This window comes from Bacillus sp. J41TS8, assembly GCF_018333035.1.
GTDB lineage: Bacteria > Bacillota > Bacilli > Bacillales > Bacillaceae > Bacillus > Bacillus paralicheniformis.
Genome location: NZ_BORF01000021.1, coordinates 1 through 57,671 on the forward strand (window position 1 = coordinate 1; position 57,671 = coordinate 57,671).

Genomic DNA, 57,671 nt, shown 5'->3' on the forward strand with positions numbered 1-57,671 from the left:
TGTTCGCGCTGATCTTTAGAGTGCTTAGACAACATGGAAAAACCTCCAAAAACTAGATTTCACTCACATTTTAACAAAAAAAGCTTGTCGATCAAGCCACTTTTTATGGCTTTGTCGACAAGCTGAGGCTCCCTTTGATAGGGAGCCTTTTATGTCCTTTTTTTCTTCTTGCGGAAGTTCGCCGAGGCTTCGAGAAAAATGATAAATAAAAGGATCATGATCCACTCGCCCACTTCTAAGATGGCAAACGTCAGGGAGTTTAATACGGCCCTTTGCAGGGTCATGCCTTGAAATACATCCAGCATGACGGCAAAAGTCTCTAAGGAAACAAATAATAAAAGCCCGATTCCGATCAGTTTCAACTTTTCACCACTCTCCGTTCCCCGTTATTTTTTCTCTTTTCATAAAGCACTATTCCCCCGGGAATAGTATAAATGTGCTTTCGTAAGGAAAAATATGAAAAACGAAAAGGGGATTCTGACAGCCATGCCATTCTTTTTTAAAGGTCGTCATCAAAAAGATAACAAACAAGAATCTCTTATGAGCGGAGATAAAAACCCAGAAACCGTAAATGTATCCGGGTTTGTGCGCCCCTTGCTTGCCGAAAACCTGAGCGTGATTAAAGAAACGACCGGAAACAGCGCGGATATTGTCATCCGCAAATTAAAAACGGGCGCTGACGAGAAAATCGAAATAGCCGTCGTTTATGTCGGCGGCATTACAGATGAGAAAGCGATTCACGACTTTTTGCTGGAATCGATCATGAGCTCTGAAGAATTAGCGAAAAAGGAGTACGGACGGGATGTTCTTGAGACGATTGCAAGTGATGCCGTCGCACTGGGCGGTGTTGAAAAAGAAAAGCGATTGGACAAGATGCTTGAATCTTTGATGGCAGGGGATACGATCATTTTGGCCGAGGGAACGGAAACAGCGGTTATTACGACCACGAAAGGCGGGGAAAAGCGTTCGATCAAGGAGCCTGAAAATCAGCAGGCATTCCGCGGTTCACGTGAGGGATTTATCGAAGCTCTCGACACGAATATTTCTTTGGTGCGCCGAATCATTAAAAACCCGAATCTTTGGGTTGAAAAAATGACGATGGGAAGCGTCACAAAAACCGATGTAGCGATCATGTATATCAACGGAGTGTGCGACCCGAAAACGGTGAAAGAAGTCAAAAAAAGGATGGCTGGCATTGAGATCGACAGCATCCTTGAATCGGGATATATTGAACAGTTTATCGAAGACGCTGTGTTTACGACCTTTCCAACGGTATATCATACCGAAAGGCCGGACATGGTCGCAGGGAATCTGCTTGAAGGAAGAATCGCCATCTTTGTTGACGGTACACCGTTTGTCCTGCTTGTCCCTGCCGTTTTTATTCAATTTTTTCAATCTGTTGAGGATTACTATTCACGCTTTGACATTGCGACGTTCATCCGCTTTTTACGCGTGTTGATCTTTTTTATTTCGCTTATTGCGCCTGCCGTCTACGTCGGTGCGACGACGTTTCACCAGGAAATGATCCCGACGGAGCTTTTGATCGTAATTGCCGCGCAGCGTGAAATCGTGCCGTTCCCGGCTGTGGTGGAAGCGCTGATCATGGAAATTTCGTTTGAAATTTTGCGAGAGGCGGGTATCCGGCTTCCGAAAGCGATAGGTTCTGCTGTTTCGATTGTAGGAGCCATCGTCATTGGACAGGCGGCGGTTCAGGCGGGGATTGTGTCGCCGGCGATGGTTATCGTCGTAGCGATCACAGCGATTTCAAGTTTTGCTACACCTTCCTTCGCCATGGCGATTTCCGCCCGGCTGGTTCGGTTTTTCTTTATATTAGCCGCGGCGACGACGGGTTTTTACGGTATTATTCTTGGACTGATCATCATGTTTGTCCATCTAAGCAGCCTTCGTTCATTCGGTGTTCCATATATGACGCCTTTTGCGCCGTTTATTTTGAAAAACTGGGGCGACTCCATCATTCGTTTGCCTTTGTGGACACATGAGAAGCGGCCTGAACTGATCGGCAATGACAATAAGGTGCGCCAAGGAGAATACCAGAAACCCGATCCGCCGGATTCAGGCGATATGAAGACAAAACAAGAAGATGGTGATCCAAATGAAACGAAGCCTTAAGATTGTGCTCCTGCTGGCCGCCATTGTTCTTCTTCAAGGATGCTGGGATAAAAGAGAGCTGACAGATTTGCTGCTGATCACTGCCATCGGTATTGATAAAGGTAAAGATACAGATTACGAATTGAGCTATCAGATCGTCAATCCGATCAATGTGACAGGAGGCCTTCAAGGCGGACAGGGAGGAGACAGGCCGCCGGTTTCAAGCTATTCTGTGACGGGCAACAATCTGACGGAAATGAGCAGGCACGCGTCGGCGAAAATGTCGCGGGAAATTTATTACTCCCACACGAACCTCGTGGTTGTTGATGAAAAACTCGCCAAGGGAGAAGGTTTGATCAAAATTCTTGATGTTCTTGACCGGGACACCGACTTTCGTTCAACGGCAACGATTATTATTTCCCGCGGTCAAAAAGCGAAAACATTCATCCGGACGCTGACGCCGATCGATAAGATCCCGTCAAATAAAGTAAACAAAACACTGCAATTTACTGAAGAGCTTTTGGGAGAACATATGAAGACGAGCGTACAGGATGTCATCAAGTGCTTGACATCGAAGGCAAAGCACCCGATTATTTCTTCTTTTAAAGTAACCGGAAACAAGGAGAAGGGTGAAAAGATGGAAAACGTGCAGTCTACATCTCCTGAGGCAATAGTCGAAGCGGACGGGCTGGCAGTCATTAAAGAGGGCAAGCTCGTCAACTGGCTTGAAGGCAAAACCGCGCGAGGCGTTTTATGGCTGCGCAATAAAATCAGCAGAACGTATTTGACAACTACATTGAATCACGAAAAAGATGCCGTCACATTTGACATCATCCGCCAAAAAACAAAAATCAGATCTCATCTTAAAAACGGCAAGCCGGCGATTTCGGTTGACGTCGACATGGAAGGGGACATCGGCGAAACAACTGTGCCGATTCACCTCGATGATCCAAAAGTGCTGAGCGACATCGAAAGGAAGCTGGCAAAGGAACTGAAAAATGAATTGCAGCATACGATTGATGTTGCTAAGCGAAACAAGACGGATGTTCTGCAATTCGGTGATATTGTGTATCGCAACCACCCGAAAGTGTGGAAAAAGATGGAGGGTGAGTGGAGCAACCGGTACTTTCCTGACACAGATGTCGACATTACGGTTAACGCATATATAAGGAGAACGGGTTTAAGGAACAACCCGAACATTTTGAATCATCACGAAGGGCGTTCTTGAATGAAAGAGAGAGGAGGGCTTTAAATGGAGAAAGCAAAAATCAGTGCTTCACAGCTGTTCGTGCTGATTGTTTTGTTTGAACTCAGCAGCTCGCTGCTGATTTTTCCGGGACAATCTGCAGAACAGGACGCCTGGATCGCGATCTTGTTCGGAACAGCCGGGGGACTGGCTTTGTTTATGATGCACCACTTTTTCTACCAAGTGAATCCTGATGCCTCTCCCTATGAAACGCTGATGAATATTTTTGGAAAACCGGTTGGCTGGGGCCTGACTTTTATCTACATTGTTTATTATTGTTATATTGCGGCAAGGGTTCTGCGCGATTTTGGCGAAATGCTGCTGACATCGGCTTATCCGAATACGCCGATTATCTTCGCGAATGGTTTGTTGATTGCAGTTTGTATTTTTACCGTGAGGAAAGGAATCGAAGTCCTGGCCCGTTCAGGGGAGCTGCTGTTTGGCATCATGTTTTGGCTCGCTGTCACGGGCCTCATCTTAATTGTTTCGTCAGGCTTGATTAAACCGAAAGAGCTTTTGCCCATTCTCGGAAACGGCCCCGGTCCGATGCTTCATGCCGTGTTCACGCAAACGCTGTATTTTCCGTTTGGCGAAATTATCGTCTTTACATTGATCCTGCCGTATTTAAAAGAAAAGAAACAGGCGAAAAAAGCGGGGCTGTTGGGAATCGCCATCAGCGGCATCATCCTGGCTTTTAATGTGGCATTGAACATCAGCGTGCTTGGCGTCGACCTCAATATGAGGTCGCGCTTCCCATTGCTGAGTACGATCCAGACGATTCAAGTAGTCGAATTTCTGGACAGGCTTGATGTATTTTTCATGCTCGTGTTGGTAATTGGCGGTTTTTTTAAGATGAGCATTTTCATGTATGCCGTAACCGAAGGCGTGACCGTCTTATTCAAGCTTAAAAACCCATCCAAAATCGTTCATGTCATCGGCATTATCATTTTGATTTTATCTGTCTCCATTGCCAGCAACATTTCGGAGCATGTCAAAGAAGGAATCGAGTTTGTTCCTTTATATGTCCATTTGCCGATGCAGGTGATCCTTCCCGCTTTTATTTGCCTAGTCGCTTATGTAAAAATGAAAAAAAATAAAAAAAAGGCCGTGTAATGGATTGACCCCGCCCTTAGGGCACCCTTTAACATGACAGACGAGGTGAAGTTTGATGCTCTATACGGTAAAAGAAGTGGCCGGGTTGGCGAATATCACGATCAAAACGCTGTACCACTACCATAAAATCGGCCTTTTATGCCCCGCGGAAGTGACGGATGCCGGCTACCACCTGTACGGGGTAAAAGAGCTGGAACGGCTGCAGCATATCTTGTTTTATCGGGAGCTCGAATTTCCGCTCAAGGAAATTAAGCAAATACTGGACGGCAAAGCTGATCGGTTGACGATTTTGTCTGAGCAGAAACGTCTTTTTTCTGCCCGTTTGGACAGGATAAAACAGCTGATTTCTACGATCGATCTCTCGATTCAGCAGGCCGGGAAAGGAGAAGCAATGGATCAATCAAAAATGTTTAAAGGGTTTTCAAGCAGCAGGGAATGGGAGGACGCACTCGCTGAACAGAACCGCTATTTGAAGGAGGCATATGACGTCGATTTGTTGAAAGGAGAACCGATCATCGCGGAAGAAATGAATGAAAAAGCTGAAGAGGCGGCCCGTTTTATGAATGGAATGGCCGAAGCGCTCAGAGATGGAGTCAAACACGACCATGAACAAGTAAAGACCGCTATTAAACGGCACCTCAAGTTTTTAGGGATCACACCCGGTGATTTTCAGACGCAGACACGCTTCTTTATCGAAGATGATTTTCATCGCGGGATGCTTGAAAATCAGCAAACCGGCCTCTCGTATTATTTGGCGGCTGCTGCAGAAGCTTTTGCTTCATCATAAAAGAAGGGGAACGGCTCATGCCGTTCCTCTTATCCTGCGGATCTGCGGTTTTTGACGGTAAAGCCGCCCCTTGAAAGCCGGATGTTGACATCGGATACTTTTGCGATCTGTTCATCATGGGTGACCATGATGACACATTTGTTTTCTTGGTGGGCAAGGTTTTGGAAGAGCCGGACGATGTCCTTTGATGTATTTTCATCCAAGTTGCCTGTCGGTTCATCGGCGATGATTAAGTCCGTGTCACAGCAGAACGCTCTGATGATGGAGACACGCTGCTGCTGGCCGCCGCTTAATGTCAATACTTTCTGTCTGGCCTGCTTTTCGCCGATGCCGACTTTTTCGAGCATCTCCAAAGCGTATTGTTCTTTGTTTTTGACCTGAGATCCGGTAATTTCCATGGCCGATGTGATATTTTGGAGAGCCGTCATATACGGCAGCAGGTTATACGATTGAAAAACGATCGATACATTTTGATTGCGGAAGCTGGTCAGCCCGATTTTTGAAATGTTTTCTCCTTTATACAGGATGTCTCCCTCTTTTGGTGCATCAAGTCCGCCTGCCAGCGATAAAAAGGTCGTTTTGCCGGAGCCGGAAGTCCCGACAATCGTATATAAGAGCCCTTGGCTGAATTGAATGCTGATCTTTTCGAAAAGAGGCTGATTCTGATTTTTATACCAATAGCCGACATTCTGAAATTCTAAAATAGTACCCATGATCTTCACTTCTTTCTATTCTTGTTTTGATAAAATCGTTTTCGGATGGAGCCTTAAAACAGATATTGACGGAAGGAGCGTCGCGAACAGCGCGATTAAAAGGCCGATGCCGCCGAGTGCCATCAAGTCCCCGAAGGATACTTGGATGTCGAGCTGATCAATGGCTGAGACTTGAGCGGTACTTTGTCCGAATAAGCCTCCGCCGCCTGGACCCATCATTCCGCCTGCAGACTGGCTAGCTGACGTTTGTTCGATTTGCTGGCTCAAGAGCTGATTCCCGATTTGCCCGGCAATCAAGCTGCCGGTTAATGCTGAGATGCCGATGGCAAGCACTGCGATCATTAAGATTTCGGTCAAAAACTGTCCGACGAGTTTCCAGCGTTTTTCACCGATCGCCATCAGAACGCCCATTTCGTATTTTCTCTCCCTGATTGACATCATGACGATCAGTCCGAGGATCACCGCTCCGGCGATTGTGACGAGATAGACGACATTTTTCGAGAAGGACGCGACATTTTCAATCGGGCCGACCATCTGCTGGTACAATTGGTCATTGGCGTCCAATGTAAATGTATCCAAATCAATGCCTGTTTTCTTGGCAGCCGCAATGAAAGCGTCGATGTTGGAGGGGTCGTCCATATTGTAGACCGCTTCATCAATCGCGTTTTGATCATCGTCGCCTTTTAAGGCCGATGCCGCCGTATATGGTGTGTAGATTTTGTTATAAGGGTTTAGAAAGGCGAAGTTTTGCGCTTGATTATCACCGGATGAAGTCGTTTGATAGATTCCGACGATTTTTAAATTGATCGTTGCAGCTTCATCGCTGCTCGCTTTGACTTTGATCGTATCGCCGACCTTCAGATCGTTTTCTTCGGCAAGCGTTTCTTCAATCACGGCGACTTTTTTATTCACATCATCCTTTGTTAAAGCGCGGCCTTCTGTGATCTTGGACGTCCCGTCGGAAAATTCGTCGACAAGGGCTGTGCTTGTCACACCTTCGATTGATACGTCTGCCTGCATCATTTGCCGGCCGCCCTGTTCATTGCCGCCCGGTCCGGCCGGCTGCTCGCTGTTTGAGTCCGTTGAATCCTCGTCACCGCTTTCGATCGGATCGAAATTGTCCGCTAAAGCAGACGTTGAGGAGATGTAGTTATAGCTTTTGACATAATCAAGGCTCGCAAGCTTCTCGGCTGATTTGACAGAAACGGGGGTCGATTCAAACCTTTTCCGTTCTCCTGATTCCTGCTGTTCTGTCATCATTTTTTCCCTGTCAACTTTGAGCGTGACGCTGCCTCCAAGCTGTTCCCTTGCCAGTTCGCTCGATTTCACGGCCGCCGACTGGATCGTAATTCCTGTCAGCACGAGCACGCAAATCATCGTGAAAACAAACAATTGTAAAAGTGTTTTTCCTTTTTTCGCTTTCATGCTCCAAAAGGCTCGTTTGAAAAAATTCATAACGCGTGATTCCTCCGTATCTATTTCATTTATTATGGCTGCGAAGTCAAACGGCAACAGGACTTTTGCCTTATGCTTGATTTCATCTTAGCCGCTACTTATGAATAAATTATGACCAAACTGTTGCCAGTCCTTTAAATGTTCATAATGGAATTGAGAAATGGCTGAGCCCTGTGTAAAATGAATCTAACGTTTGTCTAGCGGAGGCATATTGACGATGAAAATATTAATGATTGAGGATAATTTAAGCGTATGTACAATGACAGAAATGTTTTTTGCAAAAGAAGGATTTGAAACAGAGTTCGTCCATGACGGACTTGAAGGATATAACCGTTTTAAATCGGATGATTGGGATTTGTTGATCATCGATATCATGCTGCCGTCCATGGACGGGGTCACGATCTGCAAAAAGGTCAGGGAAGAGAGCACGGTTCCGATTATTATGCTGACGGCAAAAGATACGGAATCAGACCAGGTGCTCGGTTTTGAGCTCGGAGCTGATGATTATGTGACAAAGCCGTTCAGCCCTTTGGCGCTTGTGGCGAGAATCAAAGCGGTGAGCCGGAGGTATCAAAGTGCCGGCCCGCAGGATTCCGCTGACAGCGACTCGCTTGAAACGGAACATTTTAAAATCAATAAAAAAACGAGAGAAGTGTTTTTGGACGGCGTTCAAATTCAAAATTTGACGCCTAAGGAGTTCGATTTATTGTATTACCTGGTGCAAAGTCCAAAACAGGTTTTCTCAAGGGAGCAGCTGCTTGAGCAGGTTTGGGGATATCAATTCTACGGAGACGAGCGGACGGTTGATGTTCATATTAAAAGGCTGAGAAAAAAGCTTGGCAGCGACTCGCGGCCGTTTCTTTATACCGTATGGGGAGTAGGGTACAAGTTCGATGAAGATTAAGTATCTCTATCAGCTGCTGGCCAGTCACATCACTATATTAATCATGGCTTTTCTCATTACCGGGGCGCTGTTTTCCCACTTTGTCAAAGACTTTGCATACGAAAGCAAAGTCGATGAGCTGTCTTCATACGGCTATCGCATCATGGGCGAAATGGAGATGCGGCCAAAAGGCGCACCGGCCATTATGAAGCCGTTTGAGGAAATTTTGCGAAGCAGGAAGATCAGCTTCTTTCTTTTTAATGAAAAGAAAGAGGTCTTGATGACGCCGGCCGATTTGCGGCCGCGAAAGCTGCTGCTCAGTGATGAAGAATGGAAAGAGCTTAAAGATGGAAAGGCCGTGGTCGTCAAAACCGATTTTAACCGTTTTAATGAGGAAGTATCGGTTGTGGCGCTGCCCAACATCGTCAACAATGAATTTCAGGGAGGCATTCTGCTGACCGCTCCGATCAGCGGGACCGAGGAAATGATCAGCGACATGAACCGCTTTATGCTCTTTACGGCGGCGGGTGTTATCTTAGTCGCTATTCTTCTAAGCTGGCTGACGTCCAAATTCCATGTCGCCCGCATTCAGAAGCTCCGCGATGCAACGAAAAAAGTCGCCGCCGGAGATTATGACATCCATATCGAAAACCGCAATAAGGATGAGATCGGTGATTTGGGCGACGATTTTAACATTATGGCCCGCAAGTTAAAAAGCTCAAGCGAAGAAATCGACCGGCTTGAAAAGCGGAGAAGGCAGTTTATCACTGACGTCTCACATGAGCTGAAGACGCCGCTGACGACGATCAGCGGTTTAGTGGAAGGGATGAACAGCCAGACGATACCCGAAGATCAGCAGGATAAATGTATGAAGCTGATTACGGAGGAGACAAAAAGGCTGATTCGCCTCGTCAACGAAAACCTTGATTATGAAAAAATCCGTTCCAATCAGATTACACTGCAAAAACTGCATTATCCGCTGATCGAAGTGTTTGAAATCATTAAAGAGCAGCTGGCGCTTCAGGCTGAGGAGAAACAGAATCAGCTGATCCTCGATGTGGAAGATCATGTGATGGTCAATGCCGATTACGACCGGCTCATCCAGATACTCGTCAATATTATGAAAAACAGTATTCAATTCACAACGAACGGAACCGTTTGGCTGAGAGGCCGGGAAGACTATAAGGAGACGGTGATCGAAATAGAGGATACCGGAATCGGCATTGATGAAAAGGATATTGAAAACATTTGGGATCGTTTTTATAAAGCAGATTTATCACGGACGAACACCCCTTACGGAGAATACGGGCTGGGGCTGTCGATCGTCAGACAGCTCGTCGCCCTGCACAACGGTACGGTAGAGATTGAAAGTGAGAAAAACAAAGGAACAAAATTTATCATCCGTCTGCCGCTGACAGCGAGAGATGATGATGAATAGAAACCCGCCAGACAGCGTCTGGCGGGTTTTGTTAATCTTTAATTTTGAATTTCTGGATCAGGTGCTGCAGCTCTTCGGCGTTTTGCGCGAGGATCTGTGATGCGGCGGCGATTTCTTCCATTGAAGCAAGCTGCTCCTGAGTTGCCGCACTAACCGTTTGCGTGCCTCCCGCTGCTGTTTCGGCTACTTCTTTGACGCCGGAAATGGCGGTTTCGATTTCGCTTGCGCCGGCTGTCAGGTTTTTCACCAAGTTTGTCACGTCATTGATCTGTGTGACGACCTCCGTAATCGAGTTTTCGATTTTTTGGAAAGCGCCTCCCGCTTCATGAACGACGACAAGTCCTTCTTTGACTTCGCCGGTTGCCGAAATGACCGAGTTCATTGTCTGCTTCGTATCGTTTTGAATGATCGTAATCAATCTTGTAATCTGTTCTGCTGAGCGAGCCGATTGCTCGGCTAATTTCCTGACTTCATCCGCGACGACGGCAAAGCCTTTTCCTTGTTCTCCCGCCCGGGCTGCTTCAATGGCCGCGTTTAAAGCAAGCAGGTTTGTTTGTTCGGCGATGCTCGTAATCACTTCGGTAATATTTCCGATCTCATTGGAACGCTCTGTTAAATGTTTAAATGCTTCTGAGAGAGAGACGACCGTTTCATTAATAGACTTCATTTGAGTGCTCACTTTATCAATGGCTTTCGTGCCTTCAAGCGACATCTTCGCCGTCTGGTCAGCGGTGGCGGCCGCTTTTTCGGCATTTGAAGAAATTCTTCCGGCAAACTCGGTCATTCCCATAATAACGGTTCTGCTGTTTTCAACGCTTTCCACCTGCTGATCGGAGCCTACTGCAAGCTCCTGGATCGTTGTTGAGATGTATTCGCTCGCCTTTGTGCTTTCATCCGCACTGGCGCTCAGCTCTTGTGATGAAGAAGCAACTTGGTGCGACGTTTCGCCGACCGTTTCAATGATCGAACGGACGCCTCCTACCATTTTGTTAAATGATGATGTCAGCAATCCCAATTCATCTTTCGATTGATATGTTCCTTTGACAGTAAAATCGCCTTGCTCGGTTTCTGCGAACAGCGCCTGAATGTCTTTGATCGGCTTTGTGATCAGCCTTGTCATTAAGAGGCCGATCGAGATGGATAAAACAAGCGCTGCAGCAATGACAATGATGAGAAGCGTGATGATTGAACCGGCTTCTTTAGAATCCTGCTGATAGATTGTTTTGGCGTTATCAGCATTTAAGGTTTGAATGTCTTCAATGAGCTGGTTGACCGTTTCTCTTTGAGGCTCCATCTTTTTTAGATAGACGTCATATGCATTATCATTTTCGTTCTTCACCGCCAAGCTGAGCATCTCGCTGCTGATATCTTGCAATTTCTTGTATTCGGTTTTGAAATTTTCGTATTTTTTAGAGACGTTGTCCATTAATTTCAGCTGATCGATTTTTTCCATTAAGGTGCTGTTTTCTTCGTTTTTTTCCTTAATGTGTTTTTGCAATGTTTCATTTCGATCGTTGTCTTTCGTCACCATCAGCTCGAATTTGTACGTATCAATATCAAGGTTGTTCGCTTTTAATTTTGCAAACAACTGGTTGGGAACCAATTGATCTTGATAGATGATCTCTGAACCTTTGGAAAGCTTGTTCAGCCCACCTATCCCCTGGATGCCGACAATCGACAAAGCCAGCGCTGAAATGATAATGATGACAAATAGTTTGCTTCTGATTTTTATATTTTTCAACAGATTCATAAGTGTTCTCCCATCAGTTTATTTACTTTACATATCGGCTTTCAAAACGGTTTTGTGAATGAATTTAAGGCAGGCAATTTTAGGGAAGGGTATATTTTCTGACAGCAAAAAAACCCCATAAAAAAAGGGGTTTTTTTAAACGAGAACTTTTGCGAAAAATTCCTGGTATAACGCGCGGACCGCTTGTTTTTCCTGAGCTTCCTTAACGCCGAACATCATGCTGACTTCCGAGGAGCCCTGGTTGATCATTTCGATGTTGACACGCGCATCGGACAATGCTTTTGACGCTCTTGCCGTCGTTCCGACGTTATGGCGCATGGCTTCGCCGACGACCATAATCAGGGCAATATTGTGTTCAATCGTCACTTCATCGGCATCCAGTTCTTCCTTGATCCGTTTGATTATCCGTTTTTCTGCTGCTTGATCCATTTGATCCTGCCTTAAAATGATCGTAATATCATCAATGCCGGATGGAATGTGTTCATACGTCAGCCCGTCATCTTCAAGGATTTGCAGAACGCGGCGTCCGAAGCCGATTTCGCGGTTCATTAAATATTTGCTGATGTAAATGCTGCAAAATCCGCTGTCGCTGGCGATCCCGACGACAGGTCCGTTCGTATTGTCGCGTGTGGTGACAACTCTTGTCCCCTCCGCGTCCGGATTGTTTGTATTTTTGATCTGAACCGGTATGTGCGCCCGGAAAGCAGGGATTAATGCTTCATCATGAAAGACGGAAAAGCCTGCATACGACAACTCCCTCATTTCCCGGTATGTCAGCTCGCGGATTTCTTTCGGGTTGGATACGATCGCCGGGTTGACAGAATAAACGGCGTCAACGTCAGTGAAGTTTTCATACAACTCGGCTTTCAATCCATTCGCTAAAATGGAACCCGTAATGTCAGAGCCGCTCCGCGAAAACGTCATGACTTCGCCTTCCCGGCTGAAACCGAAGAAGCCGGGAAAGATGATGATGCCCTTTTGCTGTCTCAGCTGAAACAGATTGTCATACGACTCGGGCAGGACTTGTGCGTTGCCTGGCTCGCTCGTCACAAACAGCCCGGCGTCTTTTGGACTGACATAGTGCGCTTCAACTCCCTGGTGCCTGAAGTAAGCCGCTACCAATTTGGCATTGTTATCTTCGCCGCTTGCTTTGACCGCATCGATAAACCGTTCCGGATTTGTTTTATCACCTTCGAGCAGCTGAAGCAGGTCGGCCCGGATCCGGTCGATCACGACATCGTCAAGTCCGAGCTCAAGCGCGATATCGGCATACCGTCCGACAATCGCCTCAACCAGATCGGGCGCTTTTTTTGATGATAAGTACCGTTCGGCGCATTCGATTAAAAGGTCCGTTACTTTCGTATCCTCGGGGTGCCGTTTTCCGGGTGCTGATACAACGACGGCCTTCCTTTCCGGATCAGAAGTGACAATTTGAAATACTTTCTCTAGCTGAGCCCCTGAAGCGAGCGAGCTGCCCCCAAATTTAACGACTTTCATTTGTTACATCTCCCAAAGTTTAAATTTTCGAAATAAATTTAATCTTAATTATTGCGCTTTTTACAAGAAGAATCAAGGTTTTTCTTTCAGGAATGAACAAATGTATTTTTGAGGAGGACTAAAGATGGGGAAATCGCATGGTTTCAACCTTTGTATCTATTAATCTTATTGACTATGTCAGAAAAAATGGTAAGATATATGAAGATCCTTATTGATAATGATAATCATTAACGTCGGCGGAGGGGTTTGCTTTGTTGTGCAAGGAGGCTACTGCAGCATGAAATTACGATACTTATTGCTAATGCTCATCATTCTTTCAATCAGCTCGATATTCATCGGCGTTAAGGAGCTTTCGCCTCTTGATCTTTTCCGCTTTAACGAGGACGAAATTCAAACGCTTTACATAAGCAGAATCCCGCGCTTGATTAGCATCGTGCTTGCGGGAATGAGCTTGAGCATTTGCGGGCTGATCATGCAGCAGCTAACGCGTAATAAATTTGTTTCACCGACCACCGCTGGTACGATGGATTGGGCGAGGCTCGGTGTAATCATTGCGATCGTGCTTTTTTCGTCTGCAGGAATTGTGGTTAAAATACTGTTTGCCTTTGTTTTTGCACTGTTTGGCAGTTTTTTGTTCGTCAAAATTTTGGACAGAATCAAGTTCAAAGATGCGATCTTCATCCCTCTCGTCGGTATGATGCTCGGAAGTGTTGTCAGCGCCATCTCCACTTTCATGGCTTATCAGTACAATATCATTCAAAACGTCAATGCATGGTTTGAAGGGAATTTTTCGCTTGTCATGAAGGGGAGGTATGAGCTCTTATTTCTGAGTATACCGCTCGTTATCATTGCCTATCTGTTCGCCAATAAATTTACGTTGGCCGGGATGGGGGAGTCTTTTTCCATCAATCTTGGATTGAATTATAAGCGGGTGGTCAATATCGGATTGATCATCGTATCTATTATTTCGTCCGTCGTCATCCTGACGGTCGGCACGCTTCCCTTTTTGGGTTTGATCATCCCGAACATCGTGTCCATCTACAGGGGAGATCATTTGAAAAACAGCCTGCCTCATACGGCGGTTCTCGGAGCCGTTTTCGTCTTGTTTTGCGATATAGCGGGACGTCTCGTCATTTACCCGTACGAAATTTCGGTTGGTTTGATGGTCGGCATCATCGGGAGCGGCGTTTTTCTTTACTTGCTTTTAAGGAGAAAAGCCTATGCGTCATAAACAGAAAATGCTTATACTCATCGTGATAGCGGCAGCCTGCATCAGCTTGTTTCTGTTCTACGGATTGCCGTCTGTATGGGAATACGCGCTTCCGCGGAGGTTTGCCAAAGTTTTTGCGATCATCGTTGTCGGTACAGCCATTGCGTATTCGTCGATGATTTTCCAAACGATCACAAACAACAGAATTTTGACGCCGAGCATCCTCGGACTCGATTCTCTCTATGTTCTGCTGCAAACCGGGATTATTTACTTTTTCGGTGCAGCCAAACTTGCCGATCTTGGTAAAAACGGCAATTTTTTATTGTCAACCGGTTTGATGGTCTGTTTTTCATTTGTGTTGTTTTTCCTGATGTTTCGCCGCGGGGGAAGGCACATCTTCTTGCTGCTGTTAGTTGGAATCGTATGCGGCACATTGTTCAGAAGCCTGTCATCCTTTATGCAAATGCTGATCGATCCGAACGAGTTTCAAGTTGTTCAAAACAAGATGTTTGCCAGCTTCAACAATTTGAACACGGACATTTTAATGCTTGCTTCGCTCATCATTCTGGCGATTCTCGTTTACGCTTGGCGGTATAATCCGTACTTTGATGTCATTTCGCTCGGCAGGGATCAAGCCGTCAACCTCGGAATCGATTACGACCGGACGGTGAAGAAAATGCTGATCGTCGTCGCCGTTCTCGTCTCCGTGTCTACTGCACTTGTAGGGCCGATCACATTTTTGGGGCTGCTCGTCGTCAATGTGGCGCGGGAAGTATTTAAAACGTATAAGCACAGCGTCCTGATTCCCGGAGCGGTTTTGTTCAGCATCATTGCGCTTGTCGGGGGCCAGTTCATTGTTGAAAAGCTGTTTGGTTTAACGGTGACGCTTGTTGTGATCATTGATTTTATCGGCGGGATTTATTTTATTTACCTGTTGCTGAAGGAGCGTAAATGATGATAGAAGTACGAGATATCATGAAACAATTCGGAGAGCAGACCGTTGTTCATCCCACGACTTTAACGATAAAAAAAGGAATGATCACGTCCTTCATCGGACCGAACGGAGCGGGGAAAAGCACGCTTTTGTCCATCATCAGCAGGCTGATCGGAATGGACGCCGGAAAAGTGCTGATTGACGGCAAGGAAATCAGCGCTTACAAAAGCAATGATTTAGCCAAAAAAATCAGCATTTTAAAGCAGTCCAACCAGATCAACATCAGGCTGACTGTCAGGGAGCTCGTCAGTTTCGGCAGATTTCCTTATTCACAGGGAAGGCTCTCGAAAGAGGACTGGGCATATGTCGACGAAGCGATTGATTATATGAAGCTGAGAGAGATTGAGCATAAACACCTCGATCAGTTGAGCGGCGGCCAATGCCAGCGTGCTTTTATCGCAATGGTCATCGCTCAGGATACCGACTATATATTGCTTGATGAACCATTAAATAACCTCGATATGAAACATTCAGTAGAGATAATGAAGCTCTTGAAAGACCTTGTCGAAAATCGCGGTAAAACGATCGTCATTGTCATTCATGACATTAATTTTGCCTCGGTTTATTCAGACAGAATCGCAGCCCTGAAAAACGGGCGGATTGTAAAAGAGGGGCCGGCGGAAGACATTATCCAAACGCCGGTGCTGAAAGACATCTATGATATGGACATTCCGATTCAACAAATCGGAGATCAAAAAATCTGTGTATATTTTAAATGATGAGGTGACTTGAATTGAAAAAACTATCTTTATTGATTATGGCATTGATAACCGTTCTTGTCGTAGCCGCCTGCGGAAACAAAGCTGCTGATACAGATGCAAAATCTTCCTCTAAAAAAGAAACCGTCACAATTAAACATAACAGCGGTACAACAGATGTACCGAAAAACCCGAAAAAAGTCGTTGTCTTCAACTTCGGAATGCTTGACACGCTTGACGAGCTTGGCTTGAGCGATCGCGTTGTCGGCCTTCCGAAACAAACCCTCCCGTCTTACTTGAAAAAATACAAAGACAGTAAATACGAAAGCGTCGGCGGACTAAAAGAGCCTGATTTTGAAAAAATTGCAGAGCTTGACCCCGATTTGATCATCATCGAAGGCAGACAGTCTGAGCAGTATGACGAGTTTAAAAGGATCGCACCGACGATCGACATCGAGCTTGACCAGAAGAACTACATGAACAGTTTTAAAGAAAATACCGAAAATATTGGAAAAATCTTCGGTAAAGAAGATGCTGTCAAAGAAGCTCTTGCGAAAATCGATGATAAAGTAGAGAAAGCCAACAAGCTTGCGAAAGAAAAAGGCGGCAAAGGATTGGTCGTCTTAACAAGCGATAAACAAATCAGCGCATATGGAAGCGGCTCAAGATTCGGTTTGATCCATGATGTGCTCGGCGTTGAACCTGTCGACAAAAACATCGAGGCTTCCCTTCACGGTCAAAGCGTCTCTTCCGAGTATATTTCTGAAAAGAACCCTGATTACCTGTTTGTCATCGACCGAAGCGCTGCCATCGGCGAAAAAGGAACAGCAAAAGAAGTCATTGAAAATGAAATTGTAAAATCAACAAAAGCTTATAAAAAGAGCCATATCACATATCTTGATCCAGGTTACTGGTACCTGTCAGGCGGAGGTCTTGAGTCCGTATCTGAAATGGTGACAGAAGTTGAAAATGGATTAAAATAAAAGAGCGAGGCTGCCGGTGTATCCGGCAGCCTTTTTGTCTGTTCAGGAGAAGAATTCGAATGATATTCATTTCATATGAAAGGAGACGCAGAGCAGGTCTTCATGCTTCTTACGCTGCAAGGGATCAAATATATCAAACCATATAAAAACACGCCAGTTTGATTGAACTGGCGTGTCAGGATCAGCGCGCCGGCTGGCCTTGTTTGTCGGCCTGCGGCTTCTTTTTCAATGTGAACGAAAGGATAAATCCGATCAGCGCCAAGACAGCGGCCACGATAAAGGCGGAATTCATGCCGTGAATGAGCGCATTTAACGGGTTAGATGCGGCAGCGTTTTTGGCTGAATTGCTCATGACGGAAATCAAAACGGCCGTGCCGATTGAACCGCCGATCTGGCGCATCGTATTGTTCATCGCTGTTCCGTGCGGGATGAGATGCATCGGAAGAGCATTGATGCCAGCGGTTGTGAGAGGCATCATAATCATGGAAGTGCCCATCATCCGCAGCGTATAAATGACGATAATAAATGTCAGCGAAGTATCCATTTGCAGATCCGCAAACGGGATCGACGTCAGCAGCAAGATGGCAAAACCGATAATCGCAAGACCTTTTCCACCGATCTTGTCAAAAATCCGGCCGATGATCGGCGACATGATACCCATTGCTATCGCGCCAGGCAGAAGCATCAGACCGGAATCGAAAGCTGTCACGTCTCTGACGTTTTGCGTATACAGCGGCAAAATGGTTTCAGTACCGATCATTAATGCAAAAACGATCATACCGAGGAGCGTTGTTATCGTAAAAGTCCACGATTGGAAAACGCGAAACTCGAGTATCGGCCTTTTGATTCTTAATTGTCTAGAGATAAAGAAGAACAGAGCGACCGCACCGACTGCAAAGGAAATTAAAACGGTATTGCTTCCCCAGCCTTCTGATCCGGCGTTGCTGAAGCCGTACAATAAACCGCCGAAACCCAGGCTGGACAGGATAATAGATAAGATGTCCACTGATGTTTCTCTCAATTTCGTAACGTTTTTCATCAGTAAGATGACAAGCACAAGATCAATCAGGGCAATTGGCAGAATAATATAAAATAAGTATCTCCATGTAAAGCTGTCGACGATCCAGCCTGACAATGTCGGTCCGATGGCCGGTGCAAATGCGATGACCAAACCGACCATACCCATTGCAGCCCCGCGTTTTTCAACCGGGAAAATCGTTAAAAAGATCGTCTGCATGAGCGGCATCATAATTCCCGCACCCGCGGCCTGGATGATTCGCGCCGCAAGGAGAACCGGGAAGTTAGGCGCAACTGCGCCGACGACCGTTCCCGCCACAAAGATGCTCATCGCGGCGATGACGAGCGCGCGGCTCGAAAATTTTTCGATTAAAAAGGCGGTAATCGGAATGAGAATCCCGTTTGTCAGCATGAACGCCGTTGTCAGCCATTGAGCTTTTGTAGCGTCTATGTTTAAGTCTGCCATAATATGCGGCAGTGCCGTAACCAGAAGCGTTTGGTTCAAGATCGCGATAAACGCCCCTGCAATGAGCAAACCTACGATGATATTTCTGTTGTATGTCTGTTGTTCAGTTCCTGTATTCATATCAATCCCTCTTATTCTTTGATACTAATTGTTTGTATTTGTGAAACATCGCATTGGAGCGCCTCGATTTTTCCAAGGTAATCAAGGAGAGCCTTAATTAAATACGTGCGGGGCTCATTGGCGAAAAGCTCCTCGCTCAGCAAATCTGCGGCAGACAGCAATTCTGTCACGGAAACGTCGTCTTGTGGCAGCGAGGAAATCTTGTTTTTCAGTTTTTGCAAAAGGTCTTCAAGCAATTCCTCTTTTTTGGGCGGTGCCCAGCATGATGAGAAATTCGTATAGGAGGCAATAATGTCTTCATTTAATGAACTTTTCTGATCTTCGTTCAGCTTTTTCTCTATGAAGAGATCCAGAACCGACATAATGAATGGCGGAATCGTTTTAACGTCGGGCTGTGCTTTTCCAGTGCCGACTAAAAACAGGAATTCTCTCATCAAACCGTGGAAAATGATGACGATATCCCATATAAACGGTTCCACCTCTTCGCCGTACGCTTGAATGATAGAGTCTTTATGCCAGCTGATGATCAGCGATTTTGTTTCTTTCAGATGCTTTTTAAATACCGCGGTATCCGGAGACGATCCCTCATTGGAGAGGAAATTGATAAATTGGCGGTTTTCCCTGAATTCCGTAATCTCCAAAGCGATTTTTTTAGCGAGTCTTTCTTTTGGCGTCAGCGAGGTTTCCGTATTGATGATGGCGCTTTTGTTCAGCATTTCATGCTTTCTGAACTTGATCAATGCCAGCAGAAGATCTTCTTTAGATTGAAACAGTTTATAAATAGATGCTTTTGACATTTTGCATTCTTCAGCGATCGCTTGCATTGCAACGTTATGATAGCCTTTTTGGGCAAACAGCTTTTTGGCGGCCCTTAAGACTGCTGCTCTTTTTTCGTTCATTCCGGCTCCTTCTTTCGCAATGATAAAACTCATGGGTTACGAAAAAACCCATGAGTTTTCATAAATGAAATATTAACAGACCGAACTGTTTAGGTCAACGATTTTGTTTTGGGTTACGGTGAAGGCTGATCCAATCGGCAGCTTCGCCGTATGAAAGGACTCCGTCCGTCATATGACTGAAGGAGCCGCGGGTGATGATGTCTTCACCGATCTTTTTCACCAGCGACAGGGCGGCTCTGAACGGGGCGGATCCGCAGCTGATTCTTTCGATCCCCAGTTCGGAAAGAATTTGTAAAGAGGGAGTGTGTGAGCCGGCCAGTACGTTGAGTGGTCCGGGTATATCTTTTCTCAGCCCGGCAATGGTGCCTGTATCATTGGCTCTGGGGATAAATATGCAGTCCGCGCCTGCTTGTCTGTACCGATTTGCCCGCCGGACGGCTGTTTGAAGCCGGGAACCGGGAGCGTCTGCATTGAGCCAGTATACATCCGTGCGGGCATTGATCAAAACAGGAAGGTTCAGTTTTTTGACAGCCGCAATTTTTTCTTCCATTAATGTTGCATCACAAAGCGGCCGGCAGGGGTCTTTCGTTCCGTCTTCAATATTCATACCGACAACGCCGGCCGCTGCGGCTTTTTTTGCGTTTTCAGCAACTGCTTCCGGTGATTGGCCGTAACCCGCTTCAAGATCTGCGCTGACGGGAATATCGACGGCATCCGTGATGGTTTTCAGGACGGAAAGCAATGTTTCAAAAGGGAGATGTTCGCCGTCGGGATAGCCGAGGGACATGGCAATTCCGGCGCTGGTTGTGCCGACTGCTTTAAAACCGCAGTTTTGAAACGCTTTGGCGCTGGCCGCATCCCAGGCATTCGGCAGAACGAACGGGCCTGACTGATGATGGAGGTCTAGAAATGCTTTATATTTTGCAAATGGTTTCATGTGTTCCACTCCTTTTTTACATAGTGTAAAGGTAAAGACCTTCGATGCTCATCGAAATGTGGAATGGAACGCATGAAAAAAGGCTATCGATCACCGATAGCCTAAAGTATCTATTCGAGTTTAAATCCTTGTTTCTCAAGCATCTCACGGATGTGAGGATAATACACTTTATTGTAATAAGCGGATATGCCCTGAGACCAGTTTCTTGTTTCCTGTCCGTTTGTCCGTTTTGTCATGTATTCGGATATTTCTTCATCGTACGCGTCGATCAGCGGTTTTAAGTCAGGTTGATAGGTTTCGCTGTGCCTTACCGCTTGTTCAGGAAGTCGCGGCTTTTTCGCGGAGCGGTCCGCCGGATGGCCGACGACAAGCCCTGCGACAGGGAAGACGTATTCGGGAATATTGAGCAGCTCGATCAGCTCTTCTGCACGGCCGCGGACAGCGCCGATCGGCACAGTGCCAAGCCCCATCGATTCAGCGGCCGCTGTGGCCGTACCGAGAGCGATGCCTGCGTCGACAGCTCCGACAAGCACGGATTCCATTCCGTCTGTGATCGCAAGCGTTTCGCCGTTTTTCTCAAGGGCGATTTTCGCACGGTTGAAGTCCGCGCAGAACAAAAGGAAAACGGGGGCCTGCTCGATCCAGACCTGTCCGCCGGCCAATTCGGCGATTTTCTTTTTCCGTTCTTCATCTTGAACCGTAATCACGGTGACCTGCTGGCCGTTGATTGAAGTCGGTGCGGCTTGAACGGCTTGAATGATCTTGTCCAGCTGTTCAGGGTTCACGGGCTCATCTGTATAGCTGCGAATCGATCTATGGTCTGTCAATGATTTCAATACTTCATTCATTTAAACGTCATCCTTTCTTTAATCCGGTGTGTGCGTTTTAACCACATTCAGCGGTTCTGATAAAAGGTCGCCCGCGGCTTGAACGAAAGCTTGAAAGTGCTCTGTCTGATTATGGGCGTCAATTGCGTTTTGATCTTTCCATTGCTCAAGCATGACAAATGTATTGGCATCTTCGGTATCTTCAAACAGCTGGTATTGGGCATTGCCGGCTTCAGCTCTTGAATGTTTAAGCAGCGGTTGTACGCTTTCGAGAAAGGCGTTGCGTTTTTCTGGTTTTACTTTCATATAGGCTTGCAATACGATCATCGGTTCAAACCTCCGTCATGTCATTTAGAATTCCTTTGCGTGTACGTTGTATACACATTGAATTGATTGTTCGAAAATCATCGAACAATTGCATCGTAACATGTCTTTGCTTTGGCGGCAACCTATTTGCCTTCTTGACGAATTGTCTTGAAGCTAGGATTATGATACATTTAACCCATGAAAACAAATGAAATGAAGTTAACATCTGTTCTCCATGCCTTGAGTGATCCATACAGGCTTGAGATTGTCAAAGCCCTGGCTGACACAGCCGAGAAAACGTGCGGTACATGCACAAATCTCAATATCGCAAAGTCTACGCTGTCCCACCATTTCAAGGTGCTGAGAGAAGCGGGGCTACTCAAAGTCCGCATTGAAGGGAAGCATCATTATTACTCCCTCTGCAAACGGGAATTGGAGGAGCAGTTTCCGGGACTGATTGAGGCGGTTCTTCAGGTAGAAAAGGAACGGTGGTAAACGGGCAGACGTTGGCTTTCTAAAGCCAAGTTGATACCGGCAGGAGCGAACCTGCCGGTATTTTTTAAAACTTCTCATCACCGCATACCGCTTCATAAAGCTTGGCAGTCCCTTTGTCGATCTGATCGGCAGCGATTTTAGCAAATCCAAGCACGAGCGATACTGTTCCTTCATGTTTTGTCTGCTCTTTCTTTAACGTAAACCGGTTCATGCCGTAAACCTCGACCCGTCTATCCTTTGCTCTTGATAAAACCTCTTCTTCACTTCTATCTGTTTCAAAATCGGCCACAAAGTGAAGGCCTGCGCTTTCGCCTTTAATTTTCACCCGGCCGTTAAAGGTTTTGACAAGGCTTCCGATCAGCCTTGTCCGCTTTTCTTCGTAAATCTGGTTCATTTTCTTGATGTGCTTTTGGTATTCCCCCGATTCGATCAATTCCTGCAAGGCGAGCTGTGTTAAAACGCTGCTCGATTGAATCGAGAAATGGTGCCTTTTTCTGTATCGCTTCAGCAGCTTTTGCGGCAGTACCATATAGCTGATTCTCAGACCCGGAAGAAGCGATTTTGAAAACGTGCCGATATAGATGACTTTCTCAGAGCGGTCAAGGCTTTGCAGGGCGGGGATCGTATCGCTCCCATATTTGAATTCGCTGTCATAATCGTCTTCCACAATATAGCGGTTTTCCCCGTCGGAAACCCAATTTAAAAGCTGAATCCTTCTCGATACCGGCATAATGATTCCTGTTGGAAACTGGTGTGAAGGCGTGACAAATAAAACATCCGGATTCAGACGGTGAATCTCGCTGATCCGCATTCCTTTATGATCGAGCTGAATCGTGGCCACTTCTTTCCCTTCATTTTTCAGCAGTCGATAAATGCGGCTGTATCCCGGCTCCTCCATCGCATAGACGGCTGAGGCGGGGAGAAGATCCTGAAGCGTATGAATTAAGGACTGCGTGCCTGCGCTGATCACGATTTGTTCGGGGTGACACTTGACGCCTCTCGTTAAAGCGATAAACCGTGCGATCGTTTGGCGCACTTCGTAGACACCTTGCGGATGCGTCATTTCTCCAAGTTCGTTTACATGAGAAGAAACCGCTTTCTGTTCACAGCGAAGCCATGTTTTAAATGGAAAATGCGCCGTATCGACGCTCATATGGGAAAACGATATCCAGCCGTCTTTGCTTGCCGGCTTTTCAACCAGTTCTTTTTCCAATTGAAAAGGGCCGGGATGGCGGCTGGCATGGAACGTTTCGATCTGCTCTACAAAAAAGCCTTTTCTTTCACGTGAATAAAGATAACCTTCTGCCAGAAGCTGCTGGTAGGCAGCGTTGACCGAATTAATGCTGACGTTCAATGCTTCGGCGAGCTCGCGCTTGGAAGGGAGTTTTTTTCCCGGCAAAAGATTGCGGCTGAAAATTTCTTCTTTAATCCGTTGATAAATTTGGTGATAAATATAATCCGCATCCTTGGAGCGGTCAATCGGTATCGTAATCATAGCGCCTCCCCCCTGGTACCTTTGAAAATTAATGATTGGTACTTTTCATCATACCAAAAAATATTCAGAATTATAAGAAATAAGAGTGGGGGAGAGATTTTTTATGAGTCTGAACACAAAAGCATTCACAACGGAAGATTGGCAGGCCAAACGGGATCAATTTGTGGCAAGGGGTGTCTCCAACGGAAACCGTCATCTGGCCGCTAAAGGGGAAGGGGCCGTTTTATACGATATTGACGGGCGCCGTTTTATCGATTTTGCCGGGGCGATCGGTACATTAAATGTCGGGCATTCACATCCGAAAGTTGTAGAAGCTGTCAAGCAACAGGCCGAACAGCTCATTCATCCGGGTTTTAACGTCATGATGTATCAGGCCTATATCGAATTGGCGGAAAAACTTTGCCGGCTTGCACCGGGCTCACACGAGAAAAAAGCGATTTTCCTGAACTCGGGTGCGGAAGCCGTAGAAAACGCCGTGAAAATCGCCAGAAAATATACGAAGCGTCAAGCCGTCGTTTCTTTTACCCGCGGATTCCACGGGCGCACAAACATGACGATGAGCATGACGAGCAAGGTTAAACCATACAAATTTGGATTCGGTCCATTTGCACCTGAGGTATATCAGGCACCGTTTCCTTACTACTATAGAAAGCCTGAAGGGATGACTGATGAAAGCTACGATGACATGGTTATTCAGGCATTTGACGATTTCTTCGTCTCGTCTGTTGCTCCGGAGACGGTCGCTTGCGTTGTCATGGAGCCGGTGCAGGGAGAAGGAGGATTTATTATTCCTTCCAAACGGTTTGTGCAGCATGTCGCAGCCTTCTGTCAAAAACACGGCATCGTTTTTGTCGCCGATGAGATCCAAACAGGCTTTTCCAGAACAGGCAAATATTTTGCGATTGAGCATTTTGATGTCGTTCCTGATCTTGTGACGGTGTCAAAATCGCTGGCTGCCGGCGTTCCGCTCAGCGGTGTCATCGGCCGGGCGGAAATACTTGATGCGGCGGATCCGGGGGAACTCGGGGGCACATACGCCGGAAGTCCGCTTGGATGCGTAGCCGCTTTGGCAGTGCTCGATATTATCGAATCGGAACAGCTCAACAAACGCTCTGAAGAAATCGGCAAAGCCATTGAAGAGCGAGCGCATGAATGGAAGGTGAAATATCCGCAGATTGGTGAAGTTCGCAGACTTGGCGCGATGGCGGCGCTTGAAATTGTCCGGGACGAAAAGACACGGGAGCCGGACAAAGCCGCTGCGGCCAAGATTGCCAAGTACGCCAATGAACACGGCCTGCTCTTGTTGACGGCAGGTATCAATGGCAACATTATCCGTTTTCTGTCTCCGCTTGTTATTACTGATGAATTGCTTGAGGAAGGGTTCGGCATCATCGAAGAAGCGCTGAAACAGCTCTAGTTTGACATCTTCTAAAGGAAGGGGCGGATATAGATGGGTAAACAGCAAATGAAAAAAACGATGTCGCAGACGGATGTGCTATTTTTAGCAATCGGGGCTATGCTCGGCTGGGGCTGGGTCGTCCTTTCCGGCGACTGGATTTCGACAGCCGGTTTTTTGGGCAGCACCATCGCATTTATCATCGGCGGCATACTGGTCATCTTAATCGGGTTAACATACGCGGAGCTGTCTTCTGCCATCCCTGAAACGGGGGGCGGCTTGGTTTTCGTCTACAGGGCGTTTGGCCGGAAAACGGCTTTTGTCGCCGCTTGGGGTGTGCTTTTCGGCTATGTTTCGGTGATCACATTTGAGGCGGTCGCATTACCGACCGTCATCGATTACGTCCTGCCTGTCGAACATCAAGGGTTTCTCTGGTCGCTTAGCGGCTGGGACGTGTATGTCACTTGGGTGTTGATCGGTTCAGGGGGTGCGGTCGTCCTGACCGCGCTCAATTACTTCGGCGTCAAGCCGGCCGCGATTTTTCAGTCGGTTTTTACGATCGCGATTATCGCCACGGGCTTTCTCCTTTTGGGAGGCGCTTTGGTAAACGGTAATGTTGAACATATGCAGCCCCTTTTTAAAGACGGATTCTCCGGGATGATGTCCGTCCTCGTCATGATTCCGTTTCTGTTTGTCGGATTTGACGTCATCCCTCAGGTTGCGGCTGAAATTAATGCCCCGAAAAAAATCATCGGCAAAATTTTGATTATTTCGATCGTCAGTGCGGTCGTGTTTTATTTGCTGATTGTTTTCGGCGTGACGATGGGACTGTCAGAAAGCGAGCTTGCAACGACTTCTTTGGCGACCGCGGATGCAATGGTCAATCTGCTCGGGAACCAGCTGTTCGGCACGGTGCTTGTCCTCGGCGGAGTCGCCGGTATCATTACGAGCTGGAACGCATTTATCATCGGCGCGAGCCGCATTCTGTTTGCGATGTCGGAAAAAGGCATGGTGCCGAAATGGTTCGGCTTCATCCATCCGAAGTATAAAACGCCGACTAACGCGATTTTATTTCTAGGGGCGCTGGCGTTTTTTGCACCGCTGCTCGGGCGCCCGGCTCTTGTTTGGATCGTTAATGCAGGGGGAACAGGTATTATAGTCGGATATTTGATCGTGTCGATTGCATTCATGAAGCTGAGAAAGACAGAGCCGGATTTAAACAGACCGTATAAAATCAATAAGTGGAAAACGACGGGTATATCTGCTATCCTCTTAAGTGTTATCTTTCTTGCCTTTTATTTGCCAGGCATGCCGGCCGCGCTCACATGGCCGTATGAGTGGCTGATCTTGGCAGGATGGACATTGATCGGTTTTCTTTTATACAACAGCAGTTCAAAACGTAAAGGGGAGGAGATTCAACATGACCAGCATGCTAGAAGTATATAATCCTGCGACTGGAGAAAAAATCAAATCGGTTCCCCAGCAATCCGCAAAAGAAGTCGAGGAGGCAGTCGTACGCTCGCATGAAGCATTTCAAAAATGGTCGAAAACATCGGCTTCAGAACGAGCGGGCTTACTGAAAAAATGGTTCGATTTGATTGTGGAGCAGAAGGACGAGCTGGCAAAATTAATTACGCTTGAAAACGGCAAGCCGTACGCTGAAGCACAGGGAGAAGTCATATATAGCGCAGGCTATATCGAATGGTATGCGGAGGAAGCAAAACGCATCTACGGAAGAACGGTTCCCGCATCTGTGACGAACAAGCGCATCATCGTCACGCGCCAAGGGGTCGGTCCTGTTGCGGCGATTACCCCGTGGAACTTTCCGGCGGCGATGATCACGAGAAAAGCGGCGCCAGCCTTGGCGGCGGGCTGTACTTTTATCATCAAGCCGGCGCCTGACACGCCTTTAACGGCGCTTGAGCTCGTTCGCCTCGGCCACGAAGCGGGCATTCCGAAAGACGTCCTTCAGTGTGTGATCGGCGACGGAAAAGAGATCGGTTCTATTTTTACAAGCCATCCGCTGATCCGCAAAATTACGTTCACCGGATCTACGCCTGTCGGCAAACAATTAATGAAAAACAGCGCCGAGACGGTGAAACATGTGTCAATGGAGCTCGGCGGCCATGCCCCGCTGATCATTGATGAAGATGCCAACATCGACCTCGCCGTTAAACAGACGATGCTGTCGAAATACAGGAATGCAGGACAAACGTGCGTCTGTGCAAACCGTCTGATCGTTCACGAATCGATTAAGGATGAATTTGCAGAAAAACTCCGCGCGGAAGTCGCCAAGCTGAAAGTCGGGAACGGGCTTGAAGAGGGTGTATCAATCGGTCCGATCATCAATAAAAACGGCTTCCAAAAAATCGTTGATCAAATCAATGACGCGGTGGATAAAGGGGCGAAAGTTCTCATCGGCGCCGAATACGAAAGCGATGATGAGAAATCATGCTACTTTGTCCACCCGACAGTGCTGACGGATGTTGATCCTTCAATGACGATCATGCATGAGGAAACATTCGGTCCCGTTGCGCCGATTACGACTTTTAAAACGCTGGACGAAGCGGTCAAGCTCGCCAATGATACGCCTTACGGTTTAGCGGCATACTTCTTTACGGAAAACTACCGCCGCGGCATCTATTTATCCGAAAATCTTGATTACGGCATTCTCGGCTGGAATGACGGCGGTCCGTCAACCGTTCAGGCGCCTTTCGGCGGCATGAAGGAAAGCGGCATCGGACGCGAAGGCGGACAGGAAGGCATCGAGCCGTATTTGGAAACAAAATATTTGTCTATCGGTTTGGATGAATAACAAGACAACATGAAAACCCGCCCGCATATCCACGGGCGGGTTTTTTACGCTTTCACTTGTTCAGCGTTCATTTTATTCTTTTTGGGCTGATAGGAAATATAAAAAATGCCCAGCAGAAGCAATGCGATTCCGGCCCAGGAAACAAGAGGCAGCGATTCCTTGACAAGCACGGTTCCTAAAAGCGACGCTGTGAGCGGTTCAGCCAGCGACAGGGTCACCGCTGTTGAGGCGGGTACTTTTGCCAATCCTGTCGTAAATAACAGGTACGCGGCACCGGTTGCAATGACGCCGATATAGAGGCTGACAGCCGATCCCTGAACCGATAAGATCCAGCTCAAATCGTACAGAAACAACAACGGGGCAAGCAATACAGCGCTTAAAAAGAACACGGTGCCTGTGACAGCCTCCGGCTTCTGCTGTTGCAGGAGCTTTTTGCTTGTCAGCGTATAGACGGCAAAGGAAAGACCGGCGCCGAGTGCGAGCAATATGCCGAGAAAGCTCCCTCCCGATGAGGCGGAAGGGATGAATAACAAGGATACGCCTGCTATCGCTGCAGCCGTTGCGATCCACCATTTCGCTTGGGGTACTTTTTTGAACACGAGCCATTCGAGGCAGCCGGCGATAATCGGAGCGCTGCCGATGGCGACGACCGTTCCGACGGCGATCCCTGAGAGACTGACAGCTGAAAAAAAGAAAGGCTGATAAAATGCCATGCTCAATGCTGCGATAATCAGCGTTTTAACGGGCCAGCCGCTGCGTTTTAATTGACCGCGCAAAGCCGCGAACAAGAGCAGGGTGATGCCGCCGACCGCCATTCTGACAGCGCCGAACACAAGAGGCGCCGCTTCTTCAGGCGCGAACGCCTGGGTTGTTCCCGTCGTTCCCCATAAAATGGCCGCAAGCAAGACAAACAGAATCGATACTTTCATACTCCGATCTCTCCCTACTCAATCATTCAGAACTTTTTCTATTGTAAGATAAGTTTGTCAATTTTTGAATCACCGTATTGGAAATTTTCCTGCAAAGAGGATATTTTCAACGCTGGCCGAATTCATATAATTCCCTAAAATAATTAAAGTCGGAGGAAGCGGATGAAAAAACGAACAGTTTTATTATTTTTGGCGATCTTGGTTGCGGGTTGTGCGAGCGCCCAAGAAAATGATGAACAAACCAAATGGGTGAACAGCGAACAGGAAGCGATTGAGGACGGTATTCGTTACGAGAACATCACAAAAGACGATATTATAGACAAAATCGATTTAAACGGCGAACAAGTCGTCGTTTTTCGATTCGGCGATTCGGAGGGAGAGGGAATTTGCCTCGCTCACATCAAACGAGAAAACGGCAAATATCAATGGTACCGCGACTTAAATTACGCAATTGTAAAATCGGATCACCCGAAAACGGAGAGTGCGGAAGCTTCTTCACCGTTCACAACGCCTAAGGGAAGCAAGTACACGTTATATACAGGGGATGCCGCTCGCCTGAATGGAACATTTGAGACTGATGGCGGGCTTCATTTAGAGGCGGTGGTCGATCAAAAAACGGGCATGTATTATCAGATCGTGCGGGATTCGAACTGAAATGGGCACAAAAAGGCTGTCGGGATATTCCCGACAGCTTTTCATTTTTACGATTTCTTTTTGCGCACTGTCAAGAGCAGCGCAGCACCCCCAAGAAGCACGGCGAGGATCGACAGGATGAGGGAAGCGGTTTGAATCCCTTGTCCTCCTTGACCGTCTTCATTTTCTGCGGCAGTGTTTTGTTTCGTTGAAGCGCCGTGTGCGTCAACCGTTTCGTGTCCGAGCTTTGCAGCGTCGACAATGCTTGTGATCGCATGCGGGGTATCGGCGTTTTCATCACCGGTCCACTCGACAATCGTGCCGTCTTTATAATATTGGTAAGCGTTCCAGGCGGCCTTTTGTTCTTTGTCAGGGTTTTTGGCGGTGAAGGTAAACTGCTGGAATTCACCAGGCTGAATGCCGCCGTTTTTTGCTTCCCACGTCACCCTTGTCACTTTTTCGTTTTTGCCGGTTTTAGTGCTCGTTTTCCAGCCCGGCACCGGTTCATACTGCTGAAATTCAACACCGTCCGGCATGCTGAGAACGACCTTGGTTGTGGCGTTGTCTTTTTCAACCGGTACTTTGACGGTGTATGTTTCCCATGAGCCTGCTGCTGATTCGGCCGGTTTTACCGTGACATGTGCGCTGACAGGCACGGAGAAAAGCAAAAATGATGCTAGGATTGCACCCAGCGATAAAGTTTTTTTAAACATAATCAAAACTCCTTTTTATTAATTTTCGCATTGAAAACCGTTCTGATTTCCTCAAATGACGCCGTTAATCCGTGAACGCGGATCTTCCAGATGCCGTCTTCGTTTAAATTTAAATTTTTCGTTTGGAAAACGCCGACTTTATTTTTGCTGAGGCTGAACGTACTCTCCTTGTCATCCCCGAAAAGCCCGGTTTTCTCAACGGTTAATTCGATTTTTTGAATATCTTTGACGACGTCCCCTTTTCTGTTTCTGACGGTGACCTCAAACGCATTTGAGCCCGGCATGTTCGGGCTGATTCGGAGCGACAGCGTGTTTCCTTCCGTCAGCTGCTTCGTCTCACTGAAAGGCTGCGGCAGCGGCGCGGGCGGACTTGGAAGATTGGTGAAAACCGCCGTGGTCAGCAGAATGAGAAGCCCGACCGCCCATTCAGCTTTCAGCGAACGGCCGCCCTGCTGTTTCGGCACTTTTCTAAAACGGAAATAGTGAAATGCTCCGAGTCCGATCATGAGAAGAACGAGCGCCACTTTCACAAGGAGCGCTTTTCCGTAAGCCGTCCCGAGCAGGTTATCCAGTGTGTGAACAATGAAGAAGCTGTTGAAAAGGCCCGAAAATATGAGAAGCCCTGCAGAAGCGAGCGCCCATGGCGAGAAGCGCCGAATGGTTTCCCATATCACACTTTTGTCAGGCTTCAGCCAGTCTTTTCCGAAAAACAGCACAAACATCGCGAGTCCGCCCGTCCAAATGGAAGCGGCATTCAGATGGATGAAGTTCATCGCGATCGTCATATAGCCGGCGCTCGTCGAAGCGGCATGGCCGTCGAGCGATTTGACGAACAAAAGTCCGGCAAAAAGGAACAGGCTCAAGATCGCGCTCTTCAGACCTTTTCTGTTCGAACAAAAAACAAGCACGGCGATGATGGCGATGTTGATCAGCCACAGCATTCCGCCTGTCGTATTCAGAAGCGTTTCATGCAAAAGCGAAGGCTGGAAAGCCCCGCTCCAGGAAACGCCCGCGTTTGCTTTTGTTTGCAGGGGCAGCTGAATGATGATGGCGGCCCCTGTCAATATGAGCGCCGCATTCTTGATCCGCTTCAGCCGGCGCCGTTTGTCACCCGGCCAGCCGTTTTCAGGGCGATGCCATACGAGTTGCAAAAGAGCGGCCCCCATGAACAGGGAGAAACCGGTATACAAAAGGACGCGTTCCATGACGGTATCGGCTGCCGGCAGTCCTGATGCTTGATTTTGCTGATCTTTCGGCAGCCCGCCTTGAATGTTTCCGATGCTGAAAGGGATCGTGCCTGATACGGGATGCCCATCTGCGGATACGGCTCTCCATTCGGCCGAGTAGATATCATCCTTTAACTTCGGTTTCAGTTTGACGGTCATAATCTTGGCGTTTTGCGGGTCGATTTCCGTTTTGCCGGAATCGACGCGCTCACCTGACGAATTTCTGACCGTTATCGAATGAAACCCGTTCTGAATCGCTTCATTGAATTCAATCTTGATTTCTGCAGGCGCTTTTTTCAGCTCCTGATTTTCAGCTGGAGTTGATTTTACGATATATGCGTGAGCAAAAGCGGCTTTTGGCAGCAGAATGATACATAGAACAGCGAGAACTGTCCAGAGTGTTGCTCTTTTCATCACATTCATCCAATCTTTTAACAAAATTTCACGTCTTCAGGCTGCAGCAGCTGTTCTTCATCGTTTTCTGGATGAGAAGCGCGGCATCGTCAAACGATAACAGCTGTCCGCCAAAGCCTTTTTTAAATTTCCGCGCATCCGCTTCAGAAGCGAAAGGGATCGCCTGCGGCTCGCAGCAGTTCAAATGAAGATCCGTATCCAGCAAAAAGACGGCGGCTTTGGCACTGATCGTCGTATCCAGCAAAAAATCTCTGCAGATGATCTGTGACACGTCATCTTTCACTTTCTCATAGCGGAGCATTGCGCAATGGGAACAGCAAAATTGTTCAATTTGACTGTCGTTTTTTACAATCTGCACGGAAAGCCTCGAGCCTGTCCCTTTTCCGCAAACGACGCAAAGCTGCCCAAGCTGCTGCTTCGGCTTGTTTAGCGTAATTCCGCCTGCCGTCTTGATGACCTGTCCGTTTTCAACAAGCGGTTTAATGTCGCGGTAAACGGTCATTTCAGAGACGTTCAGCCTTTTCGAAATGTCCGAAATGCGCAGAGATTCTTCTTCTTTGACCCACGCCAATATCTGCTGTCTTCTTTTAATCGGTAGCATTCTCCTCCTCCATTTCTTATGTTCTTTATTTTAAGCCTAGTAGATTGCAGGAAAAGAAACAAGCAGAACGTGATAAAAAATGTGATAAAATGTTGAACTTTAACATCGCGGCCAAAGCCGTTGAATCGTCATCAATGGGTGCTGGTCAAACCGTCCTGTTTCTAAAATTTTTTGTCAGGAAATGTAACAGGTTTAAACGCTTTAGCGATGCAATGTGAAATAATAATCCAGAGCAAAGCTGCAGAGGGAGGGGAGAAAATGGGGAAACAAAGGCTGGTTTTAATAGGAAACGGCATGGCCGGGGTTCGCACGGCGGAAGAAATTTTACAACACGGCGGGAGCCGGTTTGAGATCGTCATCATCGGCAGCGAACCACACCTCAGCTATAATCGGATTCTGCTGTCTTCTGTCCTTCAGGGGGAAACGGATTGGAACGATGTGATGACAAAAAGCCGGAGTTGGTATGAAGAAAACGGGATTACACTTTATACAGGGGAAACAGCTGTCGCAATCAATACGGTGAAACAGACGGTGGCGACAGATCAAAACCGCGAAATCGCTTATGACAAACTGATCATTGCGACGGGCTCTTCCCCGTTTATCCTCCCGGTTCATGGTGCGGACAAAGAAGGGGTATATGGTTTTAGAACAATAGACGATTGCCGGGCATTGATAAAGGCATCAAAGCGGTTTGAAAAAGCGGCCGTCATCGGCGCGGGAATTTTGGGTCTTGAGGCGGCGCGAGGGTTGGCAAACCTCGGGATGAAGGTTGATGTGATTCACCACTCTTCCTGCATCATGCAGAATCAGCTTGATCGGCCGGCATCTGCCATGCTCCAGAAAGAGCTGGAGCATCAAGGGATCCATTTTCTTTTGGATAAAGATACAGAGGCGATTTTAGGAAGATCCCGCGCCGAGGGTGTGCGGTTTAAAGACGGGACGGAGATCAGCGCCGATCTCATCGTCATGGCTGCCGGTGTCAGACCGAATATCGAACTGGCCAAGGTGAGCGGTATTGCAACAAACCGGGCGATCATCGTCAGCGACTATATGGAGACAAATATTCCAAATGTCTACGCCGTCGGTGAATGCGCGGAGCATAACGGAACGGTCTATGGTCTAGTCAAGCCTTTGTTTGAACAGGGGAAAGTGCTGGCCAGACATATTTGCGGGCTCGCATGTGCCGGTTATCAGGGCTCCATCCAGTCTGCAGCTCTAAAAATGTCCGGCATCGACGTCTTTTCGGCAGGGAAAATCACAGAGGACGACTCGACAACGGCTATTAAACTTTTAGACGAAGCGTCAGGAGTCTATAAAAAAGCCGTCTTTCAAGGGGATAAAATGGCCGGCGTGATTTTATACGGAGACACCAGCGGCAGCCAACGGCTGTTGGAAAGCATTATCAAGCAAAGAGATATTACCGTTGTCAAAAAAGAGCTGTTTCAATCGGAAGAAAACAGTTCAGTCGCTGCTATGGCGCTTAGTGAAACGATCTGCCAATGCAACGCGGTTTCCAAAGGCGCGATCATGGAAGCCATACAGACGCACGGTTTAAAGACGGCCGAGGAGGTCAAAGGCTGTACAAATGCTTCCGGATCATGCGGCGGCTGCAGGCCGTTGCTTGAAGAACTGCTGCTCCATACCGCTGAACAGGATGATTACGTATCTGCGGCGGAACAGCCGATGTGCACCTGCACTTCATTCACGGAAGATGAAGTCGTGAACGAAATACAGATAAGAAATCTTTCTTCCGTTCACGAAGTCATCTCGGCGCTCGGCTGGAAAAACAGCAGCGGCTGCCGAATTTGCGTGCCCGCCATTCACTACTATTTAAAAATGATCCGTCCGGACATCATCTATGAGGAGCACGAAGAGGAGATGGGTACCATCATTCCGCAAATGTACGGAGGCCGAACGAATGCCGAAGAGCTGAAGCGCATTGCAGAAGTGATTGAAAAATATCAAATTCAAGAGGTGTACATGACACACCATCAGAGATTAAAGCTTGCTGGTATCAAGCCGGAGTATATAGAGCGCGTGAAAGAAGAACTCGGCATGCCGCATTGCCCGCCGCCTCAGCATAGGATCGCCGCGGTTAAAACGTGCACGTGCGGATCACCGCAGATTCAAACATTGGCAGCAGACTTGGAAAAAGCGGCAGAATCCCTCCTCATTCCGGCCAAGGTCTCGATCGGGGTGTCGGGCTGTTTGGACGATTGCGTGTACGCTTCAGTTCATGACATTGGACTTCTCAAAGTAAACGGGGGCTGGGAGATTTATGCGGGCGGCCAAGGAGGACAGCATGCTGCTCCGGGAGAGCTGCTTTCAGTAGCCGACTCGGCGGAGGAAGCGGGGGAATTCATGAAAGGCCTGCTTCAATATTACCGGGAAACAGCAAATTATCTCGAGAAGGTCGGGCATTGGATTGAACGCGCCGGTATCATTCATATCCGGGAAGTTTTATTTGACAACGGACTTCGCGGCCAGCTGATCGAACGGCTTGAAAAAGAGAAGCGGCTGGCTCAGCAAGAAACGATAAAAGGGCTGATGTGAATTGACAGAACGATTGCTAAAGTACTTTCGCACAAAGCAAAAAGAAGTGCAATCCGAAAAAACGTATGACACCCAATGTCCATTTTGCAGCATGCAGTGCAAAATGCAGCTCATTGAACAGACGATTGTGACAAGAAAAAAATACACGGCGGTCGGAAAAGACAATCCGACGACAAAAGGACGGCTGTGCATGAAAGGGATGAACGCCCACCAGCACGCGTTTCATTCAGAGAGGATCACCCATCCGCTGATCAAAAAAAACGGCGAATTCGTCCGTGTGACATGGGAAGAAGCGCTTCAGTACATCAAAGAGCAAGTAACAGCGATCCAGCATGAAGATGGCTGTGATGCTTTGAGCGTATATGGCAGCGCGTCTATTACAAACGAAGAAGCGTATTTGCTCGGGAAGTTCGCCCGCGTCGCCTTGAAGACGAAGCATATTGACTACAACGGCAGGCTTTGCATGTCGGCGGCCGCCACAGCTGCAAATCAAACCTTTGGAATGGACCGGGGGCTGACAAATGCCCTTTCCGAGATCCCCCATGCAAGGGTCATCATCCTCGCAGGTACGAATATCGCAGAGTGCCAGCCGACGATCATGCCGTATTTTGAAGAAGCGAAGCAAAACGGGGCCTACATCATTGTCATCGATCCCCGCGAAACGGCAACGGCCAAGATCGCCGATCTGCATTTGAAAATCAAGCCGGGGACAGACGCAGCGCTCGCAAACGGTATGCTGAAAGTCATCATTGAAGAACAGCTGACAGACGGAGCTTTTCTCAGAGAGAGAGCGGAAGGTTTTGAAGAGGTCAAGCGCCATGTGGCGTCTTTATCACTTGAAGACATTGCGGCCAAAACCGGAATACAAATCGAGCAGATCAAAAAAGCTGCAGTAAAATTTGCCCGCGAGGAGACGGGAATGCTGTTCACGGCGAGAGGGGTTGAACAGCAAACAGACGGAACGGCTGCTGTCAGAAATTTACTGAATATTCTAATATCAACTGGAAAAATCGGCAAATTTGCCTGCGGCTACGGCGCCGTCACCGGACAAGGAAACGGACAGGGCGCGCGGGAGCACGGCCAGAAAGCAGATCAGCTGCCGGGGTACCGGTCGATTGAAAACGAAGCCGACCGCGCCTATATTGCGGATGTTTGGGGCATAAAAGCTGAAGACCTTCCGGGAAAAGGTGTATCCGCTTATGAAATGATGGAGAAAGTTCATGAAGGGGAAATTACCGGGATGTTTTTAATGTGTTCAAACCCTGTTGTATCCAGCCCGAATGCCGGCTTTGTCAAATCCGCTTTGGGAAAATTAAAGTTTTTTGCAGCCGTTGATTTGTTTCTTTCTGAAACGGCAAGACTCGCGGACGTCATTCTCCCCGCATCATCCTATCTCGAGGACGAAGGAACGATGACCAATCTGGAAGGCAGAGTGACATTAAGGGAAGCCTCAAAGCCGTGCCCCGGTGAAGCGAGGCATGACTGGCAAATGATTTGCGATATCGCCGCAGCTCTTGGAAAAGGCCGTTATTTCTCATATCGATCGGCAGAGGATGTTTTTAATGAATTAAGAAAAGCGAGCCGCGGCGGAATTGCCGACTATTCGGGCATCACTTATGAACGTCTGAGAAAGGAAAGCGGCATTTTATGGCCTTGTCCCGAACAGGGGCACCCCGGGACACAGCGCCTGTTTGAATCATCCTTTGCCCACCCGGACAAAAAAGCGAAAATGTGCGTCGTCCCGAACGAACCAAAGATCAAAAAAGATGAACCGACTGAGGAGTATCCCCTTTTTCTGACGACCGGAAGGGTAATGTCTCACTATTTAACCGGCGTACAGACGAGAAGGAGCGCTGCACTCAAGGCCAGGCACTTTGAATCATTTATGGAAATCCATCCGAAAACGGCGGAAAAGTACAACATTGGCGACAGGATGCTGGTCAGGGTGGAGTCAAAAAGAGGCAGCATCATTGTCAGGAGCAAATGGTCGGAAGCCATCAGGCCGGATACCGTATTTGTACCGATGCATTGGGGGGATTCGCAAAATGTGAACGATTTGATAGCGGAAACGCTAGATCCGTCTTGCAGAATGCCGGGATTTAAGGTTTGCTCCGTGAAAATTCGTCCGTCAGTTGACAATTATGTGAATAAATTGTCATAAAAAGTCATAAAAAGTTTACAAAATTAACTATAATTTGTGATAGTTTTAAAGATGTAAACAGAATACTTGTTTAGGGCGTATAGTGAATTGTTTTGAAAAAGGGGAGGATCATAGTGAAAAAAAAGCAGCTAGTCCTTGTAGGGAACGGTATGGCCGGGGTCAGGGCCGTTGAAGAAATTCTTAAAATTTCAAACGAAGAGTTTCAGATCACGATTTTCGGAAACGAACCGCACCCAAACTATAACCGGATTCTTCTTTCCAAAGTGCTTCAAGGAGATACGGATGTTAAGGACATTACACTGAATGATTGGGATTGGTATGAAGAAAACGGGATTCAGCTGTATACAGGTGAAGAAGTCGTTAAAGTTGATCCGGAGTCCAAAACCGTCATCACGGATACGGGAAGAGTCCAGCCGTATGATGAACTGATTTTGGCGACAGGTTCTCTCCCTTTTATTCTGCCATTGCCCGGAGCGGATAAAGAAGGTGTAACAGCATTCCGTGATATCAAGGATACGGATATTATGCTCGAAGCTTCCAAAACGTACAAAAAAGCAGCCGTTATCGGCGGCGGATTGCTGGGACTGGAAGCAGCGCGCGGACTTCTTAACCTTGGCATGGATGTTACCGTTATCCACCTCGCGCCATATTTGATGGAGCGTCAGCTTGATGCAACCGCAGGACGGCTTTTGCAAAAAGAGCTGGAAAAGCAGGGCATGAAATTTTTGCTGGAAAAGCAGACAGAAGAAATTTACGGAGAAACACGTGTCGAAGGCTTAACATTCAAAGACGGCTCAATGCTTGAAGCCGATTTGGTCGTCATGGCGGTCGGAATCAAACCGAACGTTCAGCTCGGCAAAGACTGCGGCCTTCCGGTAAACAGAGGAATCGTCGTCAATGATTACATGGAAACCGAAGTTCCCAACATTTACGCTGTCGGAGAATGTGCGGAACATAGAGGCATTGCCTACGGACTTGTCGCGCCTCTTTATGAACAGGCAAAAGTGCTTGCCAAAAAAATCTGCGGCGTTGAAACGGCTCCGTATGAAGGATCTGTTTTATCAACCCAGCTGAAGGTTTCCGGTGTTGAGGTCTTTTCCGCCGGTGACTTTAATGAGGATGAAGGAGAAGACAAAAAAGCGCTCAAAGTGTTTGACGAACAGGACGGAATCTACAAGAAAATCGTTCTGCGCGGCAATCAGGTGATCGGCGCCGTACTGTTCGGAGACAGCAGCGAAGGCAACAGGCTGTTTTCCATGATTCAAAAAGGAGCAGATATTTCAGATACTTCTAAAATTTCAATCTTGCAGCCTTTGAATCAGGAGGAAGGCATGAGCTTAACCGCTGCGATGAGCGACGATGAGATCGTATGCGGCTGCAACGGCGTTTCGAAAGGGATGATCATTCAGGCGATCAAAGAGCAGGGCTGCACGTCGACCGATGAAATTAAAGCCTGCACAGGCGCATCACGCTCTTGCGGAGGATGTAAGCCGCTTGTCGCTGAGATTCTGCAGCATACGCTCGGCTCAGAGTTTGATGCTTCAGCACAAAAAGAAGCGATTTGCGGATGTACGGACCTTTCAAGAGACGAAATCGTGGCTGAAATCAGAGAAAAAGGGCTGACCCATACGAAAGAAGTCATGAACGTGCTCGGCTGGAAAACGGCGGAAGGCTGTTCCAAATGCCGCCCTGCGCTTAACTACTACCTCGGCATGATCAATCCGAAGGAATATGAAGATGAAAGAGAGTCCCGCTTCGTCAATGAACGGATGCACGCCAACATTCAAAAAGACGGCACATATTCAGTCGTACCGCGGATGTACGGCGGGGTTACCAATTCGAATGATTTGCGGCGCATCGCTGATGTCGTCGACAAATATGAAATTCCGCTAGTGAAAATGACCGGAGGCCAGCGGATCGACCTGATCGGCGTCAAAAAAGAAGATCTTCCGAAAGTATGGGCTGATCTTGATATGCCTTCAGGATTTGCTTACGGAAAAACGCTCAGAACCGTAAAAACGTGTGTAGGCGAACAGTTCTGCCGCTTCGGCACGCAAGACTCAATGGCCCTCGGAATTGACCTTGAGAAAAAATTTGAAGGGCTCTACACGCCTCACAAAATTAAAATGGCGGTTTCCGCTTGTCCGAGAAACTGCGCCGAATCCGGCATTAAAGATATCGGCGTCGTCGGCATCGACGGCGGCTGGGAAATTTACGTCGGCGGAAACGGAGGCACGCATTTGCGCGCAGGCGATCTGTTAATGAAAGTCAAAACGGCTGAAGAAGTCATCGAAATTACAGGCGCATATCTCCAATACTATCGTGAAACAGCCAACTATTTAGAGCGGACATCTGCATGGGTTGAACGTGTCGGCTTGTCCCACGTCCAATCCGTATTGAATGATAAAGAAAAACGCAAAGAACTGAATGACCGCATCAATCAAGCGCTGTCTGTCCATAAAGACCCGTGGAAAGACTTTTTGGAAGACGAAAAGACAACAAAACAGCTATTCGAAAATGTTGTCACTTCTTAAAATGAGAAATCAACTTGAGGAGGAATTCACATGGTGAACAAGAACTTAACAAAGGTGTTTGTTTCGAAGATCGGGGATTTGCCGAATCAGCTTGGGAAGACAGTGCTTATCGAGGACAAGGAAATCGCGGTATTCAAGCTTTCTAACGGCAATGTCCGTGCGATTGAAAACCGCTGCCCCCACAAAGGGGGCGTGCTTGCCGAAGGAATGGTAAGCGGCAAATTCGTCTTCTGTCCGATGCACGACTGGAAGATCAGCCTTGAAGACGGCAAAGTCCAAGAGCCTGACACAGGGTGTGTTCAGACATACGAAACGATCGTTGAAGGTGAAGATTTATATATCGTTTATTAAACGGCTGAACAAGCGATATCGAACGTGTCGCGATTTTTGTCAACAGCCTCAAGGGTCGCTGAACGTGATCCCTCTTTATTAAAAAATAAACGCGTTCACATTATCGGCAGATGGAAGGATGACAGTTGATGGGGAATGGGAAAGTATATTTTGTCGGGGCCGGACCGGGCGATTCAGCATTGATCACATTAAAAGGAAGAACACTGCTCGAGACGGCGGATGTCATATTGTATGACAGGCTCGTCAATTCCCGGCTGCTTGAGCATGCAAAAGCATCATGTGAATTTGTCTACTGCGGCAAGCTCCCGGACCGCCATTATATGAAACAAAGTGAAATCAATGCACTGCTCATTGAAAAGGGGCTGAAAGGCCTCAAAGTGGTCCGGCTGAAAGGAGGAGACCCGAGCGTGTTCGGCAGAGTCGGAGAAGAAGCGGCAGCCGTCAGCGAACACGGCATCCCGTACGAAATGGTGCCCGGCATTACATCGGGAATCGCCGCGCCTCTTTATGCCGGACTGCCTGTGACCCACCGCGATTTCGCTTCATCCTTTGCCGTTGTCACCGCCCATGATAAATCGGGCAAACCGGAAATGAATTGGGAAGGGCTGGCCAAAGGCGTCCAAACCCTCGTCTTTTACATGGGGATCAAAAACCTTGGTTATATATGCGAGCAGCTGATGAAACACGGCAAGTCTCCCCTTGTTCCCGCGATGGTCATCCAATGGGGCACATGGGGCCGGCAGCGGAGCGTTAAAGGGACATTGCAGAATATCAGGGAAAAAATAACCGAGCATCAAATTAAAAATCCCGCGATCATCGTCATCGGCGACATCGTATCATTCAGGCAGAACAGCTGGTTTGAAGAAAAGCCTTTGATCGGGCTGAACATGATGGCGGTCAAAAGCTGTGAAGAAGAACGAGTCCCGGTGGAGACGCTTCGTGAACAAGGCGCTGAAGTTGTTGAATGGCCGAAATGGAAATCAGCCGAAACGGTGCCTGACGATACAGTTTTAGATCGAATTGCTTCTTTTGACAGCCTGCTGTTCACCTCAAGTGCGTCACTGCGCAGATTTTTCAGCCGGCTTGCCGCTTTGAAGATCGATGTCAGGGAAATGCGCGGCCGGCTTTACGCTTCAGATCTGCATGTAAAAGCAGCTCTTGAAGAACGGGGATTTTCCGCTTTTCTGCAGGCGGAAATGCCGGTTTCGGACAGCTGTTTGCTGATCGGCAGCCGGGAAGCCGTGCAAAATCAACCGCACTCCGGTTGTGAGGTATTGATTACACATGACAGGATGATCGACAGCCGCTTTACATCGATCATTAAACGGGAGATCGAGGAGTTTCCTGTTGATATCGTGATCTTTGCGAATCGAACATGCGTCGAGCTGTTCGTAAACGAGGCTGAGACAATCGGCCTCCATCCGGAAAAAACGGCTGCCCGTCTGCAGGCGGTCTGCCTCACGGAAGAAGCGGGGAAGAAGGCTGCAGCCGCCGGGTTTCAGCGCGTTCATATTGTGAATGAACGCGACCGCCTTCCTGATATCATCAAAGGGATCAACCGCACAGCCGAATTTGTCTACCAGAGCTGAAAAAAGCAGGGGTAACCCTGCTTTTTTAGCGTGCGGAACTGCTTCCGAACAACACCTCTTTTAAATAGCAAAGGTCTGCCTCTATATGCTTCCTCATTGATTCGGCAGCCTTGGCGTCATTTCTGTCCTGCATGTGACGCAGAATCTCCTCGTGCTGATTGATGATGTCAAGGGTGCGCGCCGGTTTTTCAAGGTTTTTGCTCCGGTAGAAAAAGGTCAGCGACCGCAAATCAAGCAGCTGTTTTTGCAGGCGTTCGTTTTCGCTCGTTTCGATGATGACATCATGAAATTGCGTATTTAGGCGAAGAAGTGCATTGGCCGACTCCGGACTTTGGGTTTCCTGGTGCTTACGCGCTTCAGAGAGCGTTTCGGAAATGAGCTCCAGTGTTGCATTTGAAGCAAGGCGGGTTGCCAATGAAACGGCCAGGGATTCGAGCGCCTGGCGGCATTGGTATATTTCTTCAAGGTCTTTGATTGTCGGTTCATAAACTGTAATTTTTGATTTATCATCTATCGATAATAATCCTTCTTGTTCAAGTGTCCGAATCGCCTCCCTGACGGGGCTGCGGCTCACTTGCAGCTCCTTGGCGATTTTGGATTCGTAGATCCGTTCGCCGGGTCGATATCCTCCTTTAATAATCATATCTTTTAAATAATGATGGACTTGATCATGATAAGAGACTGCACGTTGTATGGAAAACTTCACGCTGTTCACCTCGTTTATTTTTCACTGCGGAAATCACTAATAGTCTAGCAAAAAGAGAGAAATACCATCAACCTAAAATTACCATAATATTGAGTATTTTGTGACAAAAAAGTGTTGACTGCCATTAGCTGTCCGTTATAATTAAGTTATAACTGTCGACAGTCGGCAGCTTACTTTTTATTTACTATTGTAAGCGCTTTATCGATAGAGGGGAAGGGGGATTTTTGATGAAATCAAGCGTTGTGTCAGCATGGGATATGCTTTGGAGATCACACCGGGAAGCAAAGAGGCTGCTTTTGTTCGCCATGCCTGTCAGGGCGGGAAAAGATGCTGATTTAAAGATCAAGTCGGAGCAAACCATGAAGGAAGAAAAGCCGCCGAGCTATAAAACGCCTCAGAAAATCGGACTGCTGCTAGGTCCTGCATTGTTTTTCGCCGTCCTTTTGTTCTTTTTTCCCGAGGGTCTGAGCCATGAAGGAAGAATGGTATTGGCGACCACGTTGTGGGTTGCGGTATGGTGGATTACGGAAGCTGTTCCGATTCCGGCTGCATCATTGCTGCCGATCGTGCTGCTTCCGCTGACCGGGGCGCTGGAAGGGGCAGCTGTCACGTCAAGCTACGGCGATCCAATCGTTTTTTTATTTTTAGGAGGCTTTTTGATTGCACTTGCGATGGAGCGCTGGAATCTTCATAAACGGATCGCGCTTAATATCATTTCTGTAGTGGGAACGAGCACGTCAAGGATCGTCCTCGGGTTTATGGCGGCCACAGGGTTTTTGTCCATGTGGGTCTCAAATACGGCCGCGGTGATGATGATGCTTCCGATTGGAACCGCTATCATTCATCAGGTATCAGCCGTCATGAAATCTGAAAGAAAAGATTTAGCCGGAGAAGAAGCGAAATTTTCAAAAGCGCTGATCTTCAGCATCGGGTATGCGGGGACGATCGGCGGACTCGGTACGCTGATCGGCACACCGCCAAACATTATTTTGGCGGCCAATATTAAGAAGCTGTACGGAGTTGAAGTGTCTTTCGGGGGGTGGATGGCTTTTGCCGTTCCGGTCGTTGTCATTTTGCTTGTAGCGGTATGGCTGTACTTGACGAAAGTGGCGCATCCGATCAAGATGAAGGAGCTTCCGGGCGGAAAAGAATTGATTCTCGAAGAAAAAAGAAAGCTCGGAAAGATGAGCTTTGAAGAAACAATGGTTCTGCTTGTCTTCGGGTTTGCCGCGTTTATGTGGGTGACGAGGACATTTTTATGGGATGACAAAATACCCGGTATTGACGATACAATGATTGCGATATTCGCAGCTTCATTGCTCTTCTTGATCCCTTCGCTCAATAAAGGGGGCAGGGTATTGGACTGGTCGGTTTCGAAGGACTTGCCGTGGGGGATTCTCCTTTTATTCGGAGGAGGCTTGGCGCTCGCGACCGGTTTTAAAGAAACGGGTCTCGCCGAGTGGATCGGCGGAAGGCTTACGGTGTTGGATGGATTTAACTTTGTGGTCATTGTTGTTATCTCAGCGGCATTGGTGCTCTTTTTGACGGAGATTACGTCGAATACGGCTACGGCGACTATGATTCTGCCTGTACTGGCTTCGCTCGCTTTAGCGCTGAATGTTCACCCGTATGCATTAATGGTGCCTGCTGCAATGGCGGCAAACTGCGCCTTCATGTTGCCGGTCGGCACGCCGCCGAATGCAATTATTTTCGCATCGGGCAAATTGAAGATCAGCGAGATGGTTCGAACCGGCTTTGTTATTAATATTTTCACACTGATTTTAATCGTCGGAGCTGTGTTCTACATTCTGCCGAATTTATGGGGAGTGGATCTGACCGTCTTCCCGGACAATCTGAAATCGAATTGATGAAGCAAAGCCCGGGGGCTTAGACCCCGGCTTTTTGTCATGGTGGAATGTTTGAGTGTTCAGCAGCTTCATTCTGTGTCATCGCGTTAAATAAAAGAGAAAAAAATGAAACTGCGGTATAATCATGTAAAAAAGGATGATCAGCGTGAACAATTCTCTACTGCCGCATCGATACCCGTTTCTATTCATTGACCGTGTTGTTGAGAGCGAGCCGGGAAAATGGGTGAAAGGATATAAATTCATAACGGAAAACGACTGGTTTATCACGGAAAACCAAAAGGAAATGCCATTTTCTATTATCATTGAAGCGCTGGCTCAAACCGCTGCATTTACTGCGCTCAAAGACCCGGCTGAGATCGGCTTTCTGTCTTCGGTGAAAAAAGCTGAATACACCGGCAAGGTCTTTGTGGGAGACAAACTTGATCTTTATTTTGAAGTTTCCCGCTTTAAAAGGGGGTTTTTATTCGGCAACGGAACCGCCTCAGTAAACGGAAAACCGGCAGCGAAAGCGGAGATCGGGATTTTTATGGAAGCGAAGTGAAAGCGGGGGATAAAATTGATAGAATTAAAGCCTGTCGCGTTTGTGAAAAACTTGCGGACTGTGCCGCAGGATGATCATTGGGGCGATGTGATTTCTGAAATTAATTTGGCTGAAGATATTCATCCGGACGCTTTAAAAGGGATCGAAGCATTTTCTCATTTGGACATTATCTTTTACTTTCATCAAGTAAAAGAGGATCAAATACAATATCAGGCGAGGCGCCCGAGAAACAATCAAAACTATCCTGAGACAGGCATTTTCGCCCAACGGGGAAAAAACAGGCCCAACAGGCTCGGTGCAACCGTTGTGACACTCCTTGAAAAATCCGGGAGCAAGCTTGTAGTGAAAGGGTTGGATGCGATTGACGGGACACCTGTAATCGATATCAAACCGGTAATGAAAGAGTTTCTTCCGAAAGGACAAATCATACAGCCGAAGTGGTCGGAAGATTTGATGAAAGTATATTGGCATGACAGCTGATTGATAGAAAAAAACCTCTCAACACCTTTTGAGAGGTTTTTTCATGCTTGTACGATAAAAAAGAAGGATATCAGACCAATCTTGAAGATCGGAAGTCCCATGAATTGTACCCAATCGGCAAACAAAATGAAAACGCTTTATTATATGATGGCAATAAAGGGGGCGCAAAAATGATCAACGAGAAACGTCCGGCTCAATTGCTTCAATATTTGCTGCGTGTCAGAGAAGCGACCATGCATCAGCTGATTGATCATTTTCAATTATCAAAACGGCAAATCTGCTATGACCTGGACAAAATCAATCATTGGCTGACCGGCAAGCAGCTGCCTGAAATCGAATATAAAAGAAAAAACCGGCTGGCCGTTCCGGAAAAATTGCTTGAATTGCGGTTCTCCGAAGCCTGTTCAGACATCGGCCGCTCGTTTATTTTTACACAGGAAGAGCGGATCAAAGCCTTGTACATGTTCCTGTTTGTCCGCAGGGAGCCGATTTCATCCGCTCATCTCACACAGTTATTGCAGGTCAGCAAAAATACGGTCATGAATGATGTGAAAAAAGCGAATGAGACGCTGGCTCCGTTTTTGGTGGCGATCAGATATACAAGACAGCGCGGCTATCATTTAATAGGAAGCGAGTTTGATAAAAGAGTTCCTGTCATGCACCACCTTTCTTATTTTCTGCAAAAGCCTTACGGCAAAGAAATCCTTCATTATATTTTAAAAGTTTCCGGCTCGTGCGATCACACACAACAAGAAACGAAAAGAGCGGTTGAACTTGTCTCGAAAGAATACAGGATTCAACTCGTTGAAGAAAGGCTCAATGAATTTGTTTACTTTCTGATGATGTATTCGATCAGAGTGGCCGAAGGAAAAATTGTTCGTTTTCACCAGGAGGAGGGGGAGCTTTTAAAGCAAAGTCCGCTGAAAAACGCAGCCGTAAGGCTTGTGAATGAACTTCGGATTCCCGTCTATGAAACCGAACTTTGCTACATTTTGATCCAGCTGCTCGGGCTTTCATTTGGACAACAGCCGGCGCATGATCCGCTTTATCAGCTGTGTGAAAAGCTTGTGTTTGAATTTGAATCAAGAGCATGCATCACATTTCCGAGGAGGCGCGAGGTGGCGGAATCTCTTTATCGGCACTTGAAGCCGGCATATTTCAGAATGAAATACCGCATTCCGATTCACAATCCCCTGCTCAGCAAGATTAAGAAAGAGCACAAAGAACTGTTTACCATCGTTCAAAAGCTGATGCGGCACCTTGAAGCGCTGCTGAACAAACCGGTTCCAGAAGAAGAAATAGGCTTTATCACGATTCACTTTGGTGCATTGCTTGAGCAGCCGGTACAGTCCGGATCATCGAAAAAGACAGCTGTCGTCATTTGTCCGAGCGGTGTCAGCTCATCCTTGATGGTCAGGCGCCAGCTTGAATCGCTATTTTCAGAGATTGTCGTTGAGAAGGCGATGTCTTTGCAGGCATTCACACCTGACGTCTTTGACCGTTATGATGCCGTGTTTTCCACCGTTGAGCTTAAAACTAAAAAACGATACTACATGGTCGGGCCGCTGATGACGCCCGCTGAAAAAAGCAGGCTTGTCAATGAAGTGTATCAGGAACTGTTCGGCGTGAAGCAAAAGGAGCTTTTGACAGACGAATTTCTTCACATCCTCAAGAAGCACGCCAAAATCATAGACGAAAAAGGCCTAAGAGAAGCATTGAAAAATATTATATTTATTCAAAAAGTGACGGAAACAAGGGGGAAACGACCAGTGCTGAAAGATCTGCTGACAGATGAAACCATTCAAATGGCTGACCAAATCAAAAGCTGGGAAGAAGCGATTCAAACAGCGGCAAAACCTTTGCTTGATAAGGAGGTGATCTTGAAAGAATACACAGATGCCATGATCGACAATGTCAAAAAGATGGGACCTTATATGATCATCGGCCCCGAGATTGCCGTTCCTCATGCAAGACCTGAAAAAGGCGTCCGAAAGGTGGGAATGAGTCTCCTGAAACTGAAGGAGCCGGTCTATTTTTTGGATGATGAACAGTATCCGGTAAGGCTTTTGTTTTGCATTGCGGCGGTTGACCATACGACACATCTGAAGGCGCTTTCCCAACTGACCCGGCTTCTCAGCAATAAAGAAAATCAGGACTCCTTAAAGGAAACCGAGTCGTTGGATCATATCAAACGTTTAATCGAAGCCTATTCATCCAATTAAAAACAGGAGGGATAACATGAAGATATTGGCAGTTTGTGGATCAGGACTTGGAAGCAGTTTTATGCTGGAAATGAATATTAAAGATATTTTGCAGGAAATGGGGTTAATGGAGATCGAGGTGGATCATTCGGATTTGAGCTCAGCGTCTCCTGATCAAGCGGATTTGTTTGTCGTTGCCAAAGATATCGCGGAAGGAGCAGCCCACCTGCGGGATATCGTCGTGCTTGAAAGCATTATAGACATGGATGAACTGAAAACAAAACTGGTTAAAACATTGCAGGAAAAAGGAGTGCTTTAATCACAGAAAAGGAGGAACTGCAAATGGGTGAAAGAGCGCTAAAGCTGATGATGGATGTGTTAAGCCAGCCGGCTGTATTAATTGCAGCCATTTCTTTTATCGGTCTTCTGCTTCAAAAAAAGCCGGCCAATGAAATCGTGAAAGGGACGACGAAATCGTTTTTAGGTTTTATCGTGATTTCAGCCGGGGCGGGTATTCTTGTTGGTTCGCTTGAGCCGTTCGGAAAGATGTTTCAAGCCGCCTTTCATGTGAACGGCGTCGTTCCGAACAATGAAGCGATTGTCGCGATGGCGCTCAACGAATACGGGACGGCGACAGCGCTGATTATGTTTTTCGGGATGCTGTCCAACATCTTAATCGCCCGTTTTACCAGATTAAAATACATTTTTTTGACGGGCCATCACACATTGTATATGGCTTGTTTAATCGCCGTCATACTGGCGGTGGCGGGTTTGAAGGGTCCATTTTTGATCGGCGTCGGAGCGGTTTCGCTCGGCTTGACAATGAGTGTGTTTCCGGCGATGGTTCAGCCTTTTATGAAAAAGATAACCGGCAATGATAAGGTCGCGTTCGGCCACTTTTCTTCAATCGGTTACGCTGTGTCCGGGTTAATCGGCAAAGCAGCAGGCAAGGGCTCGCGCTCGACTGAAAAAATCCGGTTTCCGAAGGGCCTCGGATTTTTAAGGGACAGTTCTGTCAGCATTGCGCTCACCATGGCCATCTTGTACGTTTTGATTGCCTTATTTGCAGGGGCGGGCTATGTGGAGCGCGAGTTGAGCGACGGTACACATTACCTTGTCTTCTCCGTTATTCAAGCGGTCACATTTGCGGCAGGGGTGTTTATTATTCTTTCGGGAGTCAGACTCGTGCTCGCAGAGATCGTTCCGGCTTTTAAAGGCATATCTGACAAACTTGTGCCGGATTCCAAGCCGGCGCTGGATTGTCCGATCATTTTTCCGTACGCACCAAACGCCGTACTAATCGGCTTTTTTTGCAGCTTCATTGGCGGCATCACCGGCATGTTGATTCTCGGAGCAGCCGGAGCCGTCATCGTTCTTCCCGGAGTGGTTCCCCACTTTTTCACAGGGGCCTCGGCCGGCGTCTTCGGAAACGCTGCAGGGGGGATACGGGGAGCGGTCTTGGGGTCTTTTGTCAACGGTCTGATCATTACGTTTTTCCCTGTGTTTCTGCTGCCGGTCATGGGTGATTTAGGCTTTGCCAATACGACATTTTCCGATACCGACTTTGCCGCGACAGGAATCGTGCTTGGGCATGCGTTGAAACTGCTGGGGGCAGGAGGAGTTGTAATTGGAATTGCAGCGGTAGTGGCCGGTGCGGTCTTACTGGGCTTTAAACGCGGAAAGGCGGGGAAGTCCGATCATAAAGCTGAAGCATAAAGGAGTGGGCAATGATGTCAGTGAAGGAAATCAATATGGAACGTTTTCGTGACCAAATCAGGCTGCTGACACTGAAACAGCTTCATCACCTCGGTTTTGGGCATTATGGAGGCAGCTTGTCAATCGCCGATGTGTTGGCCGTTTTATATGGAAAGGTGATGAAAATAGATCCCGCCAATCCGTCGTGGGAAGATCGGGACTTTTTTATACTTTCAAAAGGGCACGGCGGCCCCGCCTTGTATGCAGCGCTTCATCTTACCGGCTATTTTGAAGAAGATGTGCTCTATACGCTAAACCAAAACGGCACGGCTCTTCCGTCGCATCCTGACCGGAATTTAACACCGGGAGTCGATATGACGACCGGGTCGCTTGGCCAGGGGATCTCGGCTGCGGCAGGAGTCGCACTGTCGCACAAGCTTTCAGGACGCACTAACCGGACCTTTGTTATTGTCGGCGACGGGGAGCTGAATGAAGGTCAATGTTGGGAAGCGATCCAATTCGCGGCACACCATAAGCTCCACAATTTTTATGTGTTTGTGGATGATAATAAACAACAGCTGGACGGTCCGACTAAAGATATTATTGATCCGCTGGATTTTGTCAGCAAATTTTCAGCCTTCGGTTTTTATTCCGAAAGGGTAAACGGACATGAACCGGATGCGATTTATCAAGCGATCAAAAGAGGAGAAGCCCAGCGGGAAAGGCCGGTTGCCGTCATCCTTGATACGGTGAAGGGAAAGGGCATCCCTTATTTTGAAAATATGGAGAACAGCCACCACATTAGAGCGAATGATGAACAAAATTGCATAATCGAAAAGATCATGATAACCCTTGAAGAAAAGGAAGTGAGGGCATGAATGAGGCGGCAGCAAATGTCAAGCTGGATGCTGTCGAAATGAGGCAGGTATACAGCTCGGCCGTTTATGAACTGGCTCAGGAAAACGCGGACATTGTGGCGTTGGAAGCGGATTTGATGAGCTCGATTTCCATGGACAAAATTAAACGGCGCATTCCCGAGCGAGTGATCAATTGCGGGGTTATGGAAGCCAATATGATAGGGATTGCGGCCGGGCTTTCGTTAACCGGAAGAATCCCGTTTGTTCACACGTTCGCCCAGTTTGCGACAAGACGCTGCTTTGATCAGCTGTTTGTTTCAGGTGCCTATGCCAAAACAAACATCAAGATTCTCGGTTCAGATTCGGGAATTACGGCTGAACATAACGGCGGAACACACATGGCCTTTGAAGATTTGGGACTCGCCCGGCTAATCCCGAATGCCTTTGTTTATGAAGCGAGCGATGCAGCAATGCTCCAATTTTTGATCAAAAAGGCTGCGGCAGAGTACGGCATTCACTATATCAGGACGATCAGAAAAAAGGCGGTCAGACTTTATGATGAACATGAAACATTTGCAGACGGAAAAGCAAAAGTTCTCAAAGACGGCAGCGATGCGGCGCTGTTTGCCAGCGGCATCATGGTCGCAGAAGCTTTGCGGGCGGCAGAACTGCTAAAAGAAAAAGGGATCGATGCAGCGGTCATCGATATGTATTGCATCAAGCCGATCGATCAAGAAACCGTGATTCGCTATGCACAAAAAACGAATGCGATTGTCACGGCAGAAAACCATAATGTCATAGGCGGATTGGGAAGCGCAGTCGCGGAAGTGCTGAGTGAACATCATCCCGCTCCGCTCAAGAGAATCGGGGTTCATGAAGCCTTCGGACAGGTCGGGACGATCGATTATTTGAAAAAATATTACCGTTTGACCGCAGAGCATATCGCACGGGCGGCGGAACAGCTCGTTTAAGATTTCTTTGTCCTGGCCGATTTTTATATTAGAATAGATAAAAGCCTAAAAAAAGTGAGGTATCTTAAATATCGTGTCAGTCAGTCAAAGAGATCGAATCGATGTGAAGCTAGTAGCTCTGGATATGGATGGAACACTATTAAATGATGAACAGACCATTTCTGATGAAAACAGAAATGCGATTAAAGAAGCAGAGGAAAAAGGGATTTATGTCGTGCTCAGCACCGGCCGCACGCTGATGACGTGCCGGGAGTTGGCGGAGTCGCTCGAACTGTCTTCTTTTTTGATCACGGCAAACGGCAGTGAAATTTGGGATTCGTCTTTCAACCTGGTCGAGCGTCAGCTGCTTCATCCCGATCATGTCCAAATGATGTGGGATTTGCGCAATCTGCACAACACCGATTTCTGGGCCGCCAGCGTCGATAAAGTGTGGAGAGGCGAGTTTCCTGAGGATATTCAGGCGTATGAATGGCTGAAATTCGGCTTTGATATTCCGGATGACGACGTCAGAAACCGGGTCCTGGAAGAGCTGAAAAAGAACAAAGAATTGGAAGTCAGCAATTCAAGCCCGACCAATATTGAAGTCAACGCCATCGGGATCAATAAAGCGGCCGCTTTGGCAAAAGTATGCGAGCGCCTCGGCTTTACGATGGAACACGTGATGGCGGTCGGAGACAGTTTAAATGATATCGCCATGATCAAAGAAGCGGGTTTAGGCGTTGCCATGGGGAACGCCCAGGAAATCGTCAAAGAAACCGCAGACTGGATCACGGATTCCAATATCGAACACGGAGTCGCAAAAGCGATCAGGCATTGGGTATTGTCCTAGCCGAAAAAAGAGCCGATTTACGGCTCTTTTTTTTGTGCAAAATAAAAAATATTCATGGACTGAAGCAAGTTGAAAAAACCTTGTGAAATCAGGTTTTTCAGCTAAAACTTTTTAGGAAAAATGATTTATTTTATGTGAGGTTTTCTAACAATATGATGCCAAGCGGGCAAATCCTTGATATAATCTATTCAAGTTTGATTATTCGGAATTAAGGTTCCGAAAATCGGAACAAAATGAGGGATATACTAAAATTCGACCGAATGTGCATCAATATATAGGGGGGATTTGATGAATCAAGTTGATTTAAACTGCGATCTTGGAGAAAGCTTCGGCGCTTATAAAATCGGGCTCGATGAGGAGATTCTCGAATTTGTTACATCAGCCAACATCGCTTGCGGATTTCATGCCGGAGACCCTGGCGTCATGCGCAAAACCGTCAAAATGGCGGCGGAAAAAGGCGTGAAAATCGGCGCGCATCCGGGACTTCCCGATTTAGCGGGATTCGGGCGCCGCAATATGGCGATTACGCCTGAAGAAGCATACGATCTTGTCGTGTATCAAATTGGTGCGCTTTCAGGATTTTTAAAGGCCGAAGGTGTGACCATGCAGCATGTGAAACCCCATGGCGCACTGTATAATATGGCGGCGCAAAGCCGGGAACTGTCGGATGCGATCGCGCGTGCAGTTTATCAAACAGACCTGGAACTGATTTTATTCGGTTTGGCGGGAAGCGAACTTGTGCTTGCCGGTGAAAGAGCCGGTTTGAAAACGGCTCACGAAGTGTTCGCCGACCGTACATATCAGGAAGACGGAACGCTGACTTCCCGCCGCCAGAATGATGCGCTGATTCATGATGATGATGAAGCCGTCGGTCAGGTGATCCGCATGGTCAAAGAAGGCAAAGTCCGCAGCCTGCAAGGAACGGATGTCAGCCTTAAAGCAGATACGGTGTGCATTCACGGAGATGGTGCACACGCGCTTCAGTTTGCGAAAAAAATCCGCCGTGAACTCAGAGCAGCAGATATTAAAATACAAGCTTTTTCTACATGATGTTGACAAAAGGAGGAATACCATTTGAAACAAAATAAAAAAACAATAGCGTCATCAAGCAACTGGACGTTGCTTTTGGGCGCCGCTTTTTTAATGGCCACATCCTCAATCGGGCCGGGATTTTTAACGCAAACCACAGTCTTTACACAGAGCTTGGCTGCAAGCTTCGGCTTTGTCATCCTCGTTTCCATCATTTTAGATATCTTCGTTCAAACCAATGTATGGAGAATCATTGCGGTTTCTGAAAAAAGAGGGCAGGAAATCGCCAACCTCGTCTTTCCGGGACTCGGCTATGTCATCGCATTTCTCGTCGTTCTGGGCGGGCTTGCTTTCAACATCGGCAATATCGGAGGCGCCGGTCTCGGCCTCCAGGTTTTATTCGGCATTACACCGCAGACGGGTGCGATCATCAGCGCCGCGATCGCGGTTTTGATCTTTGTCATTAAAGAAGCGGGAAAAGCGATGGACCGGTTTACGCTGATCGCGGGCTTTGTCATGATTTTATTAGTGGTGTACGTTGCGATTACGACCGGTCCTCCGGTTGGAGAAGCAGTAACAAAAACGATCATGCCTGATAATATCGACATTCTTGCGATTGTGACGCTTGTCGGCGGCACGGTCGGCGGATACATTACATTTGCCGGCGGACACCGTTTGCTTGATGCGGGTGTTAAAGGGAGGGCTGCGATTCCTGAAGTAACGAAAAGCTCTGTTTCCGGCATTTTGATCACATCTGTCATGAGAATTGCGCTTTTCCTTGCTGTACTTGGAGTCGTCTCAAAAGGCCTGCACATTAATCCGGATAACCCGCCGGCTTCTGTCTTCCAGCTTGCTGCGGGAAATATCGGCTACAAAATCTTCGGTCTCGTCATGTGGGGAGCTGCTGTTACATCTGTAATCGGCGCTGCTTATACGTCCGTATCTTTCTTTAAAACGTTTTCTCCGAAAATTGAAAAGAATTCACGCGGCATTATTATTGTCTTTATTATCGTATCAACGATTTGCTTTGTAACAATTGGTAAGCCGGTCAACCTTCTCGTGCTTGCCGGCGCATTAAACGGTTTAATCTTACCGATCGCACTCGGATCCCTTTTGATCGGCGCGTATAAGAAGAATATCGTCGGCGACTACAGGCATCCGATCTGGCTTACAATTCCAGGTATTCTGGTCGTTATTGTCATGGCGGTCATGGGAGGCTATACGTTAATCAATGAAATTCCTAAGTTATGGGGATGATATCGTTGCGTCATGTAAATGAAATGCGCCCTGACGAAGTCAGGGCCCTGATTCGAAAAGGCGAAATAACGGGTCCGACAGCCGGGATGGCCGGGGGTTTTACCCAGGCAAACCTGGTGATTTTGAAAAAAGAGCTCGCTTTTGAGTTTTTGCTGTTTTGCCAGCGCAATCAAAAGCCGTGTCCGATTCTCGATGTCACAGATCCCGGATCTCCGGTTCCGTCCATCACGGCGCCGGATGCCGATATCCGCACCGATTTTCCGAAATACCGCGTATACAGGCGCGGCGAATTGGCGGATGAAGTGACCGATATCCATTCTTTATGGGAAAACGACATGGTCGGTTTTTTAATCGGCTGCAGCTTTACGTTTGAACAAGCGTTAATCAATAACGGAATCCCTGTCAGACACATTGAAGAAAAGCGAAATGTTCCGATGTATCAAACGAATATTCCTTGTGTCCCGGCAGGCCGTTTTCAAGGGCCGATGGTTGTCAGTATGAGGCCGGTTCCGGAAGAGCAGACGGTGCGTGCCGTTCAGGTTACATCAAGGTTTCCCGCTGTTCACGGAGGACCTGTCCATATCGGCAGTCCTGAAGCCATCGGTATAACAGACATCGCAAAACCCGATTTCGGCGATGCGGTCACGATAAAAAAAGGAGAAGTTCCGGTATTTTGGGCATGCGGCGTCACCCCTCAGGCCGTCGCCATGCACGTAAAGCCGGAGCTGATGATCACGCATTCGCCCGGCCATATGCTGGTTACCGATGTTCGGGACGAACAATTTGGCGTGTTATAGGATCTCAAAATCAATACAGAGTGGTTTATCTGTATTGATTTTTGATTTAAGGGGATGAAAGGCAAGGTGAAACAGAATGAAAAATCTATCGAATGTGACAATGTCTCCGCTCGGCGACTCCGCGGTTATCATTCAGCTCGGAGAGGGGATAAGCGAACAGACGCATCGTGTCGTCAGTGCACTGACAAAGCGGATTGAAAACGATCCGTTTCCCGGTTTTATTGAGTGTGTGCCGGCTTTCACGAGTGTGACCGTTTTCTATCAGCCGTTTGAAGTATACCGCAAGATGGAGAGCGGCAAGGCTGTTGATTCTCCGTATGAAAAGGTAAAAGCCCTCATCGAACATCATCTCCAAGAGCTCACAATGGAAGAAGAAACAAATCAGCGTACGGTGGAAATTCCGGTTTGTTACGGCGGCCGTTTCGGCCCTGATTTGGAGGAAGTGGCCGACATCAACGGACTGACTGCACAGGAAGTCATCGATATTCACACCTCGGGTGAGTACCTCGTTTATATGATCGGCTTTGCGCCGGGCTTCCCTTACTTAGGCGGAATGTCTGAAAAGATAGCCGCGCCGCGGCGGTCCTCTCCGCGGACTTCGATTCCCGCCGGCTCCGTGGGAATCGCCGGCATGCAAACAGGCGTCTATCCCCTTTCAACGCCGGGCGGCTGGCAGCTGATCGGCAATACGCCGCTTGAATTATTCAAGCCTTATGAACAGCCTCCGAGCCTTCTGAGAGCAGGGGATATCGTGAAATTTGTCAGCGTGACAGAAGAGGAGTATCACGCGCTGAAGGAGGGAAAATCTTGAGCATAGAAGTGTTAAAGCCGGGTCTGATGACGACGGTTCAAGACTTGGGCCGCGCAGGTTTTCAAAAATACGGCGTGCTTGTCAGCGGGGCCATGGATGCCGATTCTTTGCGGATTGCCAATCTCCTCGCGGGGAACAGCGAGAACGAAGCTGCACTTGAAGTGACGCTGATGGGACCGGGGCCGTCTCTCCGCTTTCAAAAACCGGCTCTTATAGCGGTGACGGGCGCTGACTTTTCACTGATGGTAAATGACGAAGAAGTCCCGCTTTGGCGTCCGGTTTTCATCAAAGAAGGCAGTGTGTTGACATTCGGCATGTGCAAGCGCGGCAGCCGTGCATACATGGCGGTGGCCGGAGGGATTGATGTGCCGCCTGTGATGGAAAGCAAAAGCACATATGTCAGAGCAGGGCTCGGCGGCTTTCAAGGAAGGGCGCTTCAAAAGGGAGACGTGTTATCGCTAGGCAGCCCGACGCCGTTGTCGGAAGCGATGTACAGAAAGCTTGCAGACCATGGCGATGGCTTAGGCTTTGGGGCTCCGAAGTGGGCTGTCGACCGCAAATATTTTCTCCCGTTAAAAAAGAATCCGGTCATTCGTGTCATCAAAGGCGATCAGTTCGCTTGCTTCACCTCATCATCGCAAGAACGCTTTTTCGCGGATACATTCCGGGTGACGGCCAAATCCGACCGGATGGGGTACCGTCTTCAAGGAGAAGCGCTCGAACTCACTCAGCCGCTGGAAATGATCTCTGAAGCGGTATCGTTCGGAACGATTCAGGTGCCGCCTGACGGCAATCCGATCGTTCTTCTCGCAGACAGACAGACAGCGGGCGGATATCCGAGAATCGCCCATATCGTATCCGCCGATTTTTCACAGGTGACGCAGATGATGCCGGGCGAGCAGGTACAGTTTCAGCTTGTCAGCCTTCAGGAAGCAGAGCGCATTTACATCGAACGGGAGACGAAAATCAGCGAACTTTCCGCCCGATTGAAGCTTGAATACATGTTATGATAGGTGTGATGTGTATCAGGAGGGGGAAGGCATGGAACATAAAAACAAAACAGTTGTCAAAGCTATGACCCTGCTCAATCTGTTCCTGACGAGAGAAAGGCTCTCACTGGGCGACATGATTGAGCTGACAGGCATGCCGAAAACATCTGTCTACCGCATGGTTTGTTCTCTCGAAGAAATGGGTTTTCTCGACCGTGACGAGAACGGGATGTATGCTTTAGGACTGCTGTTTTTGCAATACGGCCACCTTGTTTCAGAAAGGCTTGATATCCGAAAAATCGCTCTGCCTATCATGGAAGAACTCCGCGATGACGTGGATGAAGCCGTCCATTTGATCGTGAGGCAGGGAAATGAAGCGATGTATATAGAAAAAATTGAGGGCACGCAGACCGTTCGCCTCTATACAGCGATCGGGAGGCGGTCCCCTTTATATGCCGGAGCCTGCGCGAGAAGCATTCTGACGTTTTTACCTGAAGAGGAGCGGGATGCCTACATCAAGAAAACAGAGCTGGTGCCGATCGCTTCCGGTACGATCCGGGATAAGACCGAGCTGATCCGCATTTTGAATGAGTCGTACCGGAGCGGCTGCACGGTCAGTCATTCGGAGCTCGAAGACTACACCTCTGCGATCGCCGCGCCGATTTTCAATCATAAGCGCGAAGTCGCGGCGGGGATCAGCATCGCCGGGTTTGAAGCCCGCTTTCAGAAAGACCGTCTTCCTTATTTGACCGAAAGAGTGAAAAAGGCGGCGCTTGACATTTCGAGAAAGTTAGGTTTTTAGGAAAAAAGAAAAGTATCCTTTCGGGCCTCTCCCGAGTACATATATGGTAGCTGCCGCGAAAAAACGGCATATCGGAGGGGGAAAGGATATGACGCTTCAATATACGGCTCTCGGCGATTCTCTAACCGTCGGGGTCGGTGCAGGTTTGTTTGAGCCGGGGTTTGTCCAGCGCTATAAAAGGAAAATGGAAGAGGATTTGAACGAATGCGTTTCTTTGCTTGTATTTGCGAAATCGGGTCTTGAAACGTCGGACATTCTGGCGATGCTGAACGAGCCGTTCATCATGGAACAGGTCAAAAAAGCGGACGTCATCACGATAACGGGCTGCGGCAATGACCTTCTGCAATCGCTGGAGATATATGAAAAAGAAAAGGATGAACACGTCTTTTTGGAAGCTTCCTCACACTGTCAGAAAAACTACTCAGGCATGCTTGAGAAAATCGGAGACATAAAGGGAGACAAAGATACGCGTTACCTCGTCCGTC

52 protein-coding genes and 1 pseudogene (1 of these 53 running past the window's edge) are annotated in these 57,671 nt (G+C 47.7%); 36 read left to right on the plus strand and 17 right to left on the minus strand.

The window, feature by feature from the left end:
* Positions 1 to 149: 149 nt before the first annotated feature.
* Positions 150 to 362 carry a YczF family membrane protein gene (locus tag KI350_RS21145; protein WP_025810152.1) on the minus strand — a complete coding sequence of 71 codons (213 nt, stop codon included), beginning with the start codon at positions 360 to 362 and terminating at the stop codon, positions 150 to 152.
* Between the two features lie 124 nt (positions 363 to 486).
* Between KI350_RS21145 and KI350_RS21150 the strand changes: the two genes are divergently transcribed.
* Genes KI350_RS21150 through KI350_RS21165 form a run of 4 tightly spaced genes read left to right on the plus strand, consistent with a single transcriptional unit; the run spans position 487 to position 5,255 of the window.
* On the plus strand, positions 487 to 2,130 hold the full coding sequence (locus KI350_RS21150) for a spore germination protein (protein WP_025810150.1): 1,644 nt from the start codon (positions 487 to 489) through the stop codon (positions 2,128 to 2,130).
* Positions 2,114 to 3,337 (plus strand): Ger(x)C family spore germination protein, encoded by a 1,224-nt coding sequence (locus tag KI350_RS21155; protein WP_025810148.1) that lies wholly within the window; start codon positions 2,114 to 2,116, stop codon positions 3,335 to 3,337. The genes KI350_RS21150 and KI350_RS21155 overlap by 17 nt, the downstream gene beginning before the upstream one ends.
* Before the next feature lie 24 nt (positions 3,338 to 3,361).
* Positions 3,362 to 4,468 (plus strand): GerAB/ArcD/ProY family transporter, encoded by a 1,107-nt coding sequence (locus tag KI350_RS21160; RefSeq protein ID WP_025810147.1) that lies wholly within the window; start codon positions 3,362 to 3,364, stop codon positions 4,466 to 4,468.
* A 55-nt stretch (positions 4,469 to 4,523) separates the two neighbouring features.
* Positions 4,524 to 5,255, plus strand: coding sequence for a MerR family transcriptional regulator (locus KI350_RS21165; protein WP_025810146.1), 732 nt, complete (start codon positions 4,524 to 4,526; stop codon positions 5,253 to 5,255).
* A 29-nt stretch (positions 5,256 to 5,284) separates the two neighbouring features.
* On the opposite strand, the gene KI350_RS21170 is transcribed toward KI350_RS21165, so the two are convergent.
* Positions 5,285 to 5,968 carry an ABC transporter ATP-binding protein gene (locus KI350_RS21170; RefSeq protein WP_025810145.1) on the minus strand — a complete coding sequence of 228 codons (684 nt, stop codon included), beginning with the start codon at positions 5,966 to 5,968 and terminating at the stop codon, positions 5,285 to 5,287.
* A gap of 15 nt (positions 5,969 to 5,983) precedes the next feature.
* Positions 5,984 to 7,423 (minus strand): ABC transporter permease, encoded by a 1,440-nt coding sequence (locus tag KI350_RS21175; protein WP_025810144.1) that lies wholly within the window; start codon positions 7,421 to 7,423, stop codon positions 5,984 to 5,986.
* A 217-nt stretch (positions 7,424 to 7,640) separates the two neighbouring features.
* On the opposite strand from KI350_RS21175, the gene KI350_RS21180 reads away from it, so the two are divergent.
* On the plus strand, positions 7,641 to 8,327 hold the full coding sequence (locus KI350_RS21180; RefSeq protein WP_020450166.1) for a response regulator transcription factor: 687 nt from the start codon (positions 7,641 to 7,643) through the stop codon (positions 8,325 to 8,327).
* Positions 8,317 to 9,744, plus strand: coding sequence for a sensor histidine kinase (locus tag KI350_RS21185; protein ID WP_020450167.1), 1,428 nt, complete (start codon positions 8,317 to 8,319; stop codon positions 9,742 to 9,744). Before KI350_RS21180 ends, KI350_RS21185 begins: the two co-directional genes overlap by 11 nt.
* 31 nt (positions 9,745 to 9,775) lie before the next feature.
* Here the strand turns inward: KI350_RS21185 and KI350_RS23490 are convergent, their stop codons facing one another.
* The 3 genes and pseudogenes from KI350_RS23490 to KI350_RS21195 form a co-directional block, all read right to left on the minus strand.
* On the minus strand, positions 9,776 to 10,729 hold the full coding sequence (locus KI350_RS23490) for a methyl-accepting chemotaxis protein (RefSeq protein WP_373367326.1): 954 nt from the start codon (positions 10,727 to 10,729) through the stop codon (positions 9,776 to 9,778).
* A pseudogene (locus KI350_RS23495) lies at positions 10,730 to 11,494 on the minus strand (MCP four helix bundle domain-containing protein); the annotation flags it as partial.
* Positions 11,495 to 11,629: 135 nt separating this feature from the next.
* Complete coding sequence (locus tag KI350_RS21195; protein WP_025810139.1) at positions 11,630 to 12,991, minus strand: aspartate kinase; 1,362 nt, start codon at positions 12,989 to 12,991, stop codon at positions 11,630 to 11,632.
* A gap of 277 nt (positions 12,992 to 13,268) precedes the next feature.
* Between KI350_RS21195 and KI350_RS21200 the strand changes: the two genes are divergently transcribed.
* The 4 genes from KI350_RS21200 to KI350_RS21215 are packed head-to-tail and all read left to right on the plus strand — an operon-like array spanning position 13,269 to position 16,876.
* Complete coding sequence (locus KI350_RS21200; RefSeq protein WP_026580546.1) at positions 13,269 to 14,222, plus strand: ABC transporter permease; 954 nt, start codon at positions 13,269 to 13,271, stop codon at positions 14,220 to 14,222.
* Positions 14,212 to 15,156 carry an iron chelate uptake ABC transporter family permease subunit gene (locus KI350_RS21205; protein WP_059231855.1) on the plus strand — a complete coding sequence of 315 codons (945 nt, stop codon included), beginning with the start codon at positions 14,212 to 14,214 and terminating at the stop codon, positions 15,154 to 15,156. Before KI350_RS21200 ends, KI350_RS21205 begins: the two co-directional genes overlap by 11 nt.
* Positions 15,156 to 15,914 carry an iron ABC transporter ATP-binding protein gene (locus tag KI350_RS21210; RefSeq protein ID WP_020450172.1) on the plus strand — a complete coding sequence of 253 codons (759 nt, stop codon included), beginning with the start codon at positions 15,156 to 15,158 and terminating at the stop codon, positions 15,912 to 15,914. The genes KI350_RS21205 and KI350_RS21210 overlap by 1 nt, the downstream gene beginning before the upstream one ends.
* A 14-nt stretch (positions 15,915 to 15,928) precedes the next feature.
* Positions 15,929 to 16,876 (plus strand): siderophore ABC transporter substrate-binding protein, encoded by a 948-nt coding sequence (locus KI350_RS21215; protein WP_035337207.1) that lies wholly within the window; start codon positions 15,929 to 15,931, stop codon positions 16,874 to 16,876.
* A 181-nt stretch (positions 16,877 to 17,057) separates the two neighbouring features.
* Here KI350_RS21215 and KI350_RS21220 read toward each other — a convergent pair whose 3' ends face one another.
* The 5 genes from KI350_RS21220 to KI350_RS21240 all read right to left on the minus strand — a co-directional run bounded on the left by KI350_RS21220 (position 17,058) and on the right by KI350_RS21240 (position 21,469).
* Positions 17,058 to 18,479 carry an MDR family MFS transporter gene (locus KI350_RS21220; protein ID WP_026580547.1) on the minus strand — a complete coding sequence of 474 codons (1,422 nt, stop codon included), beginning with the start codon at positions 18,477 to 18,479 and terminating at the stop codon, positions 17,058 to 17,060.
* Between the two features lie 11 nt (positions 18,480 to 18,490).
* Entirely contained in the window at positions 18,491 to 19,378 is an 888-nt protein-coding gene (locus tag KI350_RS21225) for a TetR/AcrR family transcriptional regulator (protein ID WP_020450175.1), read from the minus strand.
* A gap of 94 nt (positions 19,379 to 19,472) precedes the next feature.
* Positions 19,473 to 20,315, minus strand: coding sequence for an isocitrate lyase/PEP mutase family protein (locus KI350_RS21230; RefSeq protein WP_059231857.1), 843 nt, complete (start codon positions 20,313 to 20,315; stop codon positions 19,473 to 19,475).
* 110 nt (positions 20,316 to 20,425) lie between these two features.
* Entirely contained in the window at positions 20,426 to 21,163 is a 738-nt protein-coding gene (locus tag KI350_RS21235; protein WP_059231859.1) for an NADPH-dependent oxidoreductase, read from the minus strand.
* An 18-nt stretch (positions 21,164 to 21,181) separates the two neighbouring features.
* Entirely contained in the window at positions 21,182 to 21,469 is a 288-nt protein-coding gene (locus tag KI350_RS21240) for a putative quinol monooxygenase (RefSeq protein WP_059231861.1), read from the minus strand.
* Between the two features lie 177 nt (positions 21,470 to 21,646).
* On the opposite strand from KI350_RS21240, the gene KI350_RS21245 reads away from it, so the two are divergent.
* Positions 21,647 to 21,943 carry an ArsR/SmtB family transcription factor gene (locus tag KI350_RS21245; RefSeq protein ID WP_026580551.1) on the plus strand — a complete coding sequence of 99 codons (297 nt, stop codon included), beginning with the start codon at positions 21,647 to 21,649 and terminating at the stop codon, positions 21,941 to 21,943.
* A 64-nt stretch (positions 21,944 to 22,007) separates the two neighbouring features.
* Here KI350_RS21245 and gabR read toward each other — a convergent pair whose 3' ends face one another.
* Entirely contained in the window at positions 22,008 to 23,438 is a 1,431-nt protein-coding gene (gene gabR / locus KI350_RS21250; RefSeq protein WP_026580552.1) for a MocR-like transcriptional regulator GabR, read from the minus strand.
* A 103-nt stretch (positions 23,439 to 23,541) separates the two neighbouring features.
* On the opposite strand from gabR, the gene gabT reads away from it, so the two are divergent.
* Genes gabT through gabD form a run of 3 tightly spaced genes read left to right on the plus strand, consistent with a single transcriptional unit; the run spans position 23,542 to position 27,649 of the window.
* Positions 23,542 to 24,855, plus strand: coding sequence for a 4-aminobutyrate--2-oxoglutarate transaminase (gene gabT, locus KI350_RS21255; protein WP_059231863.1), 1,314 nt, complete (start codon positions 23,542 to 23,544; stop codon positions 24,853 to 24,855).
* Between the two features lie 33 nt (positions 24,856 to 24,888).
* A complete protein-coding gene (locus KI350_RS21260) occupies positions 24,889 to 26,280 on the plus strand; it encodes an APC family permease (protein ID WP_043054059.1) in 1,392 nt (463 codons plus the stop codon).
* Complete coding sequence (gene gabD, locus KI350_RS21265) at positions 26,255 to 27,649, plus strand: succinate-semialdehyde dehydrogenase (protein WP_059231865.1); 1,395 nt, start codon at positions 26,255 to 26,257, stop codon at positions 27,647 to 27,649. Before KI350_RS21260 ends, gabD begins: the two co-directional genes overlap by 26 nt.
* 44 nt (positions 27,650 to 27,693) lie before the next feature.
* On the opposite strand, the gene KI350_RS21270 is transcribed toward gabD, so the two are convergent.
* Positions 27,694 to 28,578: a DMT family transporter gene (locus KI350_RS21270; protein ID WP_026580556.1), complete on the minus strand. Its 885-nt coding sequence runs from the start codon at positions 28,576 to 28,578 to the stop codon at positions 27,694 to 27,696.
* A gap of 162 nt (positions 28,579 to 28,740) precedes the next feature.
* On the opposite strand from KI350_RS21270, the gene KI350_RS21275 reads away from it, so the two are divergent.
* Positions 28,741 to 29,232 (plus strand): hypothetical protein, encoded by a 492-nt coding sequence (locus KI350_RS21275; protein ID WP_059231867.1) that lies wholly within the window; start codon positions 28,741 to 28,743, stop codon positions 29,230 to 29,232.
* Between the two features lie 47 nt (positions 29,233 to 29,279).
* Here KI350_RS21275 and KI350_RS21280 read toward each other — a convergent pair whose 3' ends face one another.
* The 3 genes from KI350_RS21280 to KI350_RS21290 are packed head-to-tail and all read right to left on the minus strand — an operon-like array spanning position 29,280 to position 32,165.
* Positions 29,280 to 29,924 (minus strand): YcnI family copper-binding membrane protein, encoded by a 645-nt coding sequence (locus KI350_RS21280; RefSeq protein ID WP_059231869.1) that lies wholly within the window; start codon positions 29,922 to 29,924, stop codon positions 29,280 to 29,282.
* Between the two features lie 2 nt (positions 29,925 to 29,926).
* Positions 29,927 to 31,564, minus strand: a complete 1,638-nt coding sequence (locus KI350_RS21285; RefSeq protein WP_171866299.1) for a copper resistance CopC/CopD family protein — start codon at positions 31,562 to 31,564, stop codon at positions 29,927 to 29,929.
* Positions 31,565 to 31,592: 28 nt separating this feature from the next.
* Positions 31,593 to 32,165 (minus strand): DeoR family transcriptional regulator, encoded by a 573-nt coding sequence (locus tag KI350_RS21290; RefSeq protein WP_020450188.1) that lies wholly within the window; start codon positions 32,163 to 32,165, stop codon positions 31,593 to 31,595.
* A 258-nt stretch (positions 32,166 to 32,423) separates the two neighbouring features.
* Between KI350_RS21290 and nirB (KI350_RS21295) the strand changes: the two genes are divergently transcribed.
* From nirB (KI350_RS21295) to cobA, 5 genes are all read left to right on the plus strand, one after another.
* Entirely contained in the window at positions 32,424 to 34,718 is a 2,295-nt protein-coding gene (gene nirB, locus KI350_RS21295) for a nitrite reductase large subunit NirB (RefSeq protein WP_059231872.1), read from the plus strand.
* A 1-nt stretch (position 34,719) separates the two neighbouring features.
* Positions 34,720 to 36,879, plus strand: a complete 2,160-nt coding sequence (nasC, locus tag KI350_RS21300; protein ID WP_059231874.1) for an assimilatory nitrate reductase catalytic subunit NasC — start codon at positions 34,720 to 34,722, stop codon at positions 36,877 to 36,879.
* A gap of 113 nt (positions 36,880 to 36,992) precedes the next feature.
* The gene (gene nirB, locus KI350_RS21305; RefSeq protein ID WP_059231876.1) at positions 36,993 to 39,413 is read left to right on the plus strand and encodes a nitrite reductase large subunit NirB; all 2,421 of its coding nucleotides are present in this window, start codon (positions 36,993 to 36,995) and stop codon (positions 39,411 to 39,413) included.
* A 30-nt stretch (positions 39,414 to 39,443) separates the two neighbouring features.
* Positions 39,444 to 39,764, plus strand: coding sequence for a nitrite reductase small subunit NirD (gene nirD / locus KI350_RS21310; RefSeq protein ID WP_059231878.1), 321 nt, complete (start codon positions 39,444 to 39,446; stop codon positions 39,762 to 39,764).
* A 128-nt stretch (positions 39,765 to 39,892) separates the two neighbouring features.
* Positions 39,893 to 41,353, plus strand: a complete 1,461-nt coding sequence (gene cobA, locus KI350_RS21315; protein ID WP_212930585.1) for a uroporphyrinogen-III C-methyltransferase — start codon at positions 39,893 to 39,895, stop codon at positions 41,351 to 41,353.
* 25 nt (positions 41,354 to 41,378) lie between these two features.
* On the opposite strand, the gene KI350_RS21320 is transcribed toward cobA, so the two are convergent.
* Positions 41,379 to 42,059 carry a GntR family transcriptional regulator gene (locus KI350_RS21320; RefSeq protein WP_023857920.1) on the minus strand — a complete coding sequence of 227 codons (681 nt, stop codon included), beginning with the start codon at positions 42,057 to 42,059 and terminating at the stop codon, positions 41,379 to 41,381.
* A gap of 227 nt (positions 42,060 to 42,286) precedes the next feature.
* Here KI350_RS21320 and KI350_RS21325 point away from each other — a divergent pair, with 227 nt between their 5' ends.
* From KI350_RS21325 to KI350_RS21400, 16 genes are all read left to right on the plus strand, one after another.
* On the plus strand, positions 42,287 to 43,927 hold the full coding sequence (locus KI350_RS21325) for an SLC13 family permease (RefSeq protein WP_023857919.1): 1,641 nt from the start codon (positions 42,287 to 42,289) through the stop codon (positions 43,925 to 43,927).
* A gap of 145 nt (positions 43,928 to 44,072) precedes the next feature.
* On the plus strand, positions 44,073 to 44,468 hold the full coding sequence (locus KI350_RS21330; protein ID WP_023857918.1) for a 3-hydroxyacyl-ACP dehydratase FabZ family protein: 396 nt from the start codon (positions 44,073 to 44,075) through the stop codon (positions 44,466 to 44,468).
* 15 nt (positions 44,469 to 44,483) lie between these two features.
* Complete coding sequence (gene tsaA / locus KI350_RS21335; protein ID WP_023857917.1) at positions 44,484 to 44,948, plus strand: tRNA (N6-threonylcarbamoyladenosine(37)-N6)-methyltransferase TrmO; 465 nt, start codon at positions 44,484 to 44,486, stop codon at positions 44,946 to 44,948.
* Positions 44,949 to 45,118: 170 nt separating this feature from the next.
* Positions 45,119 to 47,170, plus strand: coding sequence for a BglG family transcription antiterminator (locus KI350_RS21340; RefSeq protein WP_035339231.1), 2,052 nt, complete (start codon positions 45,119 to 45,121; stop codon positions 47,168 to 47,170).
* A 16-nt stretch (positions 47,171 to 47,186) separates the two neighbouring features.
* Positions 47,187 to 47,468: a PTS sugar transporter subunit IIB gene (locus tag KI350_RS21345; RefSeq protein WP_003179002.1), complete on the plus strand. Its 282-nt coding sequence runs from the start codon at positions 47,187 to 47,189 to the stop codon at positions 47,466 to 47,468.
* 23 nt (positions 47,469 to 47,491) lie between these two features.
* Positions 47,492 to 48,865 carry a PTS ascorbate transporter subunit IIC gene (locus tag KI350_RS21350; protein ID WP_020450199.1) on the plus strand — a complete coding sequence of 458 codons (1,374 nt, stop codon included), beginning with the start codon at positions 47,492 to 47,494 and terminating at the stop codon, positions 48,863 to 48,865.
* 14 nt (positions 48,866 to 48,879) lie between these two features.
* Positions 48,880 to 49,722 (plus strand): transketolase, encoded by an 843-nt coding sequence (locus tag KI350_RS21355; protein ID WP_041817149.1) that lies wholly within the window; start codon positions 48,880 to 48,882, stop codon positions 49,720 to 49,722.
* Positions 49,719 to 50,672, plus strand: a complete 954-nt coding sequence (locus tag KI350_RS21360) for a transketolase family protein (RefSeq protein ID WP_020450201.1) — start codon at positions 49,719 to 49,721, stop codon at positions 50,670 to 50,672. The genes KI350_RS21355 and KI350_RS21360 overlap by 4 nt, the downstream gene beginning before the upstream one ends.
* Positions 50,673 to 50,745: 73 nt before the next feature.
* The gene (locus KI350_RS21365) at positions 50,746 to 51,501 is read left to right on the plus strand and encodes a Cof-type HAD-IIB family hydrolase (RefSeq protein ID WP_020450202.1); all 756 of its coding nucleotides are present in this window, start codon (positions 50,746 to 50,748) and stop codon (positions 51,499 to 51,501) included.
* Positions 51,502 to 51,789: 288 nt separating this feature from the next.
* Positions 51,790 to 52,551: a 5-oxoprolinase subunit PxpA gene (gene pxpA / locus KI350_RS21370; RefSeq protein ID WP_020450203.1), complete on the plus strand. Its 762-nt coding sequence runs from the start codon at positions 51,790 to 51,792 to the stop codon at positions 52,549 to 52,551.
* 24 nt (positions 52,552 to 52,575) lie between these two features.
* Positions 52,576 to 53,787 carry an NRAMP family divalent metal transporter gene (locus tag KI350_RS21375; RefSeq protein WP_020450204.1) on the plus strand — a complete coding sequence of 404 codons (1,212 nt, stop codon included), beginning with the start codon at positions 52,576 to 52,578 and terminating at the stop codon, positions 53,785 to 53,787.
* The gene (locus KI350_RS21380; protein ID WP_256164258.1) at positions 53,784 to 54,584 is read left to right on the plus strand and encodes a putative hydro-lyase; all 801 of its coding nucleotides are present in this window, start codon (positions 53,784 to 53,786) and stop codon (positions 54,582 to 54,584) included. Before KI350_RS21375 ends, KI350_RS21380 begins: the two co-directional genes overlap by 4 nt.
* A 76-nt stretch (positions 54,585 to 54,660) precedes the next feature.
* Positions 54,661 to 55,395 carry a 5-oxoprolinase subunit PxpB gene (pxpB, locus tag KI350_RS21385; protein WP_020450206.1) on the plus strand — a complete coding sequence of 245 codons (735 nt, stop codon included), beginning with the start codon at positions 54,661 to 54,663 and terminating at the stop codon, positions 55,393 to 55,395.
* Entirely contained in the window at positions 55,392 to 56,405 is a 1,014-nt protein-coding gene (locus tag KI350_RS21390) for a 5-oxoprolinase subunit C family protein (RefSeq protein WP_020450207.1), read from the plus strand. The genes pxpB and KI350_RS21390 overlap by 4 nt, the downstream gene beginning before the upstream one ends.
* Positions 56,406 to 56,436: 31 nt before the next feature.
* Positions 56,437 to 57,186 carry an IclR family transcriptional regulator gene (locus tag KI350_RS21395; RefSeq protein ID WP_020450208.1) on the plus strand — a complete coding sequence of 250 codons (750 nt, stop codon included), beginning with the start codon at positions 56,437 to 56,439 and terminating at the stop codon, positions 57,184 to 57,186.
* An 88-nt stretch (positions 57,187 to 57,274) separates the two neighbouring features.
* Positions 57,275 to 57,671 carry the 5' portion of a GDSL-type esterase/lipase family protein gene (locus KI350_RS21400; RefSeq protein WP_065643793.1) on the plus strand. 242 nt of this gene lie beyond the right edge of the window, so only the first 397 of its 639 coding nucleotides appear in the window; it begins with the start codon at positions 57,275 to 57,277; its stop codon lies beyond the right edge, outside the window.

Excerpts from the sequence above, each read along its gene's own strand:
- KI350_RS21150 (WP_025810150.1), top strand. The coding sequence starts at position 487 with ATGCCATTCTTTTTTAAAGGTCGTCATCAAAAAGATAACAAACAAGAA.
- KI350_RS21155 (WP_025810148.1), top strand. The coding sequence starts at position 2,114 with ATGAAACGAAGCCTTAAGATTGTGCTCCTGCTGGCCGCCATTGTTCTT.
- KI350_RS21160 (WP_025810147.1), top strand. The coding sequence starts at position 3,362 with ATGGAGAAAGCAAAAATCAGTGCTTCACAGCTGTTCGTGCTGATTGTT.
- KI350_RS21165 (WP_025810146.1), top strand. The coding sequence starts at position 4,524 with ATGCTCTATACGGTAAAAGAAGTGGCCGGGTTGGCGAATATCACGATC.
- KI350_RS21170 (WP_025810145.1), bottom strand. The coding sequence starts at position 5,968 with ATGGGTACTATTTTAGAATTTCAGAATGTCGGCTATTGGTATAAAAAT.
- KI350_RS21175 (WP_025810144.1), bottom strand. The coding sequence starts at position 7,423 with ATGAATTTTTTCAAACGAGCCTTTTGGAGCATGAAAGCGAAAAAAGGA.
- KI350_RS21180 (WP_020450166.1), top strand. The coding sequence starts at position 7,641 with ATGAAAATATTAATGATTGAGGATAATTTAAGCGTATGTACAATGACA.
- KI350_RS21185 (WP_020450167.1), top strand. The coding sequence starts at position 8,317 with ATGAAGATTAAGTATCTCTATCAGCTGCTGGCCAGTCACATCACTATA.
- KI350_RS23490 (WP_373367326.1), bottom strand. The coding sequence starts at position 10,729 with ATGGTAGGAGGCGTCCGTTCGATCATTGAAACGGTCGGCGAAACGTCG.
- KI350_RS21195 (WP_025810139.1), bottom strand. The coding sequence starts at position 12,991 with ATGAAAGTCGTTAAATTTGGGGGCAGCTCGCTCGCTTCAGGGGCTCAG.
- KI350_RS21200 (WP_026580546.1), top strand. The coding sequence starts at position 13,269 with ATGAAATTACGATACTTATTGCTAATGCTCATCATTCTTTCAATCAGC.
- KI350_RS21205 (WP_059231855.1), top strand. The coding sequence starts at position 14,212 with ATGCGTCATAAACAGAAAATGCTTATACTCATCGTGATAGCGGCAGCC.
- KI350_RS21210 (WP_020450172.1), top strand. The coding sequence starts at position 15,156 with ATGATAGAAGTACGAGATATCATGAAACAATTCGGAGAGCAGACCGTT.
- KI350_RS21220 (WP_026580547.1), bottom strand. The coding sequence starts at position 18,479 with ATGAATACAGGAACTGAACAACAGACATACAACAGAAATATCATCGTA.
- KI350_RS21225 (WP_020450175.1), bottom strand. The coding sequence starts at position 19,378 with ATGAACGAAAAAAGAGCAGCAGTCTTAAGGGCCGCCAAAAAGCTGTTT.
- KI350_RS21230 (WP_059231857.1), bottom strand. The coding sequence starts at position 20,315 with ATGAAACCATTTGCAAAATATAAAGCATTTCTAGACCTCCATCATCAG.
- KI350_RS21235 (WP_059231859.1), bottom strand. The coding sequence starts at position 21,163 with ATGAATGAAGTATTGAAATCATTGACAGACCATAGATCGATTCGCAGC.
- KI350_RS21240 (WP_059231861.1), bottom strand. The coding sequence starts at position 21,469 with ATGATCGTATTGCAAGCCTATATGAAAGTAAAACCAGAAAAACGCAAC.
- KI350_RS21245 (WP_026580551.1), top strand. The coding sequence starts at position 21,647 with ATGAAAACAAATGAAATGAAGTTAACATCTGTTCTCCATGCCTTGAGT.
- gabR (WP_026580552.1), bottom strand. The coding sequence starts at position 23,438 with ATGATTACGATACCGATTGACCGCTCCAAGGATGCGGATTATATTTAT.
- gabT (WP_059231863.1), top strand. The coding sequence starts at position 23,542 with ATGAGTCTGAACACAAAAGCATTCACAACGGAAGATTGGCAGGCCAAA.
- KI350_RS21260 (WP_043054059.1), top strand. The coding sequence starts at position 24,889 with ATGGGTAAACAGCAAATGAAAAAAACGATGTCGCAGACGGATGTGCTA.
- gabD (WP_059231865.1), top strand. The coding sequence starts at position 26,255 with ATGACCAGCATGCTAGAAGTATATAATCCTGCGACTGGAGAAAAAATC.
- KI350_RS21270 (WP_026580556.1), bottom strand. The coding sequence starts at position 28,578 with ATGAAAGTATCGATTCTGTTTGTCTTGCTTGCGGCCATTTTATGGGGA.
- KI350_RS21275 (WP_059231867.1), top strand. The coding sequence starts at position 28,741 with ATGAAAAAACGAACAGTTTTATTATTTTTGGCGATCTTGGTTGCGGGT.
- KI350_RS21280 (WP_059231869.1), bottom strand. The coding sequence starts at position 29,924 with ATGTTTAAAAAAACTTTATCGCTGGGTGCAATCCTAGCATCATTTTTG.
- KI350_RS21285 (WP_171866299.1), bottom strand. The coding sequence starts at position 31,564 with ATGAAAAGAGCAACACTCTGGACAGTTCTCGCTGTTCTATGTATCATT.
- KI350_RS21290 (WP_020450188.1), bottom strand. The coding sequence starts at position 32,165 with ATGCTACCGATTAAAAGAAGACAGCAGATATTGGCGTGGGTCAAAGAA.
- nirB (WP_059231872.1), top strand. The coding sequence starts at position 32,424 with ATGGGGAAACAAAGGCTGGTTTTAATAGGAAACGGCATGGCCGGGGTT.
- nirD (WP_059231878.1), top strand. The coding sequence starts at position 39,444 with ATGGTGAACAAGAACTTAACAAAGGTGTTTGTTTCGAAGATCGGGGAT.
- cobA (WP_212930585.1), top strand. The coding sequence starts at position 39,893 with ATGGGGAATGGGAAAGTATATTTTGTCGGGGCCGGACCGGGCGATTCA.
- KI350_RS21325 (WP_023857919.1), top strand. The coding sequence starts at position 42,287 with ATGAAATCAAGCGTTGTGTCAGCATGGGATATGCTTTGGAGATCACAC.
- KI350_RS21340 (WP_035339231.1), top strand. The coding sequence starts at position 45,119 with ATGATCAACGAGAAACGTCCGGCTCAATTGCTTCAATATTTGCTGCGT.
- KI350_RS21345 (WP_003179002.1), top strand. The coding sequence starts at position 47,187 with ATGAAGATATTGGCAGTTTGTGGATCAGGACTTGGAAGCAGTTTTATG.
- KI350_RS21350 (WP_020450199.1), top strand. The coding sequence starts at position 47,492 with ATGGGTGAAAGAGCGCTAAAGCTGATGATGGATGTGTTAAGCCAGCCG.
- KI350_RS21355 (WP_041817149.1), top strand. The coding sequence starts at position 48,880 with ATGTCAGTGAAGGAAATCAATATGGAACGTTTTCGTGACCAAATCAGG.
- KI350_RS21360 (WP_020450201.1), top strand. The coding sequence starts at position 49,719 with ATGAATGAGGCGGCAGCAAATGTCAAGCTGGATGCTGTCGAAATGAGG.
- pxpA (WP_020450203.1), top strand. The coding sequence starts at position 51,790 with ATGAATCAAGTTGATTTAAACTGCGATCTTGGAGAAAGCTTCGGCGCT.
- KI350_RS21380 (WP_256164258.1), top strand. The coding sequence starts at position 53,784 with ATGATATCGTTGCGTCATGTAAATGAAATGCGCCCTGACGAAGTCAGG.
- pxpB (WP_020450206.1), top strand. The coding sequence starts at position 54,661 with ATGAAAAATCTATCGAATGTGACAATGTCTCCGCTCGGCGACTCCGCG.
- KI350_RS21395 (WP_020450208.1), top strand. The coding sequence starts at position 56,437 with ATGGAACATAAAAACAAAACAGTTGTCAAAGCTATGACCCTGCTCAAT.